This window comes from Acinetobacter portensis, from assembly GCF_023158935.1.
GTDB lineage: Bacteria > Pseudomonadota > Gammaproteobacteria > Pseudomonadales > Moraxellaceae > Acinetobacter > Acinetobacter faecalis.
In genome coordinates, this window is the sequence record NZ_CP096120.1 from 689,574 (window position 1) to 747,244 (window position 57,671).

Here is a 57,671-nt window from a genome sequence, read left to right on the forward strand (position 1 = left end):
AAAAGATTCCTTATGGATACTTAACCCTTGCACGTTATCAATTACCATTGCCACAAGACTTATGGTTATTAGGTACAGGTACGGGTTTAGCACCATTTATTTCAATGCTTCAAGATTTTGAAACATGGAAAAATTATAAAAATATTAATTTGGTTTATAGCGTACGTACAGCTTCAGAACTTGCTTATGCAGATCGTATTCAAGAAATTGCTGAAACATTTGGTGAAGGGCATACAGGTTTTAAGTTCACACCAATTATTACGCGTGACCCAGAAGCACCTTTGCATGATCGTTTACCTGTACTTATTGGAAATGGCGAATTAGAAAAGGCTGTTGGTTTAGAGTTTAATCCTGAAACAACGCATATTATGCTGTGTGGTAATCCTAAAATGGTTGAAGACACCAAAGAAGCGTTAAAAGCGCGCGGATTGACCATGAACCGTCGTGGTGAAGGGAATATTGCCGTTGAGAATTATTGGTAATAGTTTTGAAGCCCCTCTTTTATTAAAAGGAGGGGTTTGGGGGGGATTCTATTGGCTATATTATTCAGAATCGAATCCCTCCCAACCTCCCTTTAAGAAAGGGAGGAGTTATGGAAATAAAAAAACCTCCGAATTGGAGGTTTTTTTATTAAAACTATTTTAATGAACAAACATATCCATAAACTCACGGAGTTCTTGAATTGCTGTTTCAACATCTGATGTTAACCATGTTGGCTCAAAAATTCCCATGTAATGTTCCAAACGGTCATGTGGAACAACAAGACGAATAGGACATTCTTCTTCAAGCAAACGCCACGGAATAATAGGAACTTCATTATCTAGAAATGCAACAATATTTCGAATGTCGATGACCATTGCATTAATACATTCTGGAAATGGCATAACAGAAAGCTCTTCTGTACGACGACGGAAATATTCCAAATCGCCCCATTTTAGAATATAAGATGGTTTATTAAACTCGATAATACCAATTAAGTGTTGGTCACGAGTGTAGTGCAATGAACATTGATGTGTGACGTCAGTGTCTAGATCAAGCGTTACACTTTGCTGACGATACGCCATATAACTCTTAAAGTGCATAAATTGGGCGCACAGTATAGCTCAAATTTAAAGGTAACAGGCACATATCTATTTTAACTAAAAATTCTAGAAGCTTTGTGTACAAAAATTATCAAATAAAAATTGTAAAACAGATAAAAACTATGGCAGTCTAAATATCGTACAAAAAAGTAAAAATAGAAGTAAGAAGTTGATGTAAAAATTAATATTTTAAATATTCAAGGAGTGAATATGGCGAACAAAAAAAACAGTAAAAATGTTGCACCTTTAGTGATCGCTGGCTTAACAGCTGGGCTTCTTGTTAGTGCATATAGGTTTGTTTTTGCAAAAAATAAGCCGAAAGCAAAGCATGACACTACACCTAAAGATTCAGAGTAACATCAAGATAATTAAAATATTGGTATATTTTGTTTATTGTAAATTATAGCAATTTAATAAAATCTTAATGTTTATGTAGTATTTTTATTGAATATATAAATTTTGACATAATAAGGAATTTTAAAATGGGGATTTTAAAAATGATGAATACAGTAATGAAAACTTTAAATACTTCAATGCCGCCTTTACATATTGCAAAAGCGGTAGAGAAAATGGATCGCACAATTGAACGTGTACAAGAGAGTAAAACTTCTTTATTTAAAACAGACTATTTAGAATAACGTTTACTTAAACATATTCCGATGCGGCATGCGCAGAAGACCATGCCCATTGGAAGTTAAAACCACCTAAATGTCCTGTCACATCTAAAATTTCACCTACAAAATACAAGCCTTTTTGTTTTTTACTTTCCATTGTTTTCGATGAAACTTCGGTTGTATCTACACCACCTAAAGTGACTTCTGCTGTTCTATAACCTTCAGTTCCTGATGGTTTAACTTCAAAAGCATGTAAACGTGAAGCAATGTGCTCGAGTTTTTCATCGCTAATATTGGCAATAGATATTTCTGCTTGTTCCGCCCAAATAAGTTGCTGTAATTCTGCAACCACACTTTTTGGGAAGTATTCAGAAAGTAAAGTACGTAATAAAACTTTTGGCTGACTTTGTTTTTTTACTTTGAAGAAATCTTTTAAATCTACAGATGGTAAAAAGTCAATTTTAAAGCTTTGACCTGCATCCCAGTAATTTGAAAGTTGTAGTGAACTTGGACCACTTAAACCACGATGCGTGAATAATAAGGCTTCTGTAAAACTATTTAAGTCATTTGAAAGTGTTGCTTCTACCGCATTACCACTCAGGCGAGTTGTCACTTCTTTAAAACCATCTGTGAAAGTAAATGGAACAAGTCCTGCACGAGTAGGGTAAACATGGTGACCAAATTGTTTAGCAATTTCATAACCAATTGCAGAACCGCCTAAAGTTGGAATAGATAATCCACCAGAAGCAACCACAACAGATTCTGCTTGGAAATAACCAATATTGGTTGCAACCTGAAAACCTTGATCATCTATTGCATTTACAGCTTTCACTTCGCAGTTTGTTTTTATATCGACTAAACCTGTTTTGTCACATTCTGCCAAGAGCATAGACAAAATTTCTTTTGCACCATTTTGGGTGAATAATTGCCCATGTTTGCGTTCTTCATACTCAATACCATATTCGCAAACCATGCCAATAAAATCCCAATTGGTATATCGAGATAAAGCAGAAATAACAAAATGCGGATTATGAGAAATGAAGTTAGATGGTTCTACATATAGATTGGTAAAGTTACATTTACCACCACCAGACATGAGAATTTTTTTACCTACTTTATTGGCTTTTTCAACTACAACAACTTTACGCCCACGTTGAGCCGCCATATAAGCTGTCATTAAACCAGATGCACCTGCACCTAAAACTAAGACATCATACTGATTTGTAGACATGACAAACTCACAGGAGATAAAAGCAGGGCATTATAGACAATTTTACGCTGACTTTCAGACTTATTCTGATTTAAGTCGACCTTGTAAGCCACCTGTATGAATTGCCAAAATTCTTGTAGATGGATCAATCCGCTTTCGTTGAATCATTTGCGAAAGTCCAAATAGCATTTTTGCGGTGTAAACTTGTTCTAATTCAATTCCAAGTTTTGCTTCAAAATTTTGCATAAACGCTAAAAGTTCAGGTGTGGTTTTGGCGTAACCACCACAACAAAATTCATCGGTAATTTGCCAATTATTCTTTTGAGTTTTTGTTTGAACTTCTTGTGTTAAAAAATTGCCTTTTAACGCAGAAAATCCAAGTATTTTTTGATGCTCTGAACTCGCTTCAATAATGCCTGTAATCGTACCGCCTGTTCCTACAGCACAGCAAATTAAGTCAAAGTCGTGTTTGTTCGGTTTAGTTAAAATTTCCTTGCAGCCTTGAATCGCAAGATCATTGGTTCCACCTTCAGGAATAATATAATAATTCGGATATTGTTGTTTTAAGTTAGCTAAAAATTCAGATGAATCTTTTAAGCGATATTGTTCACGAGAAATGAATTTTAGTTGCATGCCAAATTCTTGTGCGGTCTTTAACGTATGATTTAAAGATTTATTTGCGAGTTCTTCACCACGAATAATTCCAACACTTTTAAAATCAAACTGGTGTGCTGCAAATGCAGTTGCAGCAATGTGATTTGAAAATGCACCGCCAAAGGTTAATACACCTGAATAGCCTAAGTTTTTTGCTTCTATAAAGTTGTATTTGAGCTTAAAGAATTTATTGCCTGAAATTGCAGGATGAACTAAATCTAAACGTTTAATAGTTATAGAAACGCCGTGCATTGAAATGTGTTGTTCAGGGATATTTTCGGCAATTTCGTTAAACATAAATTTTAAATATTTTAATGTATATAAGGCTAATTTTAACGATAAATAAAATGCTAGAGGAATCTATTTGTTTTAAAGAACTTAAATATAAAAATAAAATGTTTAAATTTTAAGCGCAAATGCTATGCTAAAAGTGAGAATAAGGAAGAGGGATTTGATATGAAATATACAACCCTAGTTTTAATGACATTTGGCTTATTGAATATTGTGGCTTGTGATACGCAACAAACGACACAACAGCACAAAACAGAATCACGAACCATGATTATTGGTGGTGTTCCTGCACATGACAAAGACTATAAAGTTGATAAGTTAGAAAATACACAAGAAAAGCAGAAATAACCTTATGCACTTGTTAAATTTTTAAAGCAAATTTCTACGTGAAAGCGTAAACTTGCACAAATTTTTGCACATATTTCCAAGGTGTTTTGTGGAATCATTCTTAATTCTATGCTCGATTGCTTTTGCCCTAGTGTTAGGTGCGGTGAGTCCTGGTCCTGCATTTATTTATGTCGCAAAAAATTCAATTGCTGTTTCACGTAAACATGGTTTATTCACGGCTTTAGGTACAGGTACGGGCGCAGCATTATTTGGTTTATTGGCTGTATTAGGTTTACAAGCTATTTTATTGGCTGTGCCATCTGCATATTTAATTTTAAAAATATGTGGTGGTATATATTTGCTTTGGCTTGCTTATAAAATTATTCGCCATGCGAAAGAACCTATTAGTATGAATAATGATCCTGCTACAAGAATGTCATTTTCACAAGCGTATAGATCGGGTTTAGTGGTTCAATTAAGTAATCCTAAAATTGCAATTATTTTAGCCAGTGTATTTACTGCATTGTTACCAAAAGAAATTCCAACATATTACTATTTTGTTTTACCTATTCTTTGCTTCTTTATTGACGCAGGTTGGTATTCGCTTGTTGCTATGGCACTTTCGGCAGAAAAACCACGTAAAGTCTATTTAAAATTTAAGAAAATATTTGACCGTATTGCAGGTGGAGTCATGACAATTTTAGGTATAAAGCTGATTTTTGGTATGAAGTAAAATTGTGACTTAGTACACAAAATAAACAATATAAAAAAGTTTGTCCTTTAAACTACGCAAAAATTGTAGCCTTAAAGGACAAATAAGATGATTCAAAAAACATTACTTTTAACCGCTTTAGGTTGTCTATCTCTTACAGCATGTTCAACGGTTGAAACTTCAAAAACAATTCAAGCACCGCAGGTAACATCGGCAACTACTGCTGCACGTTATACGGGCGTTAAAACACCTGTTTCTATTGGTAAATTCGACAACCGTTCAAGTTATATGCGCGGTATTTTTTCAGACAATGTTGACCGTTTAGGTGGTCAAGCAAAAACAATTTTAGAAACACATTTACAGCAAACAGGTTATTTCTCTGTTTTAAACCGAGACAATTTATCTGAATTACAACAAGAAGCAGGTTATTCAAAATCTAATCAAGCCATTAAAGGCGCACGCTATGTATTAACAGGTGATGTTTCTGAATTTGGTCGTAAAGAAGTTGGTGATCATCAGTTATTTGGTATTTTAGGTCGTGGAAAAACACAAATTGCCTATGCAAAAGTGAACTTAAATGTGGTGGATGTACGCACTGCTGAAATTATTCATTCTGTACAAGGTGCAGGCGAATATGCGCTGAGCGAACGTGAGATTTTAGGCTTTGGCTCAAACGCATCTTACGATTCTACTTTAAACGGTAAAGTGCTCGATTTAGCGGTACGTGAAGCCGTAAATAATCTTGTTTTAGATGTTCAATCGGGCAAATGGTCTACTCGCTAATAGGTTTTAACTGATGAAAAAAACAGTTTTAGCTCTTATTGCACTTAGCCTTGTTTTGGTTGGATGTGGCGGTGGAGCAACATCTTTGTATCGTTGGGGGGAATTTCCTCAACAAACTTATAATTATATGAGTGAAAGATCGAAAGTATCGCCTTTAGAGCAAATTACACGTCTTGAAAAAGATATTGAAAAATCTAAGGCAGAAAATAGAGCAGTGCCACCTGGTTTATATGGTCATTTGGGATTATTGAATTTAGATATTCAAAATTCACAACGTGCTGCAATGTATTTTCAGCTCGAAAAACAGGTTTATCCTGAATCTACCGTGTTAATGAACCGTTTGCTACAACGTATGGGTGCTACAAACTCAAGTGGAGTGAAAAAATGAACAAGTTCAGTTTTTTCACAGCTATTGCTTTAAGTTTCACTTTATTTTCTAGCTATGCTGTAGCAGATCAGGTGGTGGATAGATCGGTTTATATGGCGAATGTACCTGCTTCAATTTTGGTATTGCCACCTGTAAATGAATCGCCTGATACACGTGCAACCAATAGTTTTTGGTCTACGGTAACGCCTCCACTTGCAGAAGCAGGCTATTATGTTTTTCCTGTGACTGTTGTAGACACCATGCTGAAAGAAAATGGTGTGACCAATGGTTTTGATGCACAAAATATTCCTTTAAATAAGCTTAAAGAAATTTTTGGTGCAGATGCTGCTTTGTATTTGAAAGTGAAAAAGTATGGTTCTAAGTATCAAATTATTGATACTACGGCAGAAGTTGAAGTAGAAGCCAAGCTTGTGAGTTTAAATACAGGTACAGTGCTTTGGCAGGGTAAAGAAAGTAGTGAACGCAGTAATGATTCTGATACGTTAACGGGTTTACTTGTAACTGCTTTGATTGAGCAAATTTCGAATCAGGTGGGGGATGCAGGTTACGATGTGTCTAAGTCTGTAAGTTCAAAATTATTTCGAGTAGATGAGCGGAATAAAGGTTTGATGTATGGACCGAGGTCTGTAAGACATTAAAAGAAAAATCCCCTAAAAATAGGGGATTTTTTATGGGTGAAGCTTACGTTATTTTCGTAAGATGAAAGTAATAGGAATTTTTGTTTATTAGGAGGGAGATGCTTATTGCAATTTATTACCTTACCCTTGCACAGCAGTCCTGCTTATCTCCTAAAAGGAGAGAATATCTCGAAATTAATTTAATAGAGCATTATTATTTACGTCCGATAAATTTTGATTTCTCTTTCACGGGCATGTGTAATTTTTGGATCTTTAATATTATATTGTGCTGAACCGCTATCAGGATTGCTTAGAGTAATTAATCCCATTTTCTCCATATTGGATATATAACTTTGAGCAGTTGAATGCTGAAGTTGATTTTTCTCTTTCAGTTGTTTGGCATTAAAAGTGTTTGTATCTAATTTCAGCAGTAAATCAATATATGAAAAAACATCCATAGAGTTAGATCGAGCATTTGTTTTTCTTGGATAATACTCAAAATAATTAAAATTTTTTACAAATCTACTTAAAGCAAAGCCTATCGATGATTTTTCAATTTTGGTACTAAGAGAATCTTTATCATATTGTATTCTTAATAAATTAGAGAAGATATGCCAAAGATCACGAGGAGTAGAGTTTGCAAGTTTTAGAATTGCATTAAGATCATCTTGAGTTACATCACTAGCAAAAAGATCTTTATAATTAATTACTTTATTTTTAGAAAATACTTTTAACCGATTGTTCAAAACACTTTCTAAGTCTGAATTTGACCAGTGAATGATATTGCAGCTATGTTTTTGAGTTCGAACATATTGTTTTATAAAATTAAATGGTGTTGTCCAACTCGTAAAAATTATTTGTAATTTAGGTGTTAGTAGTAATTTTTCGTCAGTTAAAATCAATTTAGTATAATTTGCAATTAACTCAGCGTCATTTTCAAACCGTTGATCTTCATCGATTCGGTCAATTAGAACGATTACTTTAGTAAACTTTAATTTCTCGACTATTTTTAAAATTCTTTCAATTAAGAAGGCTCTAGACTAGCAGAATAGATATGTTAGTCTAGAATCATGATAGAAAACAGTAAATTAAGTCACTATAAGATTAAAAAAATTATTCAGTGCTTTTGCATTGATATTCCTGCTTCTAAAACAGCCTTATTGCTTAACTTGAACCGTAATACCATCAACTATTGGTACATGCTTTTTAGAGAAGCAATCTACGATCATCAAACAGATTTAAGAGCAAAGTTTGTAGGTTCTATTGAAGTTGATGAGAGCTATTTTGGAGCAAAAAGACAACGTGGTTTTCATGGGAAATTGAAGCGAGGTCGAGGTACTTTAAAACAACCTGTATTTGGAATATTTGAAAGGAATGGTCGAGTTTATACAGAAATAGTCCCTGATTGTAAAAAGACTACATTACAACAAGTTATCTTAGGTAAAGTTGCACTTGAAAGTGTAATTTATAGTGATGGTTGGCGTGGATACAATGGTTTGGTAGATGTTGGTTACTCAAAGCATTTTAGAGTAAATCATGGAGCGAATGAATTTGCCAGAGGACAATGTCATATAAATGGAATAGAATCATTCTGGAGCTTTTGTAAAAGAAGGCTAGCAAAGTTCAACGGTATATCAAAAGAGTATTTTGATTATCATCTTAAAGAAACAGAATGGCGTTGGATGAGGGAGCCTAATGAGCTAGCAACAGAGTTGTGGGACCTCATTAGGTAAAACTAAGTGCAAATCTGCTAGTCTAGAGCCTTAAGAAATAGGAAATATCTTGATTTAAAAAAGTTTCTTCAAAATTAATGTCTAGTTCAGGGAAGTATTCTTTAATCTTCACATTTTCTGTAATTGGCGGAAGTCCTGAGAAATGTTTAGATAGAAAATCATCAACAAGTGTATTTGCAGCAGTAGCGCTGTAATTGAAAATATCTCTAATAATTTTCTCAAATCTTTTATAAGTTAGTTTATACCACGGAACCTGTATAGCTTTAATTTGATCTCTTAGATAGGCTTTTGAAACTTGTGGTACGAAGTTCTGAAGTAAGTAGCTAAGGAGTATTTTTTCTTCTTGATCAAGCTTGTTTATGCGTTTTTTTTCGTTGGCAAGTGATGAAAATAGCTCTAGTGAAATTTTTGAAATTAAAAAATGATAAAAATCTTTTGATTCAAAATTTAACGGTAAATCAGAAAAATCTGTAATTGAAACAGAAATTATCTCTTTTCTTTCAGTTTTCGACTCTAAGTTTTTAATGAGGGCAGTTTTTCCCGCACCACGATCACCTAGAATTATCAAAGAGTTGTCTGAGGAGAAATTAGATAAGATACTTTCATAATCATTTATAGGTGTAAATATATCAACAGATTGTTTTAACTCATTTTCTGTAGTAAAAAACGCAAATGGATTATTTTCTAAATTTAGATTTTTTAAAAATTCGTTGAAAGTCGTCATAAGTTTTATTTTTTGATTAAATGAATAAGCCCTGAAGTTATCAGGGCCTAATGTTCATTTTAGAATTAAGACACTTTATCGCCAACTTTAGCACCAGTTTCAGGTGAAATCACCCAAACACCTTCGCCATTACCCGCAGCTAATACCATACCGTTAGAAATACCAAAACGCATTTTACGTGGTGCAAGGTTTGCCACCATCACCACCAATTTGCCTTTAAGGTCTTCAGGTTGGTAAAACTCACGTATACCGCTAAATACGTTACGTGGTTCAGCTTCACCCACGTTTAAAGTCAATTGAAGCAGTTTGTCCGAACCTTCAACTGTAGCAGCTTCTAAAACTTCAGCCACACGTAGGTCAACTTTCATAAAGTCTTCAATGCCAATAATTTCAGCCTCACCAACTTTAGGCTCAGGCTTTTTCTCAGCAACTTTCTTTTCTTTTTTCTTTTCAGCTTTTGGTGCTTCCGCAGGGGCAGCTAAAGAATCTTTAGACGCATCTACCATTGCAGCCACAGCTTTCGGGTCAACACGTTGCATTAATGGTTGGAACAATGCAATTTCATGTGCAACCAACACTTGCTTACGAGATTCAAAGTTGAAACTTTCTAACTGTAAGAACGCTTGAACTTGATCTGCCAATGTTGGAAGTACAGGTGCAAGATAAACAGCCAATTGACGGAATAGGTTAATACCTACAGAACATACATCATGAACTTGTTGTTCTTCGCCTTCAATTTTCGCAAGTGCCCAAGGCTTTTTCTCATCAATATATTGGTTTGCTTTGTCAGCAAGACCCATAATTTCACGAATAGCCGCAGAGAATTCACGATCTTCATATGCTTTCGCAATTGAATCACCCGCATCAATAAAGCTTTGAACCAATTCAGGCTCTGCACACGTTGCACTTAATTTGTTATCAAATTTCGTGTTGATGAATTTCGCACAACGGCTTGCGATGTTTACCACTTTACCAACCAAGTCTGAATTCACTTTTTGAACGAAATCATCAAGGTTTAAGTCAGAATCTTCAACTTTGTCAGAAAGTTTAGAAGCGAAGTAATAACGTAAATATTCAGGGTTTAAATGCTCTAAATACGTTTCCGCTTTAATGAACGTACCACGAGATTTAGACATTTTCTGACCATTTACAGTCAAGAAACCATTTACGAATAAGCCTGTTGGCGTACGGTAGTTTGCACCTTCAAGCATTGCAGGCCAGAACAAAGCGTGGAAATAAACAATATCTTTACCAATGAAGTGATACACTTCATTTTTAGAATCTTTTTTCCAATAATCGTCAAAGCTTAATTCAGGGCGTTTGGTCTTAATGTAGTTTTCAAAACTAGACATATAACCAATTGGCGCATCTACCCAAACGTAGAAATATTTGTTTGGTGCATCTGGAATTTCAAAACCAAAATATGGCGCATCACGTGAAATATCCCAATCATTTAAGCCGTTATCAAACCATTCATCTAATTTGTTGGCGATTGAAACAGGTAAACGACCTTCGTCACGCGTCCATTTTTGTAGGTATTCACTAAAGTTAGGCAGTTTAAAGAAGTAATGATCTGAAGATTTCTCTACAGGTGCAGCACCGCTCAAAGTTGATTTTGGATTGAGTAGTTCAGTTGCGTTATATGTTGTACCGCAAACTTCGCATGAATCGCCGTATTGATCTTCCGCTTTACATTTTGGGCATGTGCCTTTAATGAAGCGATCTGACAAGAACATGCCTTTTTCAGGGTCGAATAACTGAGAAACAGGACGCACAGCAATATTGCCTGCTTCACGGTTTTTAATATAAATTTCTTCAGAGCGAGCTTTGTTTTCATCGCTATTTGTAGAGTCATAATGGTCAAAATGAACACCAAAGCCATCAAAATCACGCATATGTTCTTTTTGAACATTAGCAATTTGCGCTTCTGGTGAAATGCCATTTGCTTCGGCACGTAGCATAATTGCTGTACCGTGAGCATCATCCGCACATACATAAGTCACGTTATGACCCATTGCACGCATGGCACGAACCCAAATATCTGCTTGGATATAACCGAGTAAGTGACCCATATGGATTGGACCATTGGCGTAAGGAAGGGCGTTAGTAACTAAAATATTACGCACGGATATAACTCTCTCATTCGTATTTTATGCAATGGGCGTAATTTTACATGAGATATTGCATATATGCACAAAGGTTTCAGTGAAATCTTTTCATAAAGTAAATATTTATATATTGCAAAGGCAATAACAGCGATAATAGCCTATTAAAGTAATGCCCTAAGAGTGATATACCCATGATCGATGATGATTTTGATTTCGACCAACCTGTAACGCGTATTCCGCAAAATGAACAGCGTAATAAACAGCTGGGTAATCATATTTTAAAAGAGGCACAGCAATATCTAGAAGCTATTTCAGCAGATGAACATGCTTTTCTGATTCAGACTTTAAATGGTTTAGCAAAGAATGAACCTTATTTTGAAGTTTTGGCAGAACAACTCGATCAGCCTTTAGGTGAAAAAGTTGCCAATGATGCTCTGAGTTTGTTGTACTTTTGGCGTGAAAACCAAAACTTTGAAAATGCAGCCGAATTTAAATTGTTAGATGTAATTAATGGCGAACATTTTCAAACTGAAATGTTAAAAGCATTTGATGCACTTGAAATTGGTGAAACTAAAGCACAGCGCAGACTGGTGATTTTAGAAGCATTCAAGCTGTATAAACTTGGTTTTTACGCAGGATGTATCCCTGTTTTATATTCACAATTGGAAGGCGTTTTAACTGAAGTACTTCTGCAAACAGGTTTCTTAAAGCAAAACGGTACAAAGTTTGTCGATGTCTACAAAATTGTACCCGGCTTAAAAGGTAATGAAATTAAAAGCTTGTGGCATAAGTCTAAAATTGCATGCGAGTTAAACCGTTATTTTGCTGAAATTAATGCCTATAAAATGGATAGCAGTTCTGTAGTAACAGCAACGCGCCATAATATTTTACACGGTACAGATGTAGAGCATTTTAACCAAGAACGAAGCTTTATTTTGTTTATTTGGTTGTTCTCTGCTGTAAGTTTTATGAGCACAGTTCGCGCTTAAAAAATTATGCCAATTTAAATAAAGCAGTTTATGTTTCTTGTGAAATAAGCTGCTTTATTTTTGTCGCTTTTTCAAAATGATCAAGCTGATGTGTTTGAATCCACCATGTTGCAACTTGCATTAAAGTTTCAGAATCATCATTTTTATTGGCAAAAAAAGCATAAAAAGATAAGCCGACATTTTCTCCCTTCTGTTCTATTTTCTCATTACAGATTTTACTAATTTTCTCTTTTAATAATTGATTCAACATGTTAATTCGTGTTCTTGAAAAATATGAATTGCTTTTACTATACGAAATTTTATGTATTTAGTTTGTTACGTTTTCATAAATTTGAATGTTTTTCACAGATTTATCTGTATAAATAATGATTAAACCAATTTAATAACAACGAGGGTAATGTGATGTCGAATACAAATAATTTAGATGATTTAAAGAATAAAGCGGCTGAACTTGGTGAAGATGTAAAACTGAAAGCGAAAGAAGTTCAGCTAGAAGGCGAAAAGCTTGTAGATGATGTTAAGCATTCTGCAAAGGAAGCAAAACTTGAAGGCGAAAAGGCATTAAATGATTTGAAAAATAATGCCAATGAACATCAAGGCGATTTGAAAGATAAGTTAGATCATTTGAAAACAGAAGCAAGTCAAAAACTTGATGAAGCGAAGTTAAAAGCGCAAGAGCTAAAACAAGATGCTTCTGAAAAATTTGATGATTTAAAAGTTCAAGCAACTGAAAAATTAGATGAGCTTCAGAAAAAAGCATCAGATATTTTGAATAAGTTTAAAGGTTAATTAGTCTTATTATTCAAATGTTATAAAGTAAAAGCGCCAAGTATGCAGATGCTTGGCGCTTTTTAAATTGTATAAACAACATAATAAAATTAACAAAACCAACTAATTTAGTAAGAATTTAATAAACAGTAGTGAACTTTGCTTAACCTTCGACTAAATAATGGTTAAACTATGGCATTCTGCTGTATATCCAGACTTGGAGTAATTGTATGTCGTGGTTTTCTTCACTTAAATCTGTCTTTTCACCTGCAAAAGGGGTGAATGAAGAAGAAATCCAAAATGTGCTTCAAAATTATGTTTTACCAAATTCGACAAATTTATTAAAAGATCGAATTACTCAGGTCAATGTAGAAGGAAATATCCTACAAATTTCTATTAATACGGTACCTGCTGAAGCCGACGATTTACAAAAAATTCATGATGATTTGGCTGACGCTTTGGAAAAATGTGGTGTTACAGAACTGAACATGCACGTTATTCAGCAAAAAACAGGTGGTTGTGGTCATGACCACAAAGAAGGTGAAAGCTGTTCTACACCAAAAGCTGAAACGGCAAAATCTAACTTACCACCTGTTGTTGATGCATCTGGTTCTACAAAAGCAGAAGAAGATCCAAATAATCCACCTATTCAAAAAGCTGCACCGCAACAACGTGATGTGCCAAAACATCCACGTATTCAAAACGTGATTTTGGTGTCTTCGGGTAAAGGCGGTGTGGGTAAATCTACAACAACTGTAAACCTTGCGCTTGCACTACAAAAACTAGGCTTAAAAGTTGGTGTGTTAGATGCCGATATTTACGGCCCAAGTATTCCTACAATGTTAGGAAATGCAGGTCGTACACCCATGATTGAAGCTGAACAATTTGTTCCAATTGAAGCATATGGTATGGCTGTACTTTCAATTGGACATTTAACAGGGGATAACAACACTCCTGTCGCATGGCGTGGACCTAAAGCAACAGGCGCACTTATGCAGTTGTTTAATCAAACATTATGGCCAGATTTAGATGTGCTTGTGATTGATATGCCACCAGGTACAGGTGATATTCAATTAACATTGGCACAGCGTATTCCTGTTACAGGCGCAGTCATTGTAACAACGCCACAAAATGTCGCATTGCTAGATGCAACGAAAGGAATTGAGTTGTTCAATCGTGTTCAAATTCCTGTGATGGGCGTTATTGAAAATATGTCGACACATATTTGTTCGAGCTGTGGTCACGAAGAGCAAATTTTTGGTACAGGTGGTGGCGACAAACTTTCTGAGCAATATCAAATTCCATTACTTGGTCGTTTACCTTTAAATGCATCTATTCGTGAAAATGCAGATGCAGGTAAACCTTCTGTTATTGCAGGTGATGCCGCGGCAGAAAACTATATGGAAATTGCGAAAAAGATTGCAGAGAAACTACCAAAAGTAGAAAAAGATCAAAGCCGTATTTTTTAAGATTTATACTCATAAAAAGCTCATCTGATGATGGGCTTTTTTATTGCTGAAAAATTATGTGATTTATTCATAATCCGATAAGCGGTTAAAAAACACCTTATTTTGTGATTATTTACTCTAATTTTAATTTCTAAAATAGAGTTCTCCCTGCAACAACAGAATGGTTTTGTATTATGAATTTTACTAAAATTTTAGCAGCTGCTATTTTCTCTTTAAGTGCTATTTCTTTCAATGTTTCTGCAGCAATTATTAATAATGTCGATTTTCCTGCGGAGTTTGTTCAAGCGAAAGACAAAACAGCTTCTACGGATCAAGAGCAAGTAACTGCATCTGCTGAAACAAATAAATAAGATTTGTTTAGTTTAAAAAAGAGGGCAATAGCCCTCTTTTTTGAAATCTAGGATGCTAAACTAGGCTTACTTTCCTTTTTCGCCTTTAGTATATTAATGGAAAGTGCAATAACGACTAAAATAATGCCAATAATATCGGTGATTGTTTCAGGAATGATCATGCCTAAAGCACCAATACCTAAGAAGATTCGCCAGAAGAAATTAAGTTCAGTTTTAAAATAACCTTCAACTGCTGCACCTAAGGCTAAAATTCCAACAACAGAAGTTATAATAATACTAATTACGGTAGTCCAAGCAGGAAGTGCAAATTCACGAGCATTTACAGCAACATTGGTTGTATCAATCATTAGCATGGCAGGGTTGTAAACAAATAAGAACGGTATAATAAAACCTGCAAGCGAAAGTTTGAGTGCTTGGAAGCCTGTTCGCATTGGATCACCACCTGCAATACCTGCACCTGCAAAGGCGGCAAGAGCAACAGGTGGTGTAATATTGGCAAATAATCCGAAATAGAAGACAAACATGTGTGCAACTAAAATTGGAATATCAAAATTAGCTAAAGCGGGTGCAGCCATTGTTGCCGTAATAATGTAGGCAGGAATAGACGGAAGTCCCATGCCTAAAATCATTGAAGCAATCATGGTGAAGAAAAGCGTGAGAAATAAACTTCCTGCACCAATGCTCATAATTGATGAAGTCATTACTGAACCAAAGCTCGTTAAGCTAACAACTCCAATAATAATTCCGACTACAGCACAGGCAGCCATCACAGAAAGTGATTGTTTTGCACCATCTTCTAAGGCTTCGAGAATTTCCTTAATCCCCATGCGTGTGGTTTTTCTAAAAGCTGCAACCACTATGGTTAGTAGAATGGTATAGACTGCAGCATAACTGACAGGAATTGACTGGAATAAGAAAAACACTAAAGCGACTATTGGAATAAGTAAATGACCACGCTCTTTAAGTACTTCTTTTACACGTGGTAAATCGGCTTTTGGTACGCCTTTTAAGTTATCTCGACCTGCTCGATAGTGAACTTGCGCCATAACACCTAAATAATACAGGAGTGCAGGTAAGGTTGCTGCAAGCGCAATAGTTCCGTAACTTACTCCAGTGGTTTCAGCCATAATAAAAGCACTTGCACCCATAACTGGTGGTAAAATTTGACCACCAACAGAAGCACTTGCCTCTACAGCACCAGCAAAGTTTTTATGGTAGCCAATTTTTTTCATAAGCGGGATTGTAAATGAGCCTGTACCTACAACGTTGGCAACAGCTGTACCATTAATACTTCCCATGAAACCACTAGAGATAACAGCGACTTTAGCAGGTCCACCTTGTTTATGACCTGCAAGTGCCATTGCTAAATCGTTAAATAATTTTCCCATTCCAGATTTAGCAAGAAATGCACCAAATAAAATGAATAGAAAAATGAAAGTAACGGAAGCACCAATTGCAGATGAATATAAACCTTCAGTTTTTAAATACATTTGTCCGAAAATATCACTAATTGTATATTGGCGCGTAAGCAAGCGATCTGGAACCCAATTGTAGTGACTAAAGAAAGGATAAGATAAAAAGATTAAGCCTAAAATTGGTAGCATCCATCCCATAACACGCCGTGCTGCTTCTACAACAAGTATTACTGCCATAATGGCAAAGACGATATCAAGACTATTAGGAATTCCACCACGTGTGGTCATAATATCTTGGTATTCAATCCAAATATAAATGAGTGTGGAAAATGATGCGAGAGCAAGAATCCAATCAAACCAATTGATACTTTGACGAGAACTACTCAAACGAGCAGGATATAATAAGAAGACTAAAACGAGACCAATAGCTACGTGTGCAGCACGTTGAATGAGTTCTGGTAAGGGGTTGAAAGTAATAAATAAATGAAAAAGCGAATATGCAATTGCGATTGCTGCAATAAACCATTTAATTGATTTACTTGCTGGAGTGCGAGTTACTGATTCTCGATCATATTTTTCTAAAATTTCTTGCTGCTGTTTTTCATCTAATTGTTCAATCACAACTTTATTTTCTGATTGTGTCATACGCATTCTCCGAATTGCCAAGTCTTCCATAATGGGTAAAGTTGAGGGCTTATTTCAATGATGCTGTAAGTGGGAAGATGTTGATAAATAGGCCAAATTTTATTCTTTACAAGGATTGTTCCTTGCATATTTTTAGAAACTGTCCATCGAATATCAGATATTTTTTGATCTACTTGCATTCTTATCACACCATTTTTTTGAAAAATAATTGGGTAATCAGATGGTGTACCTGCACCAAAAGAAATCACATCTGTATATTGAAGGATAAAGTGATCTTGATGACGTTGGTAATACTCAACCCATTGAGTTTTTTCAACGGAATGCTTCCACTGTAAGCTAAAATCTTGTGAACTTATTGTACATGTGAAAAGTGTCGTTCGAACCTCAGTAATGACTGTCGATCGGGTTAGTATTATCCACGTTACAATAAGACAAAGAGAAAAAAGTGCAGTAAAAACTGCACTTTTATAATGCTTCATTACTTCTTATTTAATTCAGTAAAGTAGCGTTTAGCACCTGGATGTAAGGGGATAACAGCCCCTGACTGAGCATTTTCTAGGTTGATTTCAGTTGCCGCTTGGTGTGAATTTGCTAATTGACTCAAGCTATCAAAAAAAGTTTTGGTAAGTTTATAGCCATCTTCTTCAGAAATATCTGAGCGAATTACTAAAGCATTCATAATTGCTGCAGTTGGGATATCTACATCGTTGCCATAAGTGCCTTTCGGAATATTTAGAGATAAGAAATATGATTGGTCTTTTGCAATTTCTTTTACTTTTTCGGGGTTTATACCAACGATTTGTAAATCGAAGCCTTGTTGCAGTTCCATAAGTGATGAGTTTGGAATACCACTAGTTAAGAAGGCTGCATCAATTTTTCCACCTTTAAGCGCATCAGCTGCTTCTGCATAACCTAGGTAGTCAACTTTAACGTCATTGTAGGTAATGCCAAAACCATTCAATAGTGTACGTGCATTTACTTCCACACCTGAATTTTGTGCACCAACTGCAATACGTTTGCCTTTGAGGTCTTCAATATTTTTAATACCTGTCTTTTTGGATGTGACAATTTGTACGTAATTTGGATAAAGAGCAGATATTTGCTGAACATTTTCAATTTTGGCATCTTTGAAGCTACCTGTACCATTTAAAGCTTCAGTTAAACTGTCACTCATTACGAATGCCATTTCCACTTTATTTTGTTTAAGTAGGTTCAAGTTCTCCACAGATGCACCTGTAGTCTGTGTTTTTGAGTTCACACCATAGGTCTTGTTATAGATTTCAGCAAGACTAGTTCCAATTACGTTATATGGACCAGAAGCACCACCTGTTGCGATATTAACAAATTTTGTTTGTAATTTATTTGTCTGTGCAGATGCTTCTATTTTATTGTCATTGCTTGTTGATTTTTCACTTGAACAAGCTGAAATACCCGCAAATACAATTGATGCTAAAGTTACTTTCATCCATTTATTCATTTTATTCCTCACTGTTTTATTGGTGCTATTTTTACTTAAATCTCGAATTTTTGTTTATTAAATCAGCATTTAGAAATTAACCTATTCTTTAGTGTTTTGGTAGTATTTTTTATGTTCGATTTCAATTTTTTTTATGGCTGTTATTTTGAAAGATTATGATTTTTTCTATTTAAACAACTTTGCTGATTAAACCAAAGCAATTTGCAAAAAACTGCATCTTTGGTTTTGCTGAGCTTATCAATTCCATTAAGTTATTCTGTAATTCTAAGCCTTTGATGGGACATTCATCGCATTCCTTCAGCTGAATTGAAACTAAGATGCATAGGCTTATTTTCATTAAGTCAGATTTCAGTTAAAGTACTTCGCAGTGAATTATTTAGCATTATTTGGATAGAACTCAATGGCAATAAAATCGGATCGCTGGATTCGCGAAATGAGCGAAAAACACGGCATGATTGAACCGTATGCTGAAAACCAAGTCCGTTTAGATGAAAATGGTCAAAAGCTTATTTCATACGGTGTTTCAAGTTATGGGTATGATGTGCGTTGTGCGCGTGAATTTAAAGTATTCACAAACGTGCATTCTGCAATTGTAGATCCGAAAAATTTCGATGATAAATGCTTTGTCGATATTGAAGCAGATGTTTGTATTATTCCACCGAACTCATTTGCATTGGCGCGTACAGTAGAATATTTCCGTATTCCACGTAATGTGTTGACAGTTTGTTTGGGTAAATCTACATATGCTCGTTGCGGTATTATTGTAAACGTAACACCACTTGAGCCTGAGTGGGAAGGTCACGTGACTTTAGAATTCTCAAACACTACAAACCTACCAGCTTATATTTATGCAGGTGAGGGTGTTGCTCAAATGTTGTTCTTCGAATCTGACGAAGTATGTGAAACATCTTATAAAGACCGTGGTGGTAAATACCAAGGTCAAACAGGCGTAACTTTACCTAAAGCTTAATGTTTTAAATAAAGTAAAAAAATCCCGCTATTTAGCGGGATTTTTTTGTATTTAGTATGAACTTTTAGTTTCTTTTAATTCCCTAATTAAAGGAAATTAAAAGAAATACTTTTACTGTAAAAATTACTTAGTCACTTTTGCAAGTAACTCGTCTTTCGTTAAGTTCGTAGATTCTGCATCTGTACGACCTTTATATTCGAATGTACCTGCATCCAAACCTTTTTCACCAATGACGATGCGGTGTGGAATACCTGTTAATTCGATGTCAGAGAATTTAACACCCGGACGTTCGTTACGATCATCAAGAAGTACATCGTAACCCACAGCTGTTAATTCTGCATAAAGTGCTTCAGCAGCTTCTACAGTACGTGGAGATTTGTGTGCATTCATTGGAACAATTGCAACGTCAAAAGGTGCAATGGCAGCAGGCCAAATAATACCTTTATCGTCAAAGTTTTGTTCAATTGCAGATGCTACAACACGTGTAACACCAATGCCGTAACAACCCATAGTTACAACTAAAGGTTTGCCATCATCACCCAATACTTTACAGCCTAAAGCTTCTGAGTATTTTTGACCCAATTGGAAGATGTGACCGACTTCAATACCACGTTTAATTTGAAGTGTACCTTTACCATCTGGAGATGGATCGCCTTCAACCACATTACGTAAGTCATAAACTTCAGTGAATTTTGCATCACGTTCCCAGTTTACGCCTGTTGCATGTTTGTCTACTTCATTTGCACCAGCAACGAAGTCAGAAAGAACAGAGGCTGCACGGTCAATAATAACGGTTAAGCCTTTTTCAACTAAACCTTGTGGACCGCAGAAACCTGGCGTTAAGCCAAATTTTGCAATTTGTTCTTCTGTTGCAAAAGTAAGCGGTGATGCAATTAATGGATGCTTCTCTGCTTTAATTTCATTCAGTTCGTGGTCGCCACGTAAGAATAAAGCAACAACAGGAGTCGCTTTACCTTCTTCTGCAACACCTTGAACCAATAATGCTTTAACAGATTGAGCAGGATCTGAATTTAAGAATGCAGATACATCTGCAATTGTTTTTTGATTTGGAGTATCAATAATTGTTAATGCTTGAGTAGGTGCAGCACGTTCGCCAACTAAAACAGCTTCAGCCATTTCAACGTTAGCAGCGTAATCAGATTCTGTAGAGAATGCGATATCGTCTTCACCACTTGAAGCCAATACGTGGAATTCGTGAGAACCCGAACCACCAATAGAACCTGTATCTGCTTGAACAGGACGGAAGTTTAAGCCTAAACGTGTGAAGATTTTGCAATAAGCATCGTACATCACATCATAAGTTTCTTGTAATGATGCTTGGTCTACGTGGAAAGAGTATGCATCTTTCATAATGAATTCACGTGAACGCATTACACCAAAACGTGGACGAATTTCGTCACGGAATTTTGTTTGAACTTGATAGAAGTTTGCAGGAAGTTGTTTATAACTTTTTAATTCGTTACGCGCTAAGTCTGTAATGACTTCTTCGTGTGTAGGCCCAAGTACAAAGTCGTTTGTATGTCGGTCTTTAAAGCGTAATAATTCTGGACCGTATTGAACATAACGACCTGATTCTTCCCATAAAGATGCAGGTTGAGTCACAGGCATAAGTACTTGAAGTGAACCTGCTCGATCCATTTCTTCGCGAACAATCGCTTCAACTTTATTTAATACGCGAACGCCCATTGGTAACCAAGTATATAAACCTGAAGCCAATTTACGAATCATCCCCGCGCGTAACATAAGCTGATGTGAAATAACTTCAGCATCATTTGGGGTTTCTCTTAACGTTGCAAATAAAAAGCGACTCGCGCGCATGGAAACTGTCCTAATAAATTTTGCGTGAAAGCAAAGAGTATACAATAAAAAATGAGGTGAGCATTTGTGTATCTCACCCCAATATTTTGGAAAATATGGTCTAGGGAAATTATGACATGATTTTTTTGGTTTGACGCATCATAAAGTTTTTAAAATCGTCTAAATAGGTAAAAATCACAGGAACAACAACTAAGGTGAGTAGTGTAGAGGTAATCACACCACCAATGACTGCATGCGCCATAGGTGCACTTTGTTCGCCACCTTCACCTAAACCAAGTGCAAGCGGTACCATACCCATCACCATTGCACTTGTGGTCATTAAAATTGGACGCAAACGGGTTTTACCTGCTTCAATAATTGCATCGTATCGGCTTGTGCCTTTATCCATGGCTTTTTTAATAAAGTCGATGAGTAAAATGGCATTTTTAGTGACCAAGCCCATAAGCATAATAATGCCGATAATGGAAAATAAATTCATGGTCGAATTGAATAAGAACAAGGCAAGGAATACGCCAATGAGTGATAAAGGCAAAGATGCCATAATCGCAGCTGGGTGAATAAAGCTATTAAACTGCGAACCTAACACAATATAAATAAACACAATCGATAGGGTAATTGCAGTCAGTGCATAACCTGCCGATTCTGCCATGTCTTTATTTGAGCCTTGCGTATCGAAGCTATAACCAACAGGTAATTTAAAGTCTTGCTGAATTTTAGTAATGTCAGCACCAATATCTCCCGTAGGACGACCCGATGTATTTGCTTCAATTAATATTTCACGAGATAAATCACGACGGTTAATTTGTGATGCACCTAAGGTTTCTTCAAACTTAGCCACAGAAGCTAAAGGAATAAGAATTGTGTTGTTATCGGCATCGGTTTTTTGTGAACTTAAATACATGTTTTGCACGTCACTTGGAAGGCGACGTTGATCTTCCGTAAGACGCAGATTTACATCATAAGTTTCGCCATTTTCATCTTGCCAAGTTGTAACATCATCACCTGCAATAAGTGGGCGAACCACATTAGCAATTTGATTTACCGAAAGTCCTAAATCACTTGCCAAAACACGATTAATTTGCACATTTAAAGTTGGTTTTGGTTCTTTAAATGAGCTTTCTAAATCGACAATGCCATCAACTTTTGCAATTTCAGCCATAAAGCGGTCGGAAATTTTTTGAAGTTCGTCTAAGTCTGGACCTTTAATAGAAATCATCACAGGTTTTTTACCACCTGAAACAACTTCATCGGCAGATGCAACAGAGGTGACAGTTATACCTGCAACAGATTTTAAGCGATCACGGAATTCATTGTTTAAGTCAGATAATGTTTGAGTTCGTTCAGAACGAGGTGTAACAGATACACGAATGCTGACATGGTTTTTCCCACGATCTGTTGTGCTGTTAATTGATCCATAAGTAACTTTTACTTCAGGATGTTGACGAATAATGGCATCGACCTGTTGTAACTTGGCTTGTGAATATTCTAAAGATGCATTTACAGGTGTTTCGAATTTAATGCGAATTTCGCCTTTGTCTGGAACAGGAACGAACTCTGTACCTACAAATTTAGATAACCCTAAAGCGCCAAATAACGAAGCGACAGCAATGAGTAAAGTGAGTAAGCGGAACTTTAAAGCAAGCTTAAGAAGCTTTTCATAATGAATGTTTAGCCGATCAATTTTGCCTGAAATCCAACTAAAGAAACGTTCTACACGGTTTGGTTTTTTATTTGGGTTATGCTTTTCTGCCCAGTGTGCTGAAAGCATTGGATCGAGTGTAAAACTGACAAACATTGAAATAAGAACAGCAATACTTACAGTTACACCAAACTGATAGAAGAAGCGTCCAATAATACCGCCCATAAAGGCAACAGGTAGGAACACTGCAACAATCGTTAAGGTTGTTGCCAATACAGCTAAACCAATTTCTTTGGTGCCGTCTAAGGCTGCGCTAACATGATCTTTGCCCATGTCTGCATGGCGTACAATATTTTCACGTACCACAATGGCATCATCAATAAGTAAACCAATACTTAAAGATAGGGCGAGCAGGGTCATCATGTTAATGGTGAAGCCAAATGCCCAAATAAAGGCAAGTGTACCCAATAGTGCAATAGGTAAAGTTAAACCTGTAATAACGGTAGAACGGAAGGAGCCAAGGAAAAGCAGAACAATTAAAATGGCTAAAACAGCACCTTCAATAATGGTGCGTGCAACATCTTTAATACTGCCTCGAATACCTTTGGATGTATCTACAACCACTTTTGCAGTTGTGCCTTGAGGTAATTGTGCATTTACATCATCAAGGGTTTGATACATGTTATCGACAACATCAATCACATTGGAATCGGAGCTTCTTAAAATATCTACAGCAACGGCAGATTTACCATTTAAAAAGGCACTTGTTTCCATTTCCGCTTGGCTATCTTCAACAGTTGCAACTTGTTTTAAATAAATAGGTGCGCCGTTTTTATTGGCAACAATTAAATCGCCAAATGCAAATGGATGAATAATTTTAGATTTAATTTCAACAACAAGTTCAGAGTTGGGCTGTTTTAACGTACCGCCAGGAATATCTATATTTTCAGCTTTTAGTGTATTAATAACTTGGTCTATACCAATACCAAAGCTTTGAAGTTTTTGTGGATTCACCTGAATGCGAATTTGACGTTGTGCATCGCCCAATAAGTTGACTGTACCTACGCCTGCTACAGTTTTAAGCTGAGGAATAATGCGTTGATCCAAGTAAGAACTTAAATCTCGAAGCGACATATTATTCGACTCAAACACAATAGACATAATTGGGCTAGTGGTTGGGTCGTATCTTTCTACAATAGGGTCTTGAACTTCATCTCGAAATTGTGACGTTACAGGCGAAATTTTATCGCGAACATCTTGCGCGGCAACAGATGATGAAATATCTAAATTAAATTCTGCAACAATGGTAGACAAGCCTTCGCTAGATTGAGAAGTTACTTGTTTTAGACCTGAAATCGTATTGATTTGGTCTTCCATTTTTTTTGTAATTTCAGATTCTACAGTTTCAGGCGAAGCACCCGGATAATTTGTATAAACCACCACAAAAGGGAAGTCGACATCGGGGAATTCTTCAACTCCCATACGTTGCCAAGAAGCTAAACCTAATACCATCAAACAGAACATCATCATGATAGTAAAAACGGGATATTTCACACTAATTCGTGTTAACCACATAAATAAGTATCCTAATTTTTAGTTTTTACTAATGATCACGTCTTTGTGGATGTCCTGATCTGTAAATTTAATTCGGCTAATGACATCGTTGGATTGTAAACCTGAAACAATTGCAGAATTGTCGCTGTAGCGTTGTTCTAAAATTTGAATGTTCACTTTGGCAATTTTATTTTGACGAACAACCCATACATAAGGCTGAGTAGTTGCATTCACAATGCTATCAAGCGGAATAATTTGTCCTGAAATTTGCTGTGCAGATAAAATATTGCCATCCACAAATGCACCAATACTTAAAGAGTTGATAGCACTGTTTGGTTTTGCAAAAAACTCAATTTGACGGCTGTTTAAATCTGCAATTGGAGAAATTCTAGAAATAACAGCAGAAAGCTTTTGTGAATTACCTTGAATATTAAATTCGACTTCTTGACCAATTTTTAAAGCAGATTGAGCATCGCTTGGAATTTTTGCCTGAAGTTCTAATTCGTTTATATCAACAATCTCAAAAATGGTTTGTCCTGCTGCAACGGTTTGCCCAGGTTCGATTTGGCGTTTTGTAATAACGCCATTAATAGGACTTGTAATAACGCCATCTTGATTGGCTTTTTGAGCGATATTGACATTGGCTTGTTGCGCGCGAGCATTTTCCAATTGGCTTTTATAATCAAGTTCACTTTGTTCAAATTCTACTTTGGAAATAAAGCCCTGATCTAACAAACGCTTTTTGCGTTGCATCATGTTTTTTGCTTGATTGGCTTGTGCTTGTGCAGAATTTAAATTTGCTTGGGCTTGTGCAAGTCGTGCTGCATTATCTTGGTTATTAAGGCGAACAAGTACTTGTCCTTTTGAAACACTTTGACCCACTTCAGTATTCACTGTTGTTGCTGTTGCAGTCACTTGTGCTTGAATACTACTTTGATTTACTGCGCGAATTGTACCTGTAAAGGCTGTTTTTTCTACAGCATTACCATTTTTAAATTGAATAAGATCTGCTTGAATTAATTCAATTTTATTGTTTTCAGGCAAAGCTTGATTAGGCGTATCTTTACTGCAAGCACTTAAGGCAATACATACACATAGTGTTGTCATACGAATAGACATAGATAAATGTGTTGTTAATAATGTTGCCTTTAAATGCATGACTTTATCCTGATTATAGGAGTATGTGAAAGTTCAATTTATTCAATTACTTTGAGTCGTGCAATAATTTTGTCGTATTCGGTTTGTGTATTGAAATAAGTCACTTGTAAAGATTGAATATTTTGTTTTAATGAGTTCAAGTTGCTCAGGTTATAAGACAGACTCTTTTTTAAGTTTTCAGGGACTGCTTTACCTTTACGTGTATATTCCATTTCTTCACGTTTAAATTGAACACGATCGGTTTGTAATTGTTTTAATTGAGCTTGTTGGAAGTCAATTTGTTTTTGAATTGCTTTTAAAGCAATATCTCGTTTTTGTGTAGCAACTTTACTATTGTTATACGCTTTTTTAAGTTTTTGGTCGTTTTCTAGTCGCTTTGCTTGGGCTTCACGTTGTGGAGCTTGTTTTAAGTCAGCTTCAACACTATAAGCTTTATTTCGCTTAATCACCTGCATATTTTTGTCGAGTGCTTCATAGCCATGACGAATGTGCGCAGGAGTGACAGTCGAGCTAATATTGGCAATTCCACGACTATCGTAATAACGATACCAAGTAGCTTTTGTCGTGTTGTTTGCATAACTTACAATTGGGTATAAGCAAAGTAACATCAGTAGAATAACTTTTCTTATTCTTAGATGATATTCACTTATTCCTAGTTCAGGATTCTGCACGTTCCAGTTCACTTTTTTCCCCAAGATAAAGTTGACTAAATTACTTATTTTAAAGTAATAATGAAGTGATTTTAGAATAGTTTCATCTATATTAACTTTATATCACTCAAAAAAAAATCGTTGATTCTTATAAAGTGTGAAGCTGTTTGTGTATTATTGCTAAAAATGCATATTTGTAAGAAATATGTTCATTGAAAGTTCAAGTGAAGATATGTTAAAAATACCTACAATCTGTATTGAATTACAAATAAATCGCTTATCCAAAATGAGAAGGGTCAGTTAAATGGACGATAAACACCAAAATCTTAAAGTTATGGTGATTGATGATTCAAAAACTATTCGCCGAACTGCAGAAACATTATTGCAACGCGAAGGTTATGAAGTTGTCACTGCGGTAGATGGGTTTGAAGCATTGTCCAAAATTGCTGATGCAAATCCGGATATTGTATTTGTTGATATTATGATGCCTCGTTTAGATGGCTATCAAACATGTGCACTCATCAAAAACTCTCAAAACTATCAAAATACTCCTGTCATTATGTTGTCAAGTAAAGATGGCTTATTTGATCAGGCTAAAGGTCGTGTTGTGGGTTCAGATGAATATTTGACTAAACCATTTAGCAAGGATGAATTGCTAAACGCGATCCGTAATCACGTTTCTGCATAAGATAAATGGCTGTTATTGGGGAAAACTATGGCTCGTATTTTAATTGTGGATGACTCACCAACGGAAACTTTTCGTTTTAGAGAAATCTTAACTAAGCATGGCTATGATGTGCTAGAAGCTGCAAATGGCGCAGATGGTGTAACTGTTGCACAAGCTGAATTGCCAGATTTGGTTTTAATGGATGTTGTTATGCCAGGTGTAAATGGTTTCCAAGCAACACGTCAAATTTCGCGTGGTGCGACAACAAAGCATATTCCAATTGTTATTGTAAGTACAAAAGATCAAGCAACTGACCGTGTTTGGGGTAAACGTCAGGGGGCAAGTGATTATTTAACTAAGCCAGTAGATGAAAACCAGCTGATCGAAGTGATTAAACAACAACTGAACGCAGGTTAAAATATGGCAGCGAATGGATTTATCGAATTACTTCGGTTGTCCAAGCGTGGCAATAAAAACTACGCTTCAACTGAAAACGAAGTAAACCGATGGTCTGGCATTGCTTTTGAAATGATGGGGCAATATTTTGTTGCTCCATTAGGGGAAGTATCTGAAGTTATTTATCCACCAAAATATACATATGTGCCAAATACTCAACCTTGGGTAGTTGGACTTTCGAATATTCGTGGGCGTTTGTTGTCAGTTTCAGACTTAGCGCATTATATTTCAGGTCAAAAAAGTCAAAATACACGCACTCAAAAAGTGATGTGCATTAGCCATAATGATCATTATGTCGGTTTAGTTGTAGATCAGGTTTTGGGGATTCAGCACTTTAATAAGAAAAGCTTTTTTTCTAAACATCCAAGTTTGGATAAAAATTTACAAGAATACTGTCAGGGTTATTTTCAACAACATAATCAGCAGTGGAACGTTTTCTTATTTAGTCAATTATTAAAGAATCCTAAGTATCTGAATGCATCAATAAATTTTTAAAATTAACAATCTCACCTTCTTTGAAAGGGCAAGATTTGTAATCGGGGGAAAGCTGAATGGGCTTTAAGTTTAAAAAGAAAAATACGGGTGAAGTCAGTCCAAAAAAAGAATCGGCACTGGCAAAAAAACTTCAACCGCAAATTGATCAGTACGCACGTGTATTTGGTGACACTGATAAATCAAAACCATTACTTATAGCCGCTGTAGCTGCTCTTTTAATTGCTACACTCAGTCTTTTATCATTGTTCTATACAGTTCCCCATTCAAATAGCTTAACTCAAAGCTTGGGTGATTTACGTTTATTATCTCAAACGGTATCTCGTCAAGCGACTGAAGCAACTGCCTCTGGTACAAAAGAGTCAATTGATAAGTTAAAAAGCTTGCAGGCTGAGTTCAATCGTAACTTAGATGTTGTAAAAAGCGGTAATTCATCTTCAGCAGAACTTCAAGCTGTTGAAAATGATTGGGCAAAAGTATCTAAAAATATTGATTTGATTGTTTCACAACAAAAATTCATTAATACTTTATATGATACAAATATTGCAATTGGCGAAGCGATTCCTGGTATTCAGGCAGAATATAACTTGATGGTTGACCAAATGGCACGTCAAAATTTGTCTAGTACTCAGGTAATTATTGCTAAAAACCAAGTATTCCTTGCAGAGCGTATTTTACGTTCAATCAGTTCTGTATTGGTTGGTGTTGAAAACTCACGTGAAACAGCGGATGACTTCAGCGTAGATACAGAGACATTTGGTTTGTACTTAAATGCACAATTAAATGGTAGTGCTGAACTTGGCGTACAACGTATTGAAAATGCAGATTTACGTGCTTCACTTGAAAGTATTCAAGCAGATTATGAAAATGTCTTGAAATCTGCTGCTGCTGTTGTACTGAAAAACTCAGAACAAATTGTACAAGTTCGAAAAGCATCTTCTGAAATTTTTGCAAAATCTGATGAACTATTGAAAAACTTAAACCAAGTTTCTAGTGGTTCTGGTTTATACATTGTTGTTCCAGCAATTGTTTTAATTTTGGCACTTATTGCATTCTTAGTAGTTGTTTATAAATTACTTACTCTTCGTGGTGATGCAGATAAGCAACGTGTAACACGCTTACAAGATGAGTATGACCGTAACCAAAATGCGATTTTACGTTTACTTGATGAGATTGCCGACTTAGCGGACGGTGACTTACGTTCATACGCAACAGTATCCGAAGACTTTACGGGGGCAATTGCCGATTCTATTAACTTCGCAATTGACCAATTACGTGACCTTGTATCACGTATTAACGAAACTTCCCAAGAAATTGCACAATATACTGCGAACACGCAGGGTATTACGAACCAGTTAGCGGAAGCATCTGAGCATCAGGCACAAGAAATTGCAGGCGCGTCTGCGGCAATTAACGAAATGGCACTGTCAATTGACCAAGTATCTTCAAACGCTGAAGAATCTGCTACGGTTGCGGAACGTTCTGTACAAATTGCATCTAACGGTGCGGAAGTTGTAAACCGTTCTATTGATGGTATGGATATCATTCGTGAACAGATCCAAGAAACGTCTAAACGTATTAAGCGTTTGGGTGAATCTTCACAAGAAATTGGTAACATCGTTGCACTTATTAACGATATTGCAGACCAAACGAACATCTTGGCATTAAACGCAGCAATTCAAGCATCTATGGCGGGTGAGGCCGGTCGTGGTTTCGCCGTGGTTGCCGACGAAGTACAGCGTCTAGCTGAGCGTTCAGCATCTGCGACTAAACAGATTGAAACACTGGTTAAAACGATTCAAACGGATACAAACGAAGCCGTTATTTCAATGGAACAAACGACTTCAGAGGTTGTACGTGGTGCGAACTTATCTAAGGATGCGGGTGTTGCCTTAGATGAAATTCAAACAGTATCGAATAACTTGGCAAAACTGATTGCGAACATTTCTGATGCTGCGAAACTTCAGTCTGCATCTGCAAGTCATATTGCAACAACGATGAACGTTGTACAGGAAATTACATCGCAAACTACAGGTGCTACATTTGATACAGCACGTTCGGTATCTGAGCTTGCAGGTATGGCAGAATCATTACGTGAATCTGTAACTGACTTTAAATTACCTGAATAAGGCTTAACAGCTTGGGGACGGTGTATCTATTTTTAGAAATGGATACACCCATTCAGAAATTTGTAACGATGCATTTTCCTTCATAAAGGAGTGCATCTTTATTCCAGATTCAGTTTAAGTGCCTTTCGGTGCGGATAACGTAAGAAGCCTTAGCTATGAAAGAAATATTAAAAAATTTAGTTGAATCTACAACGCTTCCTGAAGATAGTTATCTTGAGCAAGATGAAGAAATTCTAGAAATTTTCGTCGAAGAAATAGAAGAAATCTTCGAAGAGTTAGAGCCGTTGCTTGAATCGTGGTTGGCAAATTCAACAGATACTGAAGTACTTAAAACAATACGTCGTCATTTCCACACTTTAAAAGGTTCTGGACGTATGGTTGGCGCGCGTTCTGCTGGTGAAGTTGCATGGGCAGTTGAAGACCTTTTAAACCGTATTTTAGCAGGCGCAATTCAGCCAACAACTCAAATTGAGCAATTTGTTGCGACTGTTTATAAAATTTATAAATTTAAGCTTTATCCGTTATTCAAAAATGTTCAACCAACAGCTATCGATTTAAGACCTTTAGTGTTGATTGGGCTGTACTTACAACAACAGCTAAGCTTAGAGCCTGCTTTAGAAGATGTATTGCTATTAGCCAATACACTTGAAGATGAAAACTCATCTACAGGTCTTGAGATTGAGTTACAAGAAGCAGTTGTTGATGGTTTAAATATTGAAAACTTTGAAATGGTTGAGCCAGTTTCACAAGAAGCTGCGTTTGAACCTATTCAAGATACAATTGAAGCAGTTGATTTTCTACATGAAGCGAATGAGCAGGTTGAAAAATCTGTAACGACTTCAGAATCAGCAATTGCTGACATTGAGCAAAGTACATTGCTTGCAGAAACAATTGAAATTTTTGTGGAAGAAGCAGAAGAACACCTTAGTGTTATTCGCTCTTTTTTAAGCAGTGAAAATGTGACTGAAAAAGAGTACAACAATTTAATTCGTGCATTACATACTTTGCGCGGTAGCTCGACTATGGTCGATTTAGACCATATTTTTGATGCAAGTACCAAACTTGAACATTTGTTTAAAACACTGGTAGAAGAAGGCTTAGACGTTACTTACCAAGAACTGTCTGCTTTGTTGCAATATTCAGAGTTTATTCAAAACTATCTTGAGCAATTAAAACAATCTGCATCACGTGACAACTTGCAGTCAATTTTTGATGAATTTCTAGAAAATTGGAATCAATTTGAGTTTGCTGGACAACATGCTGAAGTCACCGAAAACACGCAAGGTATTGTCACTAAGTTGATGGATTTGAATATCGATCGCTTGCTTGATGCGGAGTTTGAGTTTGACCAATTAGCAAATGATCAGCAGTACTTACGTCAATTAAGTGCTCAAGCACAACTTTTAGTAGAAGGTACGCAAGTTAAAGCTGCTGAAAGTATTCATCACCTCAGTAAAGAGCTGAAAGCTGCTTACGATGCTTTGTTAGAAAAGCCACAGCTATTAAATTCAGATTATGCTTATGATGTATTTAATATAGTTCATCAAAAATTAATTTATTTATTCGATAGTTTGGCATCAAGTCAGCGTGTGACTTTAAGCGAAGATGACTTGAACGCACTTCAAAGCTTATCTGCATTTATTCAACAAGATATTGAAAGCTTTGCAACGGATTCTGTTGAACCACAGCAAAAAGCTTCTCTTGATTTAAATGTTGATGCTATTGGTTTTGCTGATACAGATACTTCAGAATTAACAATTGAAGAACCATCACTTCAAATTGAAGAATCAAATACGCTTGAATTTGAAACTGAAAGTACAGCTTTAGAAACTGCTGAATCTGTTGAAGAAAAAGCTCAGGAACTTAGCACTTTAGATACTCAGTCAGCACCTGTTCAAGTAACAGAACAAGGCTCAGGTTTTAATTTAGCACAGTTGTCACAGCGTATTGCATCAGATCGATTGGCTGTTGATTCAGAGCTTACAAACCGTGATTTCGATTTAGATTTACTTGATATTTTCCTTGAAGAAGCAGATGAGCTTTTAGGTTCTATCGATCAGGAAGTCGATACATGGACGAAAGACCATGAAAATAAAACATCTTTAACCAATTTAATGCGTTATTTGCATACCTTAAAAGGTGGTGCAAATATGATTTCTGCAAAAAATATTGGTTTAATTACGCATAACTTAGAAAGTATTTATGAGCGATTAATTAATAATCAATTTAAAGCCTCGCCTGCATTAATTAGCGTGATTCGTTTGGTTCAAGATGATGTTTCAGATCGTATTCAAGCAATTCGTGATGATGCTATTGATTATCCTGCAACTGAAACAGTGAATATCCTTCAAAACATTGTGGCAATTACACAAGGTCAAGAAGTGGCTAGCACTGAATTGATTGAAGCAGAAGTTCAGCCTGTTATTGAAATTGAGACACTTCAAGATCGTACTGAAACAGCAGTTTCAGTAGAAATAAATGAAATTGAAAACACAATATCATTCCAATCTAGCGAAACGCTTTCTTTTGATTTGCCTGAAGAATTAGCACCTGCTGAAAATCTTCAACAAGAAATTTCGAATGTTGATTTTACTGACTCAGTAAAAACTGAAAGAAATGCTGAAGAACAAAGTCTGCATGAAATTGCAGAGGAATCATTCCTTGAAGAAGCAGAAGAGCTTTTAGAAACAACTGAAAGTTTAATTCAACAATGGATTGATGACAGAAGTAATCGTAGCGTTTTACTTCAATTACAACGTGCCGTACATAGCTTAAAAGGCGGTGCACGTATGATTGAGTTAGAACCAGTTGCTGTTATTTCTTATCAGCTCGAAAATACGCTAGAGCAATTTGCATTCCATCAATTTAACTCGAATGCTTATGACAACTTGTTATTCACAACTGTCGCGTGGTTAAAACAAGCAATCTTTAAACGAGATTACACAAACTTCGATGGTCTAAATGCAAGTTTAACGGCTATTGAATATGTGGATGTAACAGCACAATTACCAGAACGCATTGCACAAGTTGATTTAATTGACAGCACTGCAAGCTTCGAATTTATTCAAGGTGATGGTACAGAACCACCTGCAATGCTGGGTGAGTGGGATGATGTTAATCAAGATGACAACAGTAATGAGATGATTCGTATCTCGGCAGATTTAGTCGAGAAGATGATTGATTTATCTGGTGAAAACTCAATTAACCGTTCACGTATTGAAATGGAATTGGGACAATTCAACGGTACTTTGTATGAGATGGAACAGGCGATTCAGCGTTTAGCGGATCAGTTACGTCGAATGGAAGGTGAGCTTGAGTCGCAAATTCTTGCGAAGCATGGTAGTGAAAATTCACGCTATGAAGACTTTGACCCATTAGAGATGGACCAATATTCATCTTTAAACCAATTGTCTAAATCACTTGCCGAATCTACTTCCGATTTGGTCGATTTTAAAAATACCTTAGCCGATAAAATTCGTGGTGCAGAAGGTCTGTTATTACAACAATCACGTATTCAATCTGAAATTCAAGAAAGTTTGATGCGTACACGTTTGGTACCTTTCTCACGCTTATTACCACGTTTACAACGTATTGTGCGTCAAACAGCATCATCTCTAAACCGTCCAACGGAACTTGTTGTTCACAACACGGAAGGCGAATTAGACCGTACAACGCTTGAGCGTTTAGTGACGCCATTTGAACACATGCTTCGTAACGCAATTGACCATGGTATTGAAAATCCAGAAGATCGATTAATTGCGAAGAAGCCTGAAGTTGGTGTTATTGAATTAAATATTAGCCGCCAAGGTACAGATGTAATTGTAACTTTTAGCGATGATGGTAAAGGTATTGACCATAACGTTATTAAAGCAAAAGCATTGAAACAGGGCTTAATTACTGAAGACCAAGAGTTAGATAAACAAGAAATCTTACAGTTTATCTTCCATTCTGGTTTTAGTACCGCTAAAGAAGTTACGCAAATTTCAGGACGTGGTGTTGGTCTAGACATTGTACAAAGTGGAATTAAAGCACTTGGTGGTCATGTCACTGTAGATTCAACATTAGGTAAAGGCACATCATTTAGTATTCGTGTACCTACAACGGTAGCCGTAAGTGATGCCTTAATGGTGAAAGCAGGCGATCAACAATTTGCATTACCACTTGCACAAATTGAACGTATTGTTCGAATTGCACCTGCTGCACTTGAGACTTACTTCAATAGTAAAGATGATTATTTCAAAATTGACAATGAGAGCTATAAATTACGTTATATCTCAGAGTTTATTAGTAATCAGCCTGTACCACGTTTAAATAATGTTGGACATTCATTACCTGTTATTCTAATTAAAGGTAGTGCGGGGCAAACGATTGGATTATTGGTCGATCAACTTGTAGGTTCACGTAGCCAAATTGTAGTGAAACCAATTGGACAACAGTTCTCTAAAGTAGGTGCAATTGCTGGCGCAACGATTATGGGTGATGGTCATGTTTGTCTAATTCTAGATAGCCAAGGCATTGCTCGTCAGGTACAAGCAACGAAGCGTCAACAAGTAAGTACGAAACAACGTGATATTCAACGTAATGATGCACGTCACTTAGTGATGATTGTCGATGACTCAGTAACAGTTCGTAAGGTAACAACACGTTTGTTAGAGCGTCAAGGTTACGATGTTGTAACGGCAAAAGATGGTGTAGATGCGGTTGAGCAACTTGAAAATGTGAAACCAGATTTAATGTTACTTGATATTGAGATGCCACGTATGGATGGTTTCGAGGTAACAAGTCATGTACGACATCATGATCTTCACCAAGACTTGCCTATTATTATGATTACATCTCGTACAGGTGAAAAACACCGTGAGCGTGCATTCAGTTTAGGCGTGAATAACTACATGGGTAAACCGTTCCAAGAAGCAGAGCTACTTGCGAATATTGAAACTTTACTGGCAGCAAAACAGGGGTGATTAAGTGAGTCAAAATTCAGTAAGTTCATCACTGATTGATCAGATTAGTCAGCAAGAATTACATCATTTAATTACCGTTTCGACGGGATTTATCGATGCCTATATTGTTGAATGCCACAATAAATCTCCAATGTTGATTCCGCAAAACATTGTGCTTTCAGCACTCGATAGTCCTACAAAAGTGAAGACTGTTGACTGGCATGATTTAAGCTTACCTGTTTATTCTGTATGTAATCCAGATAAAACATTAGGCGTTGCTTTGGTTATTGAAGGTGATGATATTGATCAGCGTTTTGCATTAATGTGCAATGAAATGCCTAAAACAGTACGTTTGCGTATTTCTGAAATTGTAGATGATGAGCGAGAAAATTCTGATACTACAATTTTCCAATATGTGAAAATGGGCGATAAAGACTACCATATTCCGCATATTGCCAATATTCAGCTATCTCTTGGCATTAAATAAGTATTTACTTATTAAATTGAATACAAATAAAAAGGAACTCCGCGGAGTTCCTTTTTTATGTCTCAAAAATATTTAATATTTTGTGAAAATATTAAGCCAATAAATTTTCTAAAATTTGTTCATAAATTTCAGCAAGAGGCTCTAAATCATCGACATTTACATGTTCGTTAATTTGGTGAATGGTTGCATTCAAAACACCTAATTCAAGCACCTGAGCGCCTGTAGGAGCAATGAAACGACCATCTGAAGTACCACCACTGGTAGAAAGTTCAGTTTCTACGCCAGTCACATTTAAAATTGCACTTTTTGCAGCATTTACCAATTCACCAACAGGCGTTAAAAATGGTAAACCTGAAAGCGTCCAAGAAATTTCATATTCAACATTATGTCGATTTAAAATTTCTAATGTACGCGCTTTTAATTCTTCAGCAGTTACTTCTGTTGAATAACGGAAGTTAAATAGCGTATTTAATGTACCAGGAACAACATTTGTTGCACCTGTACCAGAGTTAATATTTGAAACTTGGAAAGTTGTTGCAGGGAAATATTCGTTTCCGTTGTCCCAAACTGTTTCGCATAATTCAGCAAGTGCTTTAGAAAAGCTGTGAATTGGGTTAACCGCAAGGTGCGGATATGCAACATGACCTTGTTTGCCTTTAACCGTTAAATTGGCATTTAAAGAACCACGACGACCATTTTTAACAATATCGCCAAGTTTGTTTGTGCTAGATGGTTCGCCAACCAAACACCAATCCATTTTTTCATTACGTGCTTCTAAAGTTTCAATCACTTTAACAGTGCCGTTAATTGATGGACCTTCTTCATCTGACGTAATTAAAAATGCAATAGAACCTTTATGAATAGGATGTTTTTTGACAAAGCGTTCAGATGCAACAACCATTGCCGCAAGCGCAGTTTTCATGTCTGCACTACCACGACCATATAATTTCCCATCACGGATTTCTGGTACAAATGGATCAGAGTTCCAAGCATCTAAGTTGCCTGTAGGTACAACATCGGTATGACCTGCAAAACAAAATACAGGAGCTTTTGTACCTTTACGCGCCCAAAGATTATCAACATCATCAAAACGCATATTTTCAATATTGAACCCAATTTTTTCTAAGCGTTTTGCCATAATGTCTTGGCAAGTATGATCAACAGGGGTTACCGAAGGTTGGCGCAATAATTGTAAGCTAAGCTCAAGAGTTTCAGACTGAGTCATACCAATAAAAACACATTAAAAAAGTGTTCCTATAATAGGCGAAAGTGAAACATAAGTGGAATTTTTACACATAAAAAAACCCTATCGAAGATAGGGCTGTACAGCATAATTAAAGCGAATTAATTATTACGAATTTCTTGCGATGTTTTTTCTGCTGTTTTACTTACAGCATCACCTGCTTTAGAAACATCTTGACCCACACCCTTTACGGTATTACAACCAGTTAAAACAAATGCAAGAGCGATTGAAGCAACAAGGATTTTTTTCATAATGTATTCCATACCTTTAGGTTAAATTTTTATTACCTAATTAGATTAAAAAATAATCTGAAAAGTATTGTTGATTTTTTATGGTGCTTAAGTAAACAAATGTAGCTCGCTTTGCGATCAATAAAGCTTTAATAAATTTGCATTTCTATACATATAAAAGTTTTGAGTTTCTGGTTGTAAATATAAACCATCTGTCCACCACAGCGCTGTTTCACTGCTTTTTTCTATATGAGGACAAATCCATTCTTGCCGACTTAATCTATAAAAATCTTGAGACGAATCTTTAATAGAAGTTCCCCAAACTCCTAAACGTCTATTTGTATTAATCCAATTCGGTTGTAAGTTGTTTTTTGAATGTTCGGGTAGAAATAATTGACCTTTCATTACCGCAAATTTGTGTGAAATTTCATAATCTAATGCATGACTAAATTGAAACTGCTTTTGAGTAAAATGATTAAGTTTTCTAGCGAAAGTGTCACTTCTATTTAAGCCGTACCAAAAGGGCAGTGATAAATCTTTTTCTGCTAAATAATATTTAAGCGCAACTTCCCAATGTTCAATACGGTTTTCTTTATTGTTGAAGATGAGGAAGTCGAGTTCGCCAACTGTTTTTGGTCCATCAATAATTTGAATACTGTGCGCTAATAATTTGTAAAAATGATATTTATCGTCTAGCAACCAAAACCAAAAAAACATTTCAAAGCGTAAACCTAAGCGCGTGCTTTTAAGTTTTGCTAAAAAAATATCAAGTTCTGTACTGTCTAAATCAAGCGCATTTAAACGACTTTCATAATTGTTATAAAGTTCTAACCAATGTTCATTTGAGTGAAGATTAAAAGAATGTTGAATATTTAGTTCATTAGGAATGCGAGATAAAATATTTGGACTAGCAAGAGCAAATGCAAGTTGACGAACAATCGGAGTTTTATATTTTAGCCAAGGTTCTACGAATGATGATGTTTGAGCGTAGGGCATGTTAAATCCAAGCTAAAAAGTGCAGAAATGCAACGGATAATCATTTAAAACCACTTATACTACAAAAATGATATACGTAGGAAAAATCTATGAGAACGTTGTTTTGGCGAAGTTTGGTTATCATCTTCGTAATACTTGGCTTTATAGGGGCATTATTGCCAGGTATGCCAACAACTGTTTTTCTTATATTAGCAGCTTGGGCAGCATCAAAAGGTTGGCCGCAAATGGATGCTTGGTTATTAAACCATCCTAAATATGGGGCGACATTAAAAGCATGGCGTGCAAATGGAACTGTGCCAAGAAAGGCAAAGTGGTTCGCAAGTATTATGATGCTTATTAGTGGAATACTCATGTTATTAACGAGTGCACCACTTGGCGTTAAAATATTTACAGATGTTACGATGTTGATTGTTGCAATTTGGCTATGGTTAAGACCAGAACCACTTGCTAAAGCAGATGAGGTAGAGCAATGAAATATGCTTTAGAGCAAGCCGATATATTAATAGATTTAGAAGAACAAATTTTATATTTACCAAAGCACAATAAATTTTATGTGATTTCAAGTGGATTGAACGGTATTGGTGAACAAGAAAACTCAGGTAAAACTCCAAGAGGTTGGCATGAAGTTGCATTAAAGGTAGGTGAGAATACACCTGAAAATACTGTCTTTATTGCACGACAAGAAACTGGAGAAATCTATAACCAAGATTTAGCAGAAGCATTTCCAGAAAAAGATTGGATTTTATCTCGCATACTTTGGCTGAGTGGTTTAGAGGAAGGTTTTAATTTGGGTGAGGGGTATGACACATTCAAACGTTATATCTATATACATGGAACACCAGATTCAGAACCTATGGGCATTCCTAAGTCACATGGTTGTATTCGAATGCGAAATGTAGATGTTATTGAACTATTTGATTTGATTTCAGAGAAAGCATTGGTCTATATTTCAGAAAAAAAATTGCTGAATATTTAGAAAAAGACGAAATAAATATAGTGATCTTTGAGTTTTTATTAAAAAAAAGTACGGGTGAATATTTAAAGACAAATCTTAAATTCTAGAAAAAATACAGAATTTGCTTGTTTTTGAACCGAATAACCTATTTTTTAATCACTCAAACTTAAAATGTGGAAAACAGTTACAAAAGCGTTTGACACACCGTCAGGATTCTCTATAATGCACCTCATCAAGCGATGAAGTCGATTTGAAAGGGCGCTTAGCTCAGTTGGTAGAGCGTCTGCCTTACAAGCAGAATGTCGGCGGTTCGATCCCGTCAGCGCCCACCAAGCTTCTTTCAAAGTTAAGATACTTAATGCAGCGGTAGTTCAGTTGGTTAGAATATCGGCCTGTCACGCCGAGGGTCGCGGGTTCGAGTCCCGTCCGCTGCGCCATATTAAGTTTCTTGATAAATTGTTTGTGCTTTAATAGCGATATTATGTAAGTGCAGCGGTAGTTCAGTTGGTTAGAATATCGGCCTGTCACGCCGAGGGTCGCGGGTTCGAGTCCCGTCCGCTGCGCCATTTACGTAATAAAACTTTTAAAGGGCGCTTAGCTCAGTTGGTAGAGCGTCTGCCTTACAAGCAGAATGTCGGCGGTTCGATCCCGTCAGCGCCCACCAGATTTTTGTGATGCAGCGGTAGTTCAGTTGGTTAGAATATCGGCCTGTCACGCCGAGGGTCGCGGGTTCGAGTCCCGTCCGCTGCGCCATCCTAAAATCAAAATTTTTGACCCTATAAGGGCGCTTAGCTCAGTTGGTAGAGCGTCTGCCTTACAAGCAGAATGTCGGCGGTTCGATCCCGTCAGCGCCCACCATCTTTTATTTATTTAAAAGATAAATGCTTAGAAATAAGTATAGCGATGCAGCGGTAGTTCAGTTGGTTAGAATATCGGCCTGTCACGCCGAGGGTCGCGGGTTCGAGTCCCGTCCGCTGCGCCATTTTTCATTCCCTGAAGTGGAAAATGTATGTTTAAAGCAAGTTTCTTTCTTGCGTCATAAAAACAACACTGTTGTTTTTATTCCTCAGGGCGCTTAGCTCAGTTGGTAGAGCGTCTGCCTTACAAGCAGAATGTCGGCGGTTCGATCCCGTCAGCGCCCACCATATATTTGAAAATAATAAAAATTAGACATATTATAAAACTCAAATTAAATAACAATATTTATTATGAAAAATCCACATTACCGTAAACCCAAATCAACAGCTCAATCTGATATTAGCATCCAAGATAATTATCTAAATTTTTTAGACACGATTATTACTCAAGGTTATGTGTTTGGTTTATATAATGAAGGGTGGGCGCTATGTGCAACGCATACAGGTCAGCAAAGCCTTGCTATTTGGAGTCATAAAAATTTAGCAAGTATGTTAATGCGCGATGATTGGGCTAATTATAAAATCCAAAAAGTCACATTAAAATTATTTTTAGAAAAAATTATTCCTTATTTAAATGAAGTAAAATATATTCTTTCATTGAATTTATCGCCTGAAGGTCGAAATATTCAAGTTAATCCTGAAAAAATGTTATTAGATTTAAAGTCAACGTTATATAAATTGTATATATCTAGACCAGATCTTTATGAGAAATTGGATTTGCCATTACCTCGAAATATTAGACTTCATTAATCTAGAATCTAATTACTAAATAATTAATGCGTATTTAAATCAGACAAATAAAAACCCGAGTCCTAGAACTCGGGTTTTTATTATTTAATAATTCAACTTCATTGGTGAAAGATGAGGTTAATAAACATCGCGTCTGTAACGACCATCTTGACGAAGTTGATCTAGCGTATTTTCACCTAAAATTTCATTGAGTGTGCGATCTACATCTGAAGCCATGCCATCAATACTACCGCAAACATAAATGACAGCACCATCAGCTATCCATTTTTTAAGCGCATCAGCATTTTTAGTGAGTTTGTGATGAACGTAAATTTTCTCAGCTTGATCTCTAGAGAATGCAAGATCTAAGCGCTGAAGCATCCCCATATTTTGCCAAGCTTCAATTGTTTCTTGGAAGAAATAATCGTATTGAATTTGACGTTCACCGAAAATTAACCAATTCTGAGAATAATCTTGACGAACACGTGAATGGATTAAGCTCATTAAGCCTGCAATGCCCGTACCATTACCAATACAAATAATCGGTCTATTATCATCAATTAAATGGAAAGATTCATTGGTGCGAATACGTAAATTGATAGTGGTCTTTAATTTAGAATATTCGGTTAACCAACCTGAACCAAGCCCAAGTTGAGCAAGATTATCCGATTGCTGGCGCACAACGAGTCTTAAAACTTGCTGAGATGGAATGCTCGCAATTGAATATTCACGCGTTGGTAAGTCAACAAGTTGTTCTAATAAATGATCCAAATTTGCAAATGGTTCAATTTCACGTGTTAAATCTTTATATAACAATGCTTGTTCAATTCGAATGCCAGAAGAATCAACTTTAAGGTTTTCAGTAATTTGGTGTTTAAGCATAAATTGCTGAATTCGTTTAGGGCTATTTCCTGGTTGAATTTCAGCAATATCACCTGCTTGCCAAATAGCATCGTGAGTAGGGGTAAGCTCAATACTAAATGCAGGTGCGCCTAAACTGTTAGCATTTAGTAATGTACGATTTTTAAGTGTCCATTGATCAAATGTTTTATCAATAGATACATGTTGTAAATCGAGTTTCGTTGCTTGAGCGAGTGCTGTATTCCATTGCTGAATATGATCTTTGTTCGCGTTATCAACTTCAATCACATCGAAAAGAGCTGTCGCTTTATTGTTTTTAAGCCATGTATTAATCGCATGACCAAAACTACAATAACTTTCTGCATATTCTTTTGAACCTAATGCTAAAACAGCATAGTTCAAATGGCTTAAATCTACAGATGAATTCAAGATTTTTTTAACAAAACTTGATGCTAAATCAGGTGCTTCACCTGTGCCATAAGTACTCGCAACAAATAAAACTTGTTCTGTATTTTCTAAATCTTGCAATGTAATTTGCTGTGCAGATTTTACAGTTACAGGTTGATGTGCTTCTTGTAAGCTTGTTGCTGTACTCCAAGCAAGTTGTTCTGAAACACCTGTTTGTGATGCATATACAATCAGCCAAGGTTTTGCATTAGGATCTATGGTGAAACCAACTTGTGAATTACGTGCGGCAAGCGTTAATTTCTTTTGCTTACGACGTTTCAGGTAAAGCATCCATCCTGTAACAAAGAATAATGGCATTAATAATGATGAAATCATTGCAAAGAACTGATACACAGGACCAAAGAAACTGCCTCTATGTACAGGTAACATGCTACTCATGATTTTTTCATTTAACTTTTTATCTTCATATATTTCGACATCTTTTAGTTCTGAAGATTTATAGTTAAATGTGGCTTTATTGCGTGCACGTTCATGTTGTGGAATGGCATCTACAAAACTTAACTCCATTTCACCATTTGGTTTCTTTGGAATGGTTAATGTAAGAGTGGAGTAGTCTCGACCAATTTGGTTATTAAAACCACTCCAAGTTTGAGTTAATGCAATATTGATTTGCTCAGGACTTAAACCATCACGACTATTTTTAGGTGACTTTGTTTCAGCACTTTGTGGATTTTGCCCTGCTACAGGTGTTTCAGGACGAGGCTGATTTACTTGCATTTGAGGTTGTGGGCGTTCAACACCAAGTACTTTGAACATGCCGTTGCGCCACCAATCGTATGACCAATATAAGCCTGTACATGCAAATAATAGATAGAAAATTACCACCCAAGTACCAACAACTGCATGTAAATCCCAAATAAAATTGCGACCTTTTAGCTTTGGTTTAACAGCAAACCATTGCTTTAATGAGTGCTTTTTTGGCCAACGTAAATATAAGCCACTTAACACAAAGAAAATTAAAATAAGTGTACAAGCACCAGTAATTTGTTTACCTACAGGGCCAACAGTTAAATTTCGATGTAATTGTTGTATAAACTGAAAGAATTCTTGACCTTTGATTGCAGGTAATGTTTCTGCTGTATACGGGTTAATCATGACATTTACGCCGCGACGAGCACCTTCTTTTGCAATATTGACTGTAGATGATGCAGTAGGATCTTTCGCAACAGTAATACTATTTATTTTAGAGTCAGGATTTTCTTGATTAAACTGTTGAAAAATTTGAGCAGGTGTAAGTTTTTCTGAGTTTGGAACCTGAACAAAATAGCTATCTTGGTTGATTGCTTTTAGAATTTGTTGTTCGTATGAGTAAATTGCACCTGTAACTCCCATAAGGGCGAGAATGAGTCCAGCACTTATTCCAAGAAACCAATGTAATTGAAAAAATATTTTCTTAAACATGAGAAAGGCGTAGTTATAAATGAATTAATTGTAATTATATATGAAGATATTGAAGGGATAATGAATAATTTAAATAATAATTATTCTCAATAGTAATTAACCTAAAATAAAACCTCCACGAAAGGAGGTTTTATAAAGATAACTAAAAATTAAATGCTTTTAGCTTCACCAACCGTTTCTTTTAAATGCTTACGAATGGTATTAAAAGAGAAGTTTTTAGAATCTAAACGTTTTGGTAAAATGTATGCACCTTGCTGATCTTTAACTTTGAAGTTAACGAGCAGAAATTCTGGTGTGTTGTACCATTCATAGATGTCTTTCCAACCAACACTACCAACACCTTCTTGAAGCCCCATTTTTTGACGCATCACAATACCGTGAGGTTGAACACCTAAGCGGATACCGGCAATATCTTGAACAGGGAATTCGTTCATTTTGCGTTTAACATACCATTCTAGACCAAAGCGACGAACTAAGTAGTAAGTCACAACACTGACAAGTGCAACCCAACAGAAAATTGTTGAATAGTTTTTCAGTAGAACGATACCCAAAATAGAAAGTAAAGTAACAACACCCATGATAGCCCAAGCTTTCATGCCAATTTTATTGGTACTACGCCAAATTGTCAGTTGAGCGTGACGTTGCTCAGCTTCAGAGATTTCGTAGCTCACAGGTTGTAATGTATAAGCGTATAAATTTTTCGCGGTCATAGTAAAATTAACAAATTCAGAACTGTAAAAAGTGTAGCATTAATTGAGACATATCAGGAGTATATTGTTGCAAATTCATCCTATTTATAAAGATGCTAATTCTGTTGAATGTTCATCTCTATCATGACTCAAGCTTTGCTTTAAGCGACTAAGTTGATTCAATATACTCATCATCAAAGATAATTGCTGTAAAATAATGAGAGATTTTTGGTCTTCATCTGTATTTAGCGTTAAGCGTTGACGAATTTTTTGTAGCATGTTCTGAGCACTTAAATCAGGTACTTCATCTCGAAGTAATGCACCATTAATATCATTCAGCGCTTGATCTAGCAATGCTAAAATCTCTTGATCTTCAATTTTTTCTCTATGTGCACCTAAAGCCGCGATATAACTTAAGAAAGTGTGATTTAAACATAAAAATTCAAAGGCACGTGCTTTCTGATCTTGGTCAAAATCTGGTTCGGTCGCTAAGGTAGATATTAATGATGCGACGTCTGCATCTGAATTATGCGCAGCACGTCGAACAACGCGATACGTTAATCCGTTATTTCTGCCTGTTTTATATTGTTCAATAATTTCTGCTAAATAATTACTTTGTGCATTAAGTGAGCGTGAAATATTGCGTGGTAAGCGTCTAAATTTCCAGTCTGGGAAAATAAAAGTCACCCCAAGCCAAGCCAAAGCACAGCCAATGAGTGTGTCGATCATACGAGGGAAGGCTGCTGCAAAACCTAAGCCATCTAAATTAAAGTTAATTAAAGCAAGAATGGTAATAAAAGCAGTCGCTTGTGCGTATTGCTTACTGCGCAATTCAAAGAACAATACACCGCTAATAATAAGTAGAAGTAATTGCCCCTCGATAGAAGGAATAAAATACAAGATGGCATAGCCAATAATAATACCAATCAGCGTACCGACTATTCGCAATCTTAAACGTCGTTTTGTGGCGTTAAAGTTAGGCTGAATAACAAATAATGCGGTTAATAGCACCCAATATCCATATTGAATATCTGTTACTTGTACGAAAATATAAGCAACTAAAAGCACTAAAGATAATCGAATAGCATGACGGAACAATACAGATTCGGGTGTTAGGTTTTGTCGAATGCGCACGACAATGTCATCCCAACCTTTTAAGTCATCGTCTTTAAGTTGGTTTTCAATATGCTTTGATTTATCTAGAGAAATATTACGTTCTGTTTCAAGGTTTTTAAGTTGAGCATCAATGGATTTTAAATTTTGATACAGTGAATAAAGTGCATTTACCCAAATTTGGTCGAAGGCATCATCTTCTTTTAATTTTTCAAGTGAATGTTTTAAATTTTGAAATGCATGTTTAAAGCGAAGACTATGATTATAAACTTCACGTTTCATAATGCTTTGGCTTAAATCTTTACACGCTTTTCCCTGTAAAGCCAAAATGCGTTGGAAGCGGAAAAGTACATCGCTATGTTCGAAAATTTTAGCTAATTTTTGGTAATTAATATGTGCTGAGTCTGCACGTTCGTGAATATCTTGAGCAACAAAATAATATTGTAAGCTGCGACGAGTATCCTTTTGCCCACGGTCACCTTTTAAACGTGTGAGTAAAACAGTCTTAACTTGGTTGAAAATTCCAACTAATTTCCCATTTTCTAATGATAAATCAATCATACTTTGTTGATAGCTTTCAGGTGTCATATCTACATCAAAAAGGTTGGATTTTGCAAAAAGAAAATCACCTAAAGATGAATATGAAATAGAAATTTTATCTTGAACTTCACGTACAGGAAAAAGTAGGAAGCTAATAGTAGAAATTAATCCATACCATGCTGCGCCTATTACCAATAAAGCAGGCTGAATATACCAATCCTCAAAAAGATGAACCCCCAGCATTGAATAGACAGAAACAACCAAACAGCCATATGCAATTGTGGCGTATCTTCTACCTAAAGAACCTAATAAAATTAAACAAATACAAGAAATAATAAGTCCACAAGCAAACAAAACTGGATGTGGAAAAAGCAGCTGAATAGAGGTTGCAGTTATGAAAAAACCTAAATAGGTATAAAGTTGGTTTTGAAGTCGTGCTGAAAAGCGATCATCAATATCACTAATTCCTGCTGCAACAACGCCTAATGTTAAAGGGATTGTTGCTAACTGGTTGCCCATGAAATAGGGTAAAAAAGCAGTTCCTGAGAATGCAATAATCATTCGAATGTTGTACATAAACGTCGTGTTGTAAGTCGTTTGTTTTAGACGTGTAAGCCAAGATTTCAAAACATATCCCTTATTTGTTTGGTTATGGATATTTCAGCTAGAAGACAAGGTATGAAATAACCTAATAATTGCGGTAAATCATACTATGGCTATGCTAATTATGTCTTTAAAGATGATTGTAAAAGTGTAGATAAACATCAAAAAAGCACAGAAAATTTAAGTTGTTGAAATTATTTGGTTTAATTTTTTGGGGAAGTCTGTTGTGTATATTACTTATTAAATGAGTCAAGTGAGTTTTCCTAATGTTTTAAACGTAAGGAATAATATTTATTATATATCAGTTAAATAGCTTTCTATTTTTAGACTAAATATAATACATAAGTATATGAATAAAAATTAAATAACGTGAAAAATATTTAATTAAGTATATATAAAACAGATAGATATAAATTAGTATAAGTTTTTTAGATTAATATCTAAAATTTGTTCAGTAAAAATGATTTTAATATTGGTAAGAACTTGTTACATTAAATCCATAATTCAATAAATGTATTTTTCATGGATTGAATTAATAACTAAATTACACGAGTTGTAATAATTACACTTTAAGCTTCTGTATGCGGATGTTTCATCTATAGAGCTTTTGAGTTTTACGGTTATTAGGAATTATAGATAACCTTAAAAGAAAAAGTCACGGACGCAAATTTTAAATTTTGGAGAACTTCATGAGTCAATTGCTAACTACTAAGTTTGTAGCTAAAAGCTTGGCAGCAACTGTATCTGTTTTAATGTTAAGCACGGTTGCAAATGCTGCAACAGCAGAGCAAAAGCAAATTCAACAGCTTCGTCAAGAAGTTGAAACATTAAAAACATTAATTCAACAACAACAACAAGTGCAATTGCAGCAAGCTTCTCAAATTGCGCAAGTTAAAGCTGCACCACAATCTGGTTTAGCTGGCTTGAAATCTAAAGCTGGTGCAGATGTTAATCTTTACGGTTTCGTACGTGCAGATGCAAACTATATCATTAATGGTGCTGATGGGGACTTTAGTGGCGTTGCTTCTACTGAAAATCAAGTAAATGATAAACTTCGTTCTACAGTTAAAACTACACGTTTAGGCTTGGATTTTAAGTCTAATGTAGAGGGTGCTGATGTTGGTGGTAAAATTGAAGTTGATTTTGCTGGTAAAACTGAAGATTCAACAGGTACTGGTATTCGAGTACGCCATGCATATTTAACGTACAACAACTGGTTGGTGGGTCAAACAACGTCTAACTTCCTAGGTGGTGCTTCACCAGAGATGATCGACTTTTCTACGAACGTAGGTACAGGTACGGCTCGTTTACCACAAGTTCGTTATGGTTTAAACCTTGCTCCACAAACAAAATTAACGTTCTCTGCTGAACAAGGTAAGAGCGCAATTGCTACAGGTAAATATGTAGCTCCTGTTCTAACAGCTAAAGTTGTTCAAGGCTTTACTGGTGGTAATGTTTCAGCGCGTGCATTTGTAGAACATTATAAAGATGATACTGCAAAAGATGATGAGGTTGGTTATGGTGTAGCTGGTGGTGTAAGCTTCAAACCAATTGAGCCATTACAGTTAGTTGCAGATGTTTCATATGTGAAAGGTAACAGTAACTACTTAATTGGTAGTAATAATGCGTATTCAGTTGTAGATGGTAATATTGAGCAAAATGAAGCAATTGCAGCAAATATTGGTGCAACTTACAGTATTACTCCAAAACTACGTACAACATTAGCTTACGGTACAATTATTGCTGATGATGGAACTAAGTTTGCAAAAACAAATGCTGCTGCAAATGAAAAATTATCTCAAGCATGGGTGAATTTCATTTACTCACCAGTTAAACCAATTGATTTTGGTATTGAGTATGTGAATGGCGATCGTAAGACATTCGATGGTAAAAAATTCAATGATGACCGTGTTGGTGTAATGGCTAAATACAACTTCTAATTTAAACATTCAAGTTTAAATGTAAAACAGGAGCTTAATGCTCCTGTTTTTTTGTTTGTTTTTTCTTTTATTTATTAGTAAATTGTAAAATATAATTAAAAAAATATTTATAAAAATGCATAATGCGTTCACATTTTAGGGTGTGAATTCATTTTTCTAAAATATGTTTTAAACCTTAATAACAAATTTTCTAATTTCAAGCTTGTAGGATTGCATATGGATGAGCATTTAAACGAACGCTTATTAGCCTTAATCAATACGCTTAATACGCCCCTTTGGGATTTTTTAGTTATATTTCTTTTGGCTGTTGGTGGTTTTTACACACTCATTACAGGTGGTGTGCAAATTCGCATGCTTTTTCACAGCTTAAAAGTGATGAAACGCAGCCGTAAAGAAGGCGATGATGATCATGGTATTACACCTTTTCAGGCTTTCGTTACAGGCTTAGCAAGTCGAGTTGGTGTAGGTAATGTAGCGGGTGTAGCCATTGCAATTGCGATTGGTGGACCTGGTGCTGTATTTTGGATGTGGTTCACGGCATTGTTAGGGATGAGCTCTGCATTTGTTGAATCATCACTTGCTCAGCTATTTAAAATTAGAGATAAAGAAAATAAACAGTTCCGTGGTGGACCTGCTTATTATATTACACAAGGTTTAAAGCAAAAGTGGCTTGGCGTCGTTTTTGCAATATCACTTATTTTTACATATGGTTTTGTGTTTAATGCTGTGCAAGCCAATGCAATTGTAGGTGCGACTTCACATGCGTGGGGTTGGGATAAGGCAAACCCTATTATTAATTTAGGTGGTTTAAACTTAGAAGTATCATGGGTTGGCATAGCACTTGTTCTACTTACAGCAATGGTTATTTTTGGTGGTATTAAACGAATTGCTAAAGTCGCTGAAAGTTTTGTGCCATTCATGGCTATTTTGTACTTAGCTGTGGCACTTTATATTGCTTTCGCAAACTACAGTATTTTGCCAGACATTTTCCATTTAATATTTAGCAAAGCATTTGAATTTGATGCAGCGGCTGGTGGTTTCTTTGGTGCTATGGTTTCTATGGCAATGATGCAAGGGATTAAACGAGGTTTATTCTCAAATGAAGCTGGTATGGGTTCTGCGCCTAATGCTGCGGCAGCATCAGATGTAAAGCATCCTGTAAACCAAGGTCTTGTACAAATGCTTGGTGTATTTGTAGATACATTTGTTGTATGTACTTGTACTGCTATTATTATTTTAGTTTCAGGTTTATATCACGATGCGGGCTTTGAAGGCGCGACTTTAACTCAAATGGCTCTAGAAAGTCAGATTGGTGTTTGGGGTGGAGATTTCTTAGCAATTATTTTATTCATGTTCGCATTCTCATCTATTATTGGTAACTATGCTTATGCAGAAGGGAATATTCAGTTTATTAATAACAATAAACAAGTGATGTTTATCTTCCGTGTGTTTGTATTGGTTATGGTTTATTTTGGCGCAATTACAAGTGTTCCGTTAATTTGGAATATGGCCGATTTATTCATGGGAAGCATGGCAGTCATCAACTTATTTGCAATTGTCTTGCTCACACCATTCTTTATGATGTTACTTAAAGATTATAAAGCGCAGTTGAAAAATGGAATTGCAGAGCCAGTTTTTAAAATGGATGATCATCCTAAATTTAAAGACAAAGTAAACTCAGATATTTGGTAATTTGTCATTTTTAAAAGCCTCTTTGATAAGAGGCTTTTTTATATTTGAAACATTATGAAATTGAATTTTATAAAAGTTAACGAAAGTTAAGCTAGATATCTTCAATTTATCCATAAATTATTTGTATATTATGCGCGGTCAATTTATACGTTTAATGGAATAATGTTGAAAGTAAATCTTATATTTGGGTGTGTAATAATATTTCTAACAGGCTGTCAAAGCATTCCCCAAGTTCAGCAAAATAAGAATAAGACAGCAGCAATTGCGCCTCATACTTTAGATGATGCTCGTGAAGTATCAAACCAAATAAATTTCAAAAATTTAAAAAAAGATGCGAAAAAACCAATTATCGCTTTAGTCTTAGGAAGTGGTGGAGCACGTGGTTATGCACATATTGGTGCAATTGAAATTTTAGAAAAAAATAATATTCATCCAGATTTTATTGTGGGAACAAGTGCGGGAAGTATTGTTGGTTCGCTTTATGCAAGTGGTAAAAATTCAAGTGAGTTACGAGAAATTGCCTTAAATTTAAAAGCCAATGATGTACGAGATGTTACTCTCGATAAAAAAGGTTTTTTTGAAGGTAAAAAAGTCGAAGATTTCATCAATAAAGAAGTCAATAACACACCTTTACAGTCCTTAAAAATCCCCATGTATGTGATTGCGACAGAACTAAAAGAAGGCAAAAAGGTTGTATTTAATTATGGTAATACTGGGCAAGCAGTACGTGCTTCTGTTGCTATTCCAAGTATGTTTATACCAACAAAAATTGGTGATGACGAATACGTAGATGGTGGTTTAGTTAGTCCAGTACCTGTAGATGTGGCGAAAAAACTAGGCGCAGATATTGTGATTGCGGTGGATATTCTGGCACAACCTGTCCATACAGAAACTTCGAATATTTGGGGGCTGTTTAATCAGAATATTAATATTATGCAAAAGCATTTAGCACAGGAAGAATTGAAAGGTGCAGATATTGTGATTCAGCCAGATTTACGAGAGAAAGTGCATATTTTTGATGTAAGTGGACGTGAAATTACAATGCTGGCAGGGCAGAATGCAACACAAAAAATTTTGCCGGAATTAAGAAAAATAATTGATAATTATCCGCTTTTAAAGCGTTCTAATCGCTTAATTGTGAAAGAGTGATTTTTATATTAATAAATAAAATAAAAAAATATCAGATTAAATAACATACTGAAAAACCAATTTTATTTTAAATTATTAAGATTATTTTTATATTAGTGTATTTTTTGTAAATATAAATCTATTAGTTAATTCAAGAATTTAGGTTTATCGTTTGGTCTTATTTTATTATAATTTAGCTATAAAGGAATATTTAGTTTTCTAAAATTTCAAACATTAACACAGGGGTTGTATATGAATGACATACACATAGGTTCAAACGTAATGATGGCAACAGTAGAAAATATTGTATTTGAGGTGATTAACAAAAATGTAGATGGCTCATTTGAAATAGAAGCAAAGTTAGACGGCACAAATATTATTAAATACGGAAATATTGCACAAGAAATGTTGAGATTAGTTGCACAAGAATCGAAGTGAATTTTTACTTTTAAATAAGCTAGGTAGATGGATTTACCTATATTATTATTATTTTTAGATTGTTTATTTTTGTAATACATAAATAGTTGAATATTAAAGCTTTTAAGTATGGTTGGTTAATAAGGATATAAAAAACAAAGGTTTGTGATTTTTATATTATCATTGCACTATATTTTAAAAAGAAATGGTTAATAAATATAAAAAATAATGATGATATTTTTAGACCGTTAAGGGTAAAAATAATAGAAAAAAGCGATATAATATAATTCACATATCTTTTTGTCTTTGAATGAGTCTAGAGAACGTAATGTCCCCATTAGATCAAATTGCCCCAATATTAGATGACCAGTCTGAACTTACAATGTCAGTCTTAATGACACCAGACATGGCAAACTTTTCAGGTAATGTTCATGGTGGAACAATTCTAAAATTACTTGACCAAGTAGCTTATGCTTGTGCAAGTCGTTATTCAGGTAGTTATGTTGTTACGCTTTCTGTAGATAAAGTAACGTTTAAAGAACCCATTCATGTAGGTGAAATGGTAACTTTCCTTGCAAGTGTGAATCATGTTGGTCGTACTTCTATGGAAATTGGTATTCGTGTAGAAGCACAAAATATTCAAAAGCGTACTGTGCGCCATACAAATAGCTGCTATTTCACAATGGTTGCTGTTGATGAAAATGGTAAACCAAAACATATTCCAGCATTAAATTTAGATAATGATTGGAAACGTTGCCGTTTTGAATCTGCGGAGCATCGTAAAGTTGCTCGTTTACAAGAAAGCCATCATCCTTCTTGCAGTATTTATAAGAAATCAAAGTAAGTTTTATGTAATGAAAAGACTCCTTGAAGGAGTCTTTTTTTATGTAAAAAATAAACATGTACATCTTAAGTTGTATAGAAAGTAAGAGTATTTGAATTGTAAAATGAAACGATACGTATCGTTTTGTTTGGGTGGTGTATGGAAGAGAAATGTTCGCGGAAACAGCATGAAATTTTAAATGCTGTCATAGAAGCGCTAGAAGAAATGGAATATACAAAACTCACCATTGAAGATATTGCTATCAGAGCGGGCGTAGGTAAATCAACAATTTACCGCTGGTGGAAGCATAAATCAGATGTCGTATTTTCAGCTTTTGCTTATAAAACAGAGTCGGTATTTGATTTGGATTTTAATCAATCTTTAAAATTCAATTTACAGCAACAGTTACTGAAATTGAGTCATGCATTAAGCCAAGGCGTTGGGCGTGCTTTATTGGTTGTTATGGCAGAACATCGTGAATCGGCAGGGAAATTTTTCCAACAATATTTGTTACCACGCCGTGAGCTTGTTAAAAAACTTCTTCAAAACTCTATAGAGCGCAAAGAGATTATTGCAGATTATCCTTTTGATATTATGCTCGATAGTTTGTATGCGCCTTTGCATTATCAAATTATCTTTTTTAATAAAATTCCAGATGAAGTTTATATCTCAAAATTAGTGGATTTTATTTTAAACCCAATTTTGATTAAAAATTCTGCCGAGTAAAGGACCTTTTAAAATGAACGAAATTACTCAGCAACGTTTATGGAATAAGTCATTTATTCTTTGTCTTTTCAATAATTTATTTCTCTTTACTTATTACTTTGCATTACTTGCTGTTTTACCCATTTATATTATGAAAGATTTGGGTGGAACCATTGAACAAGCAGGTTTAGCACTCACGCTGTTTTTAGTTTCATCTATTGCTATTCGACCATTTTCAGGATTAATCAGTCAAAAATTGGGGAAAAAACTGACATTTAGAGGTTCAGAGCTTTTCTTTGTTTTATTTGCATTGAGTTATCTTTGGATTGATAGCATGTGGACTTTGTTGCTTGTGCGTTTTCTACATGGCTTTTGGTTCAGTATTTTAACAACGGTTACAGTTCCTGTTGCAAATGATTTTATTCCTGAACATCGTAAAGGTGAGGGGATGGGATATTTTGTAATGTCTACGAATTTGGGCGTTGTGATTGGACCATTAATTGCTTTAACTGTCATTCAATTTGCCAGCTTTAATACTTTATTTGCATTGCTTTCTGTATTAATGGCTGTAGGTTTTATTTTTTGTTTAATGTTAAAAATTCCAGAGCAACAGTCAGAAGTTAAACAAATAGAAGAGAAAAATACCAAGCTTACATTGCATGACATTATTGAAACGAAAGTGATTCCTGTTGGTTTGGTGGCGTTACTTACCGCTTTAACTTATTCAAGTATTTTAAGCTTTATTACAGCCTATAGCGAAAGTAAAAATCTCTTTGAATACGCAAGTATTTTCTTCATTGTATTTGCTGTTTCTATGATTGTGGTTCGACCTTTTGTTGGCAAGATGTTTGATCGTAAAGGTCCAAGTGCTGTGATGTATCCATCCTTTATTTTCTTTGCCATTGGTATGGTGCTTGTGAGCTTTGTGAATAATCAATGGACGCTTTGGTTATCTGCGGTATTCATTGGTATTGGTTATGGAACGCTATTTCCTTGCTTGCAAACAGTAGCCATTCAAACTGTACCTAAAAATAGAATGGGGCATGCAATTTCCACATTCTTTACGTTATTCGATATTGGACTTGCTGTAGGTTCAATCATTATGGGTATTTTTATTTCTTGGATGGGTTTTCAAAATACATTCTTACTATGCAGCGTAATTATTGTTTTAACGCTATTAGTTTATAAAGCTACTGTTGCACCTGCACTAAGTCAAAAGAAAAGTGCATAGGAGATATTCATGGAGTTAAGGCACCTACGTTATTTTGTTGCCATTGCAGAAGAGCTTAACTTTACTAAAGCTGCAAAGCGTATGTGTACTGTACAGCCTTCATTAAGTCAGCAAATTAAAGATTTAGAGCATGAAGTTGGTGTGCAGTTATTGGTGCGTACAAATAGAAAAGTCGAGCTGACAGCAGAAGGGCAAGCGTTTTTAAAACAGGCTTTACTTTCACTTGAGCATGCAGAACAAGCTATTCAAGATGCGCGTAAAGTTGCTAAAAAGAAAGATTTGGAACTTAATATTGGTTTTGTACCTGTGGCTGAAATGAAGGTGTTTCCTTACATTATGCCAAATATTCGAGCGCAGTTTCCTGACTTGAATATTCAATTCCATAGTCAGACCGATGCAGATCAGTTTAAAGCACTTAAAAAAGGTGATTTGGATATTGCCTTTACACGCTATGTTGATGAGTCTGATGATATTGAGTTTGTAGAAATATTTAGAGAGCCTTTGGCTTTAATTGTTCCTAAAGACTCACCATTTGCAGCGCAAAAAAGTGTAAGTATTAAGAGTTTTAATCAGCAGAATTTTGTGATTAGTGATGAAGGGTCTTCGCCTCAATTATATAAAATTATTCAGGACTTTTTTAAGAAGTCTAAATTGAATGTAAATGTGGTTCAGCATTCTACTAATATTTTATTGAACGTGAATTTAGTTGGTATGGGCGTGGGTTGGAGTTTAGTTCCTGCTTATGTTATTCCGCTTTTGGGCGATAAAATTGTAGTTAAAAATACCATTGAACCTTTGCCAATGATTGAGCTTTATGCGAATTATCCCAAAGGGCAAAAAAATGCTGCAATTGATTTGATTTTAAAAGTGCTGAAAGATCAGTTTCATTTAGGGTTTAATTAAGATTTAGCAGTGTTTTAAAAAAGCCCAATTGATTGTGATTGGGTTTTTGGGATTTTGTAAAATATTGATTTAAAGTAAGAAGATCGATTGTTATGTTGATTTTAGGAACTCTTAATTTATAAGTGGACGTTATATTATCAAGAGTTCATTAATTCTGGATGAAATGTTAAAAAAACATAGCCTAATAACAAAGCAAACATTCCAACTAAACCATAAAATCTTAAATATATATCTAAATTGCTTGAGTTTTCATCTACTGAAGGCATTCCAATGACAGGTGTATTATGAAGTGCTAACAAAAATGGTACTGGAGCTAATAGAAATAGTATTATTTCAGGGAAATATAATTGTGTATCGATAACATAGAAATATCGTATTGTGCTTAACGTACAGATAAGAATTGAGAATATAAACAATTTTTTACGATATTTTCCCATTATATAATTTAAAAGTAAGTTTCTTAACATTTTGGTTCTTTCAGTAAATTAACATAATAGCAATTATACAAATTAGAAAATACTTAAGCATTTTTATATAGTTCTCTAATTCCATTCAATAAAAAACCACGCATTTGCGTGGTTTTTTGATGCTGAAGCCTAACTTAGCTTACATGCATTTTAGAGAATAAAGCTTGGCTTGTACGTTCAAGCGTTTGTGGAATAGCAAGCGCAGCTACGAAACGGTCAGGACGTAAAATAGCTACAGATTCTTCAGTTTTGCCAAACCAAGTACGAATATCTGTACCCATGTCACCAATTGTGATTACATTTTCAAACTGTTGACGCTTTTCATTGCCAAATTGAACAGCAGGAATTACTTGAATAAATTTCACGCCAAGTTCTTGCCACTTTTTCATTGTCGCTTCAGAAAGACCCCATTTCGGATCTACACCCCAAGCCACAATAGCAAAGTCATTACCAATCACTTCATCGAGTAATACTGTTTGACCAGACTCTAATTTAACTTCAGGCTGAATAAACATTTTACCTACAGGAGAGTTTTTCTTCGCTTGTGGGAGTAAAGCACCATCGTTGTATTGAGGCATTGGTTTAAAGCGCATTTCCAATAAGTATTGCTTAATTGGTTTAATGTAGTTCAATGCGTAGGCAATACCATCACGTACAACACCATGCCATTTTTTAGGTGGCGCAAGTACATGACCTGCCATTACAGAAAGGTCAATCATCGCCTTTGCATGATCTTTACGTTCAATTTGGTAGCTGTCCAATAATTCAGGCTTCGCTTTACCTTGAATAACAAGCGCAACTTTCCAAGCAAGGTTAAAGGCATCACGCATACCACTGTTGTAACCTTGACCTTGCCATACAGGCATAATGTGTGCAGCATCACCCGCAAGTAAAATACGATCTACACGGAATTTATCTGCAATACGTGCATTGTGTGTGTAAACACGTTGACGAATAACTTCAATATTTTCTGCATCAGGCAATACTTTAGAAAGTAATTTTGCGATGTTTTCAGGTTTGCTTAATTCTTCCTGAGTTTCACCTGGCATTACCATGAATTCGAAACGACGAATGCCGTGTGGTAAAGCTGCCGATACGTATGGACGAACAGGGTCGCAACATAAGTAAATGTGTGGTGTTGCAAGAGGATCGTTTTCGATGTCAATTACAATCCATTGGTTTGGTGCAGTCTTACCGTCAAAACCAATATCTAAAGTACGACGTACAATCGAGTTACCGCCATCACATGCAATTAAGTATTTCGCACGGATTGTTTCAGTTTGCTGATCTTTAGTTTGGATGTTTAAAGTCACGCCTTCAGCATCTTGAGTAAACTCAGTTAAGTTGCGTGAAAATAAAACTTCAGTTTTTTCGTATTGTTTTAAGCCATTAAGTAATACGTTATCCACTTGAGGTTGAATAAATGCATTACGACGTGAGAAACCAAATTCACGTGTTAAAGGCTGAATATCTGCAAAGCAATGACCTTTAGGCGTGAGGAAACGCATGGCATGATTTGGTGTTGTATGAGGAAGTACTTGGTCAACCAAACCTAAAGATTGAATGGTTCTTAAAGATTCATCATCAATACCAATTGCACGTGGGTAGTCAATGAGTTGGTCAAGTTGTTCAATAACAGTAACTTGAACGCCTTGTTTACTCAAATAATTGGCAATAGTTAGACCAACAGGGCCTGCACCCAAAATAGCAACTTCTGTGCTGTAATTTGTTTTATGTGCCATAGTGAATTTACATTCCATCACGAATCCAATGATTGGATGCTATTAACAAGTATTTGTATGGAATGAACAAGCTAGTCGATAGTGTAAAACTTGGGTATGGTTTATGGGGCAAGAAATATTAATATTTATAAGTTATTGATAATTATATTAATACATTGAATTTTGGATTGGGTAATATAATCAAATGATCATTTTTTTCTATGATAAATATATATTGATATAAAAAATAGCTGAATAGTCAGGCTATTCAGCTATTTGAATACATTTAAGTAACTTAAAAAATGGAAAATTACTTAACAATATTTAGAAACTCAAATAATTATTGAGCAACTGTTTCAGAAGTTGCTACTTCAGAAGCCGCAACAGGTGCAGAAGCATCTGTACCTTGTTCTTGAGCAACTACAGCTTCAGCATTTTGAGTAGGAGTTTGTTCAGTTGAAGCAGCAAAAGAAGTCGCAGCGGCAGCAGCAATAGTTGTAGCAAGTAAAATTTGTGAAAGTTTCATTTTTGGCAACCTTAATTAATATAAATATTTAAA

The 57,671-nt window shown here is 35.6% G+C and carries 53 protein-coding genes, 8 tRNA genes and 1 pseudogene (1 of these 62 only partly in view); 40 read left to right on the forward strand and 22 right to left on the reverse strand.

Annotated elements, in window-relative coordinates; genetic code table 11:
* Positions 1–482: the 3' portion of a ferredoxin--NADP reductase gene (locus MZO21_RS03535; protein WP_248101628.1), read on the forward strand. The gene continues 280 nt to the left of window position 1, outside the view; 482 of the gene's 762 nt are visible here — the last part of the coding sequence; the start codon falls outside the window, past its left edge; its stop codon occupies positions 480–482.
* A 159-nt stretch (positions 483–641) separates the two neighbouring features.
* Here the strand turns inward: MZO21_RS03535 and MZO21_RS03540 are convergent, their stop codons facing one another.
* Entirely contained in the window at positions 642–1,064 is a 423-nt protein-coding gene (locus tag MZO21_RS03540; RefSeq protein WP_154772533.1) for a hypothetical protein, read from the reverse strand.
* Positions 1,065–1,292: 228 nt separating this feature from the next.
* Between MZO21_RS03540 and MZO21_RS03545 the strand changes: the two genes are divergently transcribed.
* Positions 1,293–1,439: a hypothetical protein gene (locus tag MZO21_RS03545; protein ID WP_248101625.1), complete on the forward strand. Its 147-nt coding sequence runs from the start codon at positions 1,293–1,295 to the stop codon at positions 1,437–1,439.
* A 140-nt stretch (positions 1,440–1,579) separates the two neighbouring features.
* Positions 1,580–1,720, forward strand: coding sequence for a hypothetical protein (locus MZO21_RS03550; RefSeq protein ID WP_154772534.1), 141 nt, complete (start codon positions 1,580–1,582; stop codon positions 1,718–1,720).
* A 7-nt stretch (positions 1,721–1,727) separates the two neighbouring features.
* Here the strand turns inward: MZO21_RS03550 and MZO21_RS03555 are convergent, their stop codons facing one another.
* Positions 1,728–2,927, reverse strand: a complete 1,200-nt coding sequence (locus MZO21_RS03555; protein ID WP_248101622.1) for an NAD(P)/FAD-dependent oxidoreductase — start codon at positions 2,925–2,927, stop codon at positions 1,728–1,730.
* A 60-nt stretch (positions 2,928–2,987) separates the two neighbouring features.
* Positions 2,988–3,857, reverse strand: a complete 870-nt coding sequence (locus MZO21_RS03560) for a 1-aminocyclopropane-1-carboxylate deaminase/D-cysteine desulfhydrase (RefSeq protein WP_248101620.1) — start codon at positions 3,855–3,857, stop codon at positions 2,988–2,990.
* 159 nt (positions 3,858–4,016) lie between these two features.
* Here MZO21_RS03560 and MZO21_RS03565 point away from each other — a divergent pair, with 159 nt between their 5' ends.
* From MZO21_RS03565 to MZO21_RS03585, 5 genes are all read left to right on the forward strand, one after another.
* Positions 4,017–4,199 carry an NF038215 family lipoprotein gene (locus MZO21_RS03565; RefSeq protein ID WP_154772537.1) on the forward strand — a complete coding sequence of 61 codons (183 nt, stop codon included), beginning with the start codon at positions 4,017–4,019 and terminating at the stop codon, positions 4,197–4,199.
* 88 nt (positions 4,200–4,287) lie between these two features.
* On the forward strand, positions 4,288–4,911 hold the full coding sequence (locus tag MZO21_RS03570) for a LysE family translocator (RefSeq protein WP_248101617.1): 624 nt from the start codon (positions 4,288–4,290) through the stop codon (positions 4,909–4,911).
* 87 nt (positions 4,912–4,998) lie between these two features.
* Positions 4,999–5,673 carry a CsgG/HfaB family protein gene (locus MZO21_RS03575; protein ID WP_154772539.1) on the forward strand — a complete coding sequence of 225 codons (675 nt, stop codon included), beginning with the start codon at positions 4,999–5,001 and terminating at the stop codon, positions 5,671–5,673.
* Between the two features lie 13 nt (positions 5,674–5,686).
* Positions 5,687–6,061: a DUF4810 domain-containing protein gene (locus tag MZO21_RS03580; protein ID WP_248101614.1), complete on the forward strand. Its 375-nt coding sequence runs from the start codon at positions 5,687–5,689 to the stop codon at positions 6,059–6,061.
* Entirely contained in the window at positions 6,058–6,699 is a 642-nt protein-coding gene (locus MZO21_RS03585) for a DUF799 domain-containing protein (protein WP_248101611.1), read from the forward strand. The genes MZO21_RS03580 and MZO21_RS03585 overlap by 4 nt, the downstream gene beginning before the upstream one ends.
* 197 nt (positions 6,700–6,896) lie before the next feature.
* On the opposite strand, the gene MZO21_RS03590 is transcribed toward MZO21_RS03585, so the two are convergent.
* On the reverse strand, positions 6,897–7,703 hold the full coding sequence (locus MZO21_RS03590; RefSeq protein WP_432613358.1) for a P-loop ATPase, Sll1717 family: 807 nt from the start codon (positions 7,701–7,703) through the stop codon (positions 6,897–6,899).
* A 45-nt stretch (positions 7,704–7,748) separates the two neighbouring features.
* Between MZO21_RS03590 and MZO21_RS03595 the strand changes: the two genes are divergently transcribed.
* Positions 7,749–8,411, forward strand: coding sequence for an IS1595 family transposase (locus tag MZO21_RS03595; RefSeq protein WP_152875444.1), 663 nt, complete (start codon positions 7,749–7,751; stop codon positions 8,409–8,411).
* A 22-nt stretch (positions 8,412–8,433) separates the two neighbouring features.
* Here the strand turns inward: MZO21_RS03595 and MZO21_RS03600 are convergent, their stop codons facing one another.
* Complete coding sequence (locus MZO21_RS03600; RefSeq protein WP_248103164.1) at positions 8,434–9,135, reverse strand: AAA family ATPase; 702 nt, start codon at positions 9,133–9,135, stop codon at positions 8,434–8,436.
* 65 nt (positions 9,136–9,200) lie between these two features.
* A complete protein-coding gene (gene metG, locus MZO21_RS03605; RefSeq protein WP_248103162.1) occupies positions 9,201–11,261 on the reverse strand; it encodes a methionine--tRNA ligase in 2,061 nt (686 codons plus the stop codon).
* A 173-nt stretch (positions 11,262–11,434) separates the two neighbouring features.
* Between metG and MZO21_RS03610 the strand changes: the two genes are divergently transcribed.
* Complete coding sequence (locus MZO21_RS03610) at positions 11,435–12,232, forward strand: hypothetical protein (protein ID WP_248103159.1); 798 nt, start codon at positions 11,435–11,437, stop codon at positions 12,230–12,232.
* Between the two features lie 28 nt (positions 12,233–12,260).
* Here the strand turns inward: MZO21_RS03610 and MZO21_RS03615 are convergent, their stop codons facing one another.
* The gene (locus MZO21_RS03615) at positions 12,261–12,482 is read right to left on the reverse strand and encodes a DUF6500 family protein (protein WP_432612606.1); all 222 of its coding nucleotides are present in this window, start codon (positions 12,480–12,482) and stop codon (positions 12,261–12,263) included.
* Between the two features lie 152 nt (positions 12,483–12,634).
* Between MZO21_RS03615 and MZO21_RS03620 the strand changes: the two genes are divergently transcribed.
* From MZO21_RS03620 to MZO21_RS03630, 3 genes are all read left to right on the forward strand, one after another.
* Positions 12,635–13,021, forward strand: a complete 387-nt coding sequence (locus tag MZO21_RS03620; protein ID WP_248103157.1) for a hypothetical protein — start codon at positions 12,635–12,637, stop codon at positions 13,019–13,021.
* A gap of 209 nt (positions 13,022–13,230) precedes the next feature.
* Positions 13,231–14,469, forward strand: coding sequence for an iron-sulfur cluster carrier protein ApbC (gene apbC, locus MZO21_RS03625; RefSeq protein WP_248103154.1), 1,239 nt, complete (start codon positions 13,231–13,233; stop codon positions 14,467–14,469).
* 173 nt (positions 14,470–14,642) lie between these two features.
* Complete coding sequence (locus MZO21_RS03630; protein WP_154772856.1) at positions 14,643–14,819, forward strand: hypothetical protein; 177 nt, start codon at positions 14,643–14,645, stop codon at positions 14,817–14,819.
* A 47-nt stretch (positions 14,820–14,866) separates the two neighbouring features.
* Here the strand turns inward: MZO21_RS03630 and MZO21_RS03635 are convergent, their stop codons facing one another.
* From MZO21_RS03635 to MZO21_RS03645, 3 genes are read right to left on the reverse strand one after another with little or no spacing between them, the layout of a single operon-like run.
* Positions 14,867–16,879: a TRAP transporter permease gene (locus MZO21_RS03635; protein WP_248103151.1), complete on the reverse strand. Its 2,013-nt coding sequence runs from the start codon at positions 16,877–16,879 to the stop codon at positions 14,867–14,869.
* The gene (locus MZO21_RS03640) at positions 16,876–17,358 is read right to left on the reverse strand and encodes a DUF1850 domain-containing protein (protein ID WP_154772854.1); all 483 of its coding nucleotides are present in this window, start codon (positions 17,356–17,358) and stop codon (positions 16,876–16,878) included. Before MZO21_RS03640 ends, MZO21_RS03635 begins: the two co-directional genes overlap by 4 nt.
* Positions 17,358–18,356: a TAXI family TRAP transporter solute-binding subunit gene (locus MZO21_RS03645; RefSeq protein WP_248103148.1), complete on the reverse strand. Its 999-nt coding sequence runs from the start codon at positions 18,354–18,356 to the stop codon at positions 17,358–17,360. The genes MZO21_RS03640 and MZO21_RS03645 overlap by 1 nt, the downstream gene beginning before the upstream one ends.
* 186 nt (positions 18,357–18,542) lie before the next feature.
* Between MZO21_RS03645 and MZO21_RS03650 the strand changes: the two are divergent.
* Together MZO21_RS03650 and dcd are read left to right on the forward strand one after the other, a co-directional pair.
* A pseudogene (locus MZO21_RS03650) lies at positions 18,543–18,632 on the forward strand (LysE family translocator); the annotation flags it as partial.
* Between the two features lie 124 nt (positions 18,633–18,756).
* Positions 18,757–19,326 (forward strand): dCTP deaminase, encoded by a 570-nt coding sequence (dcd, locus tag MZO21_RS03655; protein WP_152875746.1) that lies wholly within the window; start codon positions 18,757–18,759, stop codon positions 19,324–19,326.
* Positions 19,327–19,449: 123 nt separating this feature from the next.
* On the opposite strand, the gene MZO21_RS03660 is transcribed toward dcd, so the two are convergent.
* From MZO21_RS03660 to MZO21_RS03675, 4 genes are all read right to left on the reverse strand, one after another.
* Positions 19,450–21,165, reverse strand: coding sequence for a proline--tRNA ligase (locus tag MZO21_RS03660; RefSeq protein WP_248103145.1), 1,716 nt, complete (start codon positions 21,163–21,165; stop codon positions 19,450–19,452).
* Positions 21,166–21,274: 109 nt separating this feature from the next.
* Complete coding sequence (locus MZO21_RS03665) at positions 21,275–24,379, reverse strand: efflux RND transporter permease subunit (RefSeq protein ID WP_248103142.1); 3,105 nt, start codon at positions 24,377–24,379, stop codon at positions 21,275–21,277.
* 18 nt (positions 24,380–24,397) lie between these two features.
* The gene (locus MZO21_RS03670) at positions 24,398–25,516 is read right to left on the reverse strand and encodes an efflux RND transporter periplasmic adaptor subunit (protein WP_248103139.1); all 1,119 of its coding nucleotides are present in this window, start codon (positions 25,514–25,516) and stop codon (positions 24,398–24,400) included.
* 38 nt (positions 25,517–25,554) lie between these two features.
* Positions 25,555–26,124: a hypothetical protein gene (locus MZO21_RS03675; protein WP_154772863.1), complete on the reverse strand. Its 570-nt coding sequence runs from the start codon at positions 26,122–26,124 to the stop codon at positions 25,555–25,557.
* Between the two features lie 346 nt (positions 26,125–26,470).
* On the opposite strand from MZO21_RS03675, the gene pilG reads away from it, so the two are divergent.
* From pilG to MZO21_RS03705, 6 genes are all read left to right on the forward strand, one after another.
* Entirely contained in the window at positions 26,471–26,854 is a 384-nt protein-coding gene (pilG, locus tag MZO21_RS03680; RefSeq protein ID WP_154772849.1) for a twitching motility response regulator PilG, read from the forward strand.
* Between the two features lie 27 nt (positions 26,855–26,881).
* Complete coding sequence (locus MZO21_RS03685; protein WP_154772848.1) at positions 26,882–27,250, forward strand: response regulator; 369 nt, start codon at positions 26,882–26,884, stop codon at positions 27,248–27,250.
* A gap of 3 nt (positions 27,251–27,253) precedes the next feature.
* Positions 27,254–27,784, forward strand: coding sequence for a chemotaxis protein CheW (locus MZO21_RS03690; protein ID WP_154772847.1), 531 nt, complete (start codon positions 27,254–27,256; stop codon positions 27,782–27,784).
* A 56-nt stretch (positions 27,785–27,840) separates the two neighbouring features.
* Positions 27,841–29,910: a methyl-accepting chemotaxis protein gene (locus tag MZO21_RS03695; protein ID WP_154772846.1), complete on the forward strand. Its 2,070-nt coding sequence runs from the start codon at positions 27,841–27,843 to the stop codon at positions 29,908–29,910.
* A 155-nt stretch (positions 29,911–30,065) separates the two neighbouring features.
* Positions 30,066–34,874, forward strand: coding sequence for an Hpt domain-containing protein (locus MZO21_RS03700; RefSeq protein WP_248103136.1), 4,809 nt, complete (start codon positions 30,066–30,068; stop codon positions 34,872–34,874).
* Between the two features lie 4 nt (positions 34,875–34,878).
* Entirely contained in the window at positions 34,879–35,340 is a 462-nt protein-coding gene (locus MZO21_RS03705; protein ID WP_248103133.1) for a hypothetical protein, read from the forward strand.
* A 91-nt stretch (positions 35,341–35,431) separates the two neighbouring features.
* Here MZO21_RS03705 and dapE read toward each other — a convergent pair whose 3' ends face one another.
* From dapE to MZO21_RS03720, 3 genes are all read right to left on the reverse strand, one after another.
* On the reverse strand, positions 35,432–36,565 hold the full coding sequence (dapE, locus tag MZO21_RS03710; RefSeq protein WP_248103130.1) for a succinyl-diaminopimelate desuccinylase: 1,134 nt from the start codon (positions 36,563–36,565) through the stop codon (positions 35,432–35,434).
* A gap of 119 nt (positions 36,566–36,684) precedes the next feature.
* Complete coding sequence (locus MZO21_RS03715; RefSeq protein ID WP_154772843.1) at positions 36,685–36,834, reverse strand: entericidin A/B family lipoprotein; 150 nt, start codon at positions 36,832–36,834, stop codon at positions 36,685–36,687.
* A gap of 117 nt (positions 36,835–36,951) precedes the next feature.
* Entirely contained in the window at positions 36,952–37,809 is an 858-nt protein-coding gene (locus tag MZO21_RS03720) for a DUF1853 family protein (RefSeq protein ID WP_248103127.1), read from the reverse strand.
* 89 nt (positions 37,810–37,898) lie between these two features.
* Here MZO21_RS03720 and MZO21_RS03725 point away from each other — a divergent pair, with 89 nt between their 5' ends.
* From MZO21_RS03725 to MZO21_RS03775, 11 genes are all read left to right on the forward strand, one after another.
* Positions 37,899–38,282, forward strand: coding sequence for a YbaN family protein (locus MZO21_RS03725; protein ID WP_248103124.1), 384 nt, complete (start codon positions 37,899–37,901; stop codon positions 38,280–38,282).
* Positions 38,279–38,785, forward strand: coding sequence for a cell wall-recycling L,D-carboxypeptidase ElsL (gene elsL, locus MZO21_RS03730; protein ID WP_248103121.1), 507 nt, complete (start codon positions 38,279–38,281; stop codon positions 38,783–38,785). Before MZO21_RS03725 ends, elsL begins: the two co-directional genes overlap by 4 nt.
* Before the next feature lie 235 nt (positions 38,786–39,020).
* A tRNA-Val gene (locus MZO21_RS03735) sits at positions 39,021–39,096 on the forward strand.
* Between the two features lie 28 nt (positions 39,097–39,124).
* Positions 39,125–39,201 (forward strand) — tRNA-Asp (locus MZO21_RS03740).
* A gap of 52 nt (positions 39,202–39,253) precedes the next feature.
* A tRNA-Asp gene (locus MZO21_RS03745) sits at positions 39,254–39,330 on the forward strand.
* A 22-nt stretch (positions 39,331–39,352) separates the two neighbouring features.
* A tRNA-Val gene (locus MZO21_RS03750) sits at positions 39,353–39,428 on the forward strand.
* Positions 39,429–39,440: 12 nt separating this feature from the next.
* Positions 39,441–39,517, forward strand: a tRNA-Asp gene (locus MZO21_RS03755).
* A 29-nt stretch (positions 39,518–39,546) separates the two neighbouring features.
* A tRNA-Val gene (locus tag MZO21_RS03760) sits at positions 39,547–39,622 on the forward strand.
* A 47-nt stretch (positions 39,623–39,669) separates the two neighbouring features.
* Positions 39,670–39,746, forward strand: a tRNA-Asp gene (locus MZO21_RS03765).
* Positions 39,747–39,833: 87 nt separating this feature from the next.
* Positions 39,834–39,909: transfer RNA gene (locus MZO21_RS03770), tRNA-Val, on the forward strand.
* A gap of 63 nt (positions 39,910–39,972) precedes the next feature.
* Entirely contained in the window at positions 39,973–40,431 is a 459-nt protein-coding gene (locus tag MZO21_RS03775; RefSeq protein ID WP_154772839.1) for a DUF2750 domain-containing protein, read from the forward strand.
* Between the two features lie 117 nt (positions 40,432–40,548).
* Here MZO21_RS03775 and MZO21_RS03780 read toward each other — a convergent pair whose 3' ends face one another.
* The 3 genes from MZO21_RS03780 to yccS all read right to left on the reverse strand — a co-directional run bounded on the left by MZO21_RS03780 (position 40,549) and on the right by yccS (position 46,109).
* A complete protein-coding gene (locus MZO21_RS03780; RefSeq protein WP_154772838.1) occupies positions 40,549–43,140 on the reverse strand; it encodes a PepSY domain-containing protein in 2,592 nt (863 codons plus the stop codon).
* 149 nt (positions 43,141–43,289) lie between these two features.
* Entirely contained in the window at positions 43,290–43,850 is a 561-nt protein-coding gene (locus MZO21_RS03785; protein WP_154772837.1) for a YcxB family protein, read from the reverse strand.
* Between the two features lie 84 nt (positions 43,851–43,934).
* Positions 43,935–46,109: a YccS family putative transporter gene (gene yccS, locus MZO21_RS03790; RefSeq protein WP_154772836.1), complete on the reverse strand. Its 2,175-nt coding sequence runs from the start codon at positions 46,107–46,109 to the stop codon at positions 43,935–43,937.
* Positions 46,110–46,774: 665 nt separating this feature from the next.
* Here yccS and MZO21_RS03795 point away from each other — a divergent pair.
* From MZO21_RS03795 to MZO21_RS03830, 8 genes are all read left to right on the forward strand, one after another.
* On the forward strand, positions 46,775–48,025 hold the full coding sequence (locus tag MZO21_RS03795; RefSeq protein WP_154772835.1) for a DcaP family trimeric outer membrane transporter: 1,251 nt from the start codon (positions 46,775–46,777) through the stop codon (positions 48,023–48,025).
* 216 nt (positions 48,026–48,241) lie between these two features.
* Positions 48,242–49,717: an alanine/glycine:cation symporter family protein gene (locus MZO21_RS03800; protein ID WP_154772834.1), complete on the forward strand. Its 1,476-nt coding sequence runs from the start codon at positions 48,242–48,244 to the stop codon at positions 49,715–49,717.
* A 162-nt stretch (positions 49,718–49,879) separates the two neighbouring features.
* Positions 49,880–50,866 carry a patatin-like phospholipase family protein gene (locus MZO21_RS03805; protein WP_154772833.1) on the forward strand — a complete coding sequence of 329 codons (987 nt, stop codon included), beginning with the start codon at positions 49,880–49,882 and terminating at the stop codon, positions 50,864–50,866.
* A 231-nt stretch (positions 50,867–51,097) separates the two neighbouring features.
* Complete coding sequence (locus tag MZO21_RS03810; protein ID WP_154772832.1) at positions 51,098–51,283, forward strand: hypothetical protein; 186 nt, start codon at positions 51,098–51,100, stop codon at positions 51,281–51,283.
* Positions 51,284–51,590: 307 nt separating this feature from the next.
* The gene (locus MZO21_RS03815; protein ID WP_154772831.1) at positions 51,591–52,106 is read left to right on the forward strand and encodes an acyl-CoA thioesterase; all 516 of its coding nucleotides are present in this window, start codon (positions 51,591–51,593) and stop codon (positions 52,104–52,106) included.
* Between the two features lie 138 nt (positions 52,107–52,244).
* Positions 52,245–52,811 (forward strand): TetR/AcrR family transcriptional regulator, encoded by a 567-nt coding sequence (locus MZO21_RS03820; protein ID WP_154772830.1) that lies wholly within the window; start codon positions 52,245–52,247, stop codon positions 52,809–52,811.
* Positions 52,801–54,021, forward strand: a complete 1,221-nt coding sequence (locus tag MZO21_RS03825; RefSeq protein WP_407061231.1) for an MFS transporter — start codon at positions 52,801–52,803, stop codon at positions 54,019–54,021. Before MZO21_RS03820 ends, MZO21_RS03825 begins: the two co-directional genes overlap by 11 nt.
* A gap of 9 nt (positions 54,022–54,030) precedes the next feature.
* On the forward strand, positions 54,031–54,924 hold the full coding sequence (locus MZO21_RS03830) for a LysR substrate-binding domain-containing protein (RefSeq protein WP_154772828.1): 894 nt from the start codon (positions 54,031–54,033) through the stop codon (positions 54,922–54,924).
* 601 nt (positions 54,925–55,525) lie between these two features.
* On the opposite strand, the gene MZO21_RS03835 is transcribed toward MZO21_RS03830, so the two are convergent.
* Positions 55,526–57,133, reverse strand: a complete 1,608-nt coding sequence (locus tag MZO21_RS03835) for a bifunctional 3-(3-hydroxy-phenyl)propionate/3-hydroxycinnamic acid hydroxylase (protein ID WP_154772861.1) — start codon at positions 57,131–57,133, stop codon at positions 55,526–55,528.
* 319 nt (positions 57,134–57,452) lie between these two features.
* Entirely contained in the window at positions 57,453–57,638 is a 186-nt protein-coding gene (locus MZO21_RS03840; protein ID WP_154772827.1) for a hypothetical protein, read from the reverse strand.
* Between the last annotated feature and the right edge of the window lie 33 nt (positions 57,639–57,671).

Excerpts from the sequence above, each read along its gene's own strand:
- MZO21_RS03675 (WP_154772863.1), bottom strand. The coding sequence starts at position 26,124 with ATGTTACTTTGCTTATACCCAATTGTAAGTTATGCAAACAACACGACA.
- MZO21_RS03615 (WP_432612606.1), bottom strand. The coding sequence starts at position 12,482 with ATGTTGAATCAATTATTAAAAGAGAAAATTAGTAAAATCTGTAATGAG.
- MZO21_RS03565 (WP_154772537.1), top strand. The coding sequence starts at position 4,017 with ATGAAATATACAACCCTAGTTTTAATGACATTTGGCTTATTGAATATT.
- MZO21_RS03630 (WP_154772856.1), top strand. The coding sequence starts at position 14,643 with ATGAATTTTACTAAAATTTTAGCAGCTGCTATTTTCTCTTTAAGTGCT.
- MZO21_RS03725 (WP_248103124.1), top strand. The coding sequence starts at position 37,899 with ATGAGAACGTTGTTTTGGCGAAGTTTGGTTATCATCTTCGTAATACTT.
- dcd (WP_152875746.1), top strand. The coding sequence starts at position 18,757 with ATGGCAATAAAATCGGATCGCTGGATTCGCGAAATGAGCGAAAAACAC.
- MZO21_RS03800 (WP_154772834.1), top strand. The coding sequence starts at position 48,242 with ATGGATGAGCATTTAAACGAACGCTTATTAGCCTTAATCAATACGCTT.
- MZO21_RS03665 (WP_248103142.1), bottom strand. The coding sequence starts at position 24,379 with ATGTGGTTAACACGAATTAGTGTGAAATATCCCGTTTTTACTATCATG.
- MZO21_RS03720 (WP_248103127.1), bottom strand. The coding sequence starts at position 37,809 with ATGCCCTACGCTCAAACATCATCATTCGTAGAACCTTGGCTAAAATAT.
- MZO21_RS03600 (WP_248103164.1), bottom strand. The coding sequence starts at position 9,135 with ATGACGACTTTCAACGAATTTTTAAAAAATCTAAATTTAGAAAATAAT.
- MZO21_RS03830 (WP_154772828.1), top strand. The coding sequence starts at position 54,031 with ATGGAGTTAAGGCACCTACGTTATTTTGTTGCCATTGCAGAAGAGCTT.
- MZO21_RS03840 (WP_154772827.1), bottom strand. The coding sequence starts at position 57,638 with ATGAAACTTTCACAAATTTTACTTGCTACAACTATTGCTGCTGCCGCT.
- MZO21_RS03785 (WP_154772837.1), bottom strand. The coding sequence starts at position 43,850 with ATGACCGCGAAAAATTTATACGCTTATACATTACAACCTGTGAGCTAC.
- MZO21_RS03620 (WP_248103157.1), top strand. The coding sequence starts at position 12,635 with ATGTCGAATACAAATAATTTAGATGATTTAAAGAATAAAGCGGCTGAA.
- MZO21_RS03805 (WP_154772833.1), top strand. The coding sequence starts at position 49,880 with ATGTTGAAAGTAAATCTTATATTTGGGTGTGTAATAATATTTCTAACA.
- MZO21_RS03635 (WP_248103151.1), bottom strand. The coding sequence starts at position 16,879 with ATGACACAATCAGAAAATAAAGTTGTGATTGAACAATTAGATGAAAAA.
- MZO21_RS03540 (WP_154772533.1), bottom strand. The coding sequence starts at position 1,064 with ATGGCGTATCGTCAGCAAAGTGTAACGCTTGATCTAGACACTGACGTC.
- MZO21_RS03780 (WP_154772838.1), bottom strand. The coding sequence starts at position 43,140 with ATGTTTAAGAAAATATTTTTTCAATTACATTGGTTTCTTGGAATAAGT.
- MZO21_RS03545 (WP_248101625.1), top strand. The coding sequence starts at position 1,293 with ATGGCGAACAAAAAAAACAGTAAAAATGTTGCACCTTTAGTGATCGCT.
- elsL (WP_248103121.1), top strand. The coding sequence starts at position 38,279 with ATGAAATATGCTTTAGAGCAAGCCGATATATTAATAGATTTAGAAGAA.
- MZO21_RS03550 (WP_154772534.1), top strand. The coding sequence starts at position 1,580 with ATGATGAATACAGTAATGAAAACTTTAAATACTTCAATGCCGCCTTTA.
- MZO21_RS03795 (WP_154772835.1), top strand. The coding sequence starts at position 46,775 with ATGAGTCAATTGCTAACTACTAAGTTTGTAGCTAAAAGCTTGGCAGCA.
- MZO21_RS03820 (WP_154772830.1), top strand. The coding sequence starts at position 52,245 with ATGGAAGAGAAATGTTCGCGGAAACAGCATGAAATTTTAAATGCTGTC.
- MZO21_RS03775 (WP_154772839.1), top strand. The coding sequence starts at position 39,973 with ATGAAAAATCCACATTACCGTAAACCCAAATCAACAGCTCAATCTGAT.
- MZO21_RS03560 (WP_248101620.1), bottom strand. The coding sequence starts at position 3,857 with ATGTTTAACGAAATTGCCGAAAATATCCCTGAACAACACATTTCAATG.
- MZO21_RS03585 (WP_248101611.1), top strand. The coding sequence starts at position 6,058 with ATGAACAAGTTCAGTTTTTTCACAGCTATTGCTTTAAGTTTCACTTTA.
- MZO21_RS03640 (WP_154772854.1), bottom strand. The coding sequence starts at position 17,358 with ATGAAGCATTATAAAAGTGCAGTTTTTACTGCACTTTTTTCTCTTTGT.
- MZO21_RS03670 (WP_248103139.1), bottom strand. The coding sequence starts at position 25,516 with ATGCATTTAAAGGCAACATTATTAACAACACATTTATCTATGTCTATT.
- MZO21_RS03685 (WP_154772848.1), top strand. The coding sequence starts at position 26,882 with ATGGCTCGTATTTTAATTGTGGATGACTCACCAACGGAAACTTTTCGT.
- MZO21_RS03595 (WP_152875444.1), top strand. The coding sequence starts at position 7,749 with ATGATAGAAAACAGTAAATTAAGTCACTATAAGATTAAAAAAATTATT.
- MZO21_RS03610 (WP_248103159.1), top strand. The coding sequence starts at position 11,435 with ATGATCGATGATGATTTTGATTTCGACCAACCTGTAACGCGTATTCCG.
- MZO21_RS03810 (WP_154772832.1), top strand. The coding sequence starts at position 51,098 with ATGAATGACATACACATAGGTTCAAACGTAATGATGGCAACAGTAGAA.
- MZO21_RS03700 (WP_248103136.1), top strand. The coding sequence starts at position 30,066 with ATGAAAGAAATATTAAAAAATTTAGTTGAATCTACAACGCTTCCTGAA.
- MZO21_RS03575 (WP_154772539.1), top strand. The coding sequence starts at position 4,999 with ATGATTCAAAAAACATTACTTTTAACCGCTTTAGGTTGTCTATCTCTT.
- MZO21_RS03715 (WP_154772843.1), bottom strand. The coding sequence starts at position 36,834 with ATGAAAAAAATCCTTGTTGCTTCAATCGCTCTTGCATTTGTTTTAACT.
- MZO21_RS03645 (WP_248103148.1), bottom strand. The coding sequence starts at position 18,356 with ATGAATAAATGGATGAAAGTAACTTTAGCATCAATTGTATTTGCGGGT.
- MZO21_RS03660 (WP_248103145.1), bottom strand. The coding sequence starts at position 21,165 with ATGCGCGCGAGTCGCTTTTTATTTGCAACGTTAAGAGAAACCCCAAAT.
- dapE (WP_248103130.1), bottom strand. The coding sequence starts at position 36,565 with ATGACTCAGTCTGAAACTCTTGAGCTTAGCTTACAATTATTGCGCCAA.
- MZO21_RS03580 (WP_248101614.1), top strand. The coding sequence starts at position 5,687 with ATGAAAAAAACAGTTTTAGCTCTTATTGCACTTAGCCTTGTTTTGGTT.
- apbC (WP_248103154.1), top strand. The coding sequence starts at position 13,231 with ATGTCGTGGTTTTCTTCACTTAAATCTGTCTTTTCACCTGCAAAAGGG.
- MZO21_RS03690 (WP_154772847.1), top strand. The coding sequence starts at position 27,254 with ATGGCAGCGAATGGATTTATCGAATTACTTCGGTTGTCCAAGCGTGGC.
- MZO21_RS03555 (WP_248101622.1), bottom strand. The coding sequence starts at position 2,927 with ATGTCTACAAATCAGTATGATGTCTTAGTTTTAGGTGCAGGTGCATCT.
- MZO21_RS03835 (WP_154772861.1), bottom strand. The coding sequence starts at position 57,133 with ATGGCACATAAAACAAATTACAGCACAGAAGTTGCTATTTTGGGTGCA.
- pilG (WP_154772849.1), top strand. The coding sequence starts at position 26,471 with ATGGACGATAAACACCAAAATCTTAAAGTTATGGTGATTGATGATTCA.
- MZO21_RS03815 (WP_154772831.1), top strand. The coding sequence starts at position 51,591 with ATGTCCCCATTAGATCAAATTGCCCCAATATTAGATGACCAGTCTGAA.
- MZO21_RS03695 (WP_154772846.1), top strand. The coding sequence starts at position 27,841 with ATGGGCTTTAAGTTTAAAAAGAAAAATACGGGTGAAGTCAGTCCAAAA.